This is a genomic window from Massilia sp. DJPM01 (assembly GCF_030348125.1).
In the GTDB taxonomy this organism is placed as follows: domain Bacteria; phylum Pseudomonadota; class Gammaproteobacteria; order Burkholderiales; family Burkholderiaceae_D; genus Telluria_A; species Telluria_A frigida.
This window is the reverse complement of sequence record NZ_JAQOZV010000009.1, coordinates 115343-160521: the sequence shown is the minus strand read 5'-3', so window position 1 is coordinate 160521 and position 45179 is coordinate 115343. Positions and strand designations below refer to the sequence as shown.

Here is a 45179-nt window from a genome sequence, read left to right as displayed (position 1 = left end):
TTACCCTTAGTGCGGGCGATATTGGTAGGTAATAATGTTATACCTTTGAATTCAAAAGACACCGAGAAAGCCGCGAAGCGAGTGATTGAAGTGATGGGGCAACATGGCCAGCCAGCTACCGATGTCTTCAATAAAGTGGTTGGGATCTGCAATGGGCTTGGCGAAGTCACCGCTGACCGGCTCAAACGCCAACTGATTTTCACAGAAATGTTAGCTGCGCTTTAAGTCGTATCTTATTGATTGAATGTACGGAATTTTGGTGGTGCAAGCCATCACACCTCGGCGGAAGCGGCCATCCCATTTTCCATCACACTTGCCGTGCCGGAAATTTGTCAAACAGCGTGAAACCCGCGTAGAATACGGCTGCACGCGGGTGTAGCTCAATGGTAGAGCAGAAGCTTCCCAAGCTTACGACGAGGGTTCGATTCCCTTCACCCGCTCCAATGACCCCCCGCGGCAACCCACAGCTCCGACTTGCTGCCGACACGCCCCCATTCCCAGCGCAACAAAGTAACGGCGGCTCGTATGGCGGTTTGCCGAACCGTTTGCAAGCCCACGGATCCGGTAGCGGAAATTCGAGCGTTATCTCAAGTACGTAGTTAAGCCACACAAAATTGAGGCCGGTTTACGATTATCCATCTCCGCATAGACTTTGCCACGTGTTGATGGATCGACGATCACCCTTGAAACGGGCGTGCGCCATGGCGGATCAGAAAGGGAGCGTCCCTGCATCCGCAGGCCCGGCATTGAAATCGACCTCGACAAAATTGACGTTTTCGAGCTGCACGAGGGCAAGCAGCTCGCTCGTCTGGAACGTGGCAAAGGCGCGAAAGCCGTTGTCCTCGATCGACACCAGCATGATCGGCAAGGCCGGAAAATAGGGCTGCAAGCGCACCAGCAGCGTCGGCCCGCGCTCGGGCAGCGTGTCGGCTGAATCGACCAGCACGATCGCCAGCAGGGAGCCGCCTACGGAAATGCAGGCCGACTTCATTGGATGCCCGGCCGGTCTGTGTCAGCGGCGGGGCGCCGTGATTCGCCTGGCATCTGCGGCAAGGTGCCATCAGGTGGATTTCCGTGACATAGTTTCAATCCGGGCCTCTTCACTCGCGCCACTCTTCCTGTGGGTTCGGCAACTTTGCCCAACCATTCTCTGGCGACATCAAGACGGCGAGCACTTCATCAGGTGCTGCTTCATCCACCGCTGCCCAGCCGGCGACACGGACAAGTTCCAGCTGCCACCTGCCATCGTGTTCACGTCGCCATCGTCCAAGGCCATGAACGCGCACCGGCATCGACCAATCAAGCAGCGCGATTGCCGCCTGCACGCCATCGCGTAACTGGCATCGCACCGGCTGGCCTTCCATATCCTCAAGTGTTGCCTCCGTCATGCCATCGCATGAAGTCATGCCGACGATGAATCCATCGACATGCGTCGCCGTGTCGATGATCACTGGCAGATTCATGTGTATCGCCTCGCGCCCAAGCCGGTTCGGCCCGTGCATCAGATCCGGTCACTCTCCTTGCGCACCACGCGCCCCACGATAATGCAGTCGCTGCCCCGGCACACCTTGCGGTGATACTTGCGCTTGTCGGAATTATCGGATTCCAGCCACCATTCCCCCGCATCGCGCGAGAGCCGCTTCACCACTGCCTCGCCCTCGTAATTGACGGCGAACACCACGCCATCGACCGGCCGGTTGTCGGCCGTGTTGATCACGATGATATCGCCCTCGTACAAGGTCGGCTCCATGCTCTGTCCTTTGACACGCGTGGCCACCAGGCGTTCCGCAATATAGTTGTTGCGCCCCACCCAGCCGGCGTCGAGCGGCAGGGTGGCACCGCTATCGTGCCCGGGATCGGACTGAAAACCGCTGATGCCGGCCGACAGGCGCAAGGTCACCATCTTGATCTGCACGAAGCGCGGATCGCCGGCTTCCGCCACGATGACCGGCTGCATTTCCCGGGGCAGGCCATCGGCCCCGGCGGCGCGGCGCGCCATCGGCCCCGTGCCTTCGTGCAGCCACTCGAACGCTACCTTGCAGGCCGCCGCCAGCGCCGCCAGGGTAGCCGCTTCCGGACCGCGCGTGCCGCTGCGGTTGAGGATGCGGTTAATGGTCGGCTGCGGCACGCCGGAGGCGCGCGACAAGGCGCTCTGCGACTGGAAACCGGCTTCTTCCATCGCTTGTGTCAGGCGGTCTGAAATAGTCATGAACCAATTATACATGGATGAATAGATTTTTTCAAAACTGTAGCGTGCTCTTGTTGAAAATCTATCCGAGCGCGTATAGACTGTGTACATGGAAAAAGACATCTCCACCCTGTTACGGGAAATCAAGGACGCAAGCGGGTGGACGGAGATGCGCATGGCGACGGCGCTGGGCACCACACAGCCGACCGTCAGCCGCATCCTGAATGGCCAGGCGGACTGCAAAATCGCCACCTTTCACGCCATCTGCGCCCTGCACGCGCTGAAATGCCCTCTCGCCCGCGCAAGCGGACCGTTGACCTGACCTGAGGCACCTATGAGCAAGACCACGATTGCCGGCGGCCTGTCCGCCGCACCGGGACAGTCACGTCCGCATCCTGTCCAGCGCGCCGCGCGCCGCCTGATTGACGTTTTTCTGGAACGCCGGAGCCCTGTTGGCGCTGACGCTCTCCGATGCCCACCAGCGCTTGAAGGAGGTACTATGCGCACCTTTCTGCACTTGAAACCCCGGCTTTGCTGGACCTGGCTGCTCGCCTCGTGGGATACCAGTGCGGCGGCCGCCGCCACCAGCTTCGCCAGCGACCTGTCGAGCATCCCGCTCGATGGCGTCGCCGTCGCCATCACGCTGTCCCTGGTCGGCGGCGCGGCCGGCACGCTGCAAAAGATTGCCAGTCCCGAGGTGGTGATCAAGTCGCTGCCGCTGGAAATCGCCAAGGATATCCTGATCTCCCTGGTGGCTGGCCTGGTAACGTACTCGCTGTGCGCGTGGCAGGAAATTCCGCTCCTGCTGCAGCCGGGCTGCATCACCATTGCGGCCTACGGCGGCTCGCGCGTGCTGGAGCGCTACCTGTCGGCCGGCATCTCGCGCATGGAACGCCTCGATGGCAAACGGGACTAGCCGCTCCGGCGCCTCCTGTTTCCCCCGTGCCGGCGCCTGCCGCCGGTAAGGGGGAGCAGGTACGATATAATGCCGTCCCGGCTTTTTTTCCTCATCCATCCCCATGTCCGCAGATACCCCGAACCGCCCGATGTTGTACGACCCGACCGAACACCGGATTCGCAGTTTTGTCACGCGCGCCGGCCGCCTGTCGATCGCGCAGGCGCGCGCGCTGGAAGAGCTGGGACCGAAGTTCCTGGTTGAATACGCCAAGGCGCCGCTCGACTTTGAACAAGCCTTCGGCCGCCGCGCCCCGGTGATCCTCGAAATCGGCTTCGGCATGGGCGACACCACCTCGCACATCGCCAAGGGCATGCCGGAGAAGGACTTCATCGGCGTCGAAGTGCACACGCCCGGCGTGGGCAGCCTGCTCAAGCAGATCGGCGAGCAGGGCCTGACCAACCTGCGCCTGATCCAGCACGATGCCGTCGAAGTGCTCAACCAGATGATCCCGGCCGGATCGCTGGCCGGCGTGCACGTGTTCTTTCCGGACCCGTGGCACAAGGCGCGCCACAACAAGCGCCGCCTGCTGCAGCCGCCGTTTGTCAAGCTGCTGGCCGAGCGCCTTGCGCCTGGCGGCTATCTGCACTGCGCCACCGACTGGGAAGACTACGCGGTCCAGATGCTCGACGTGCTGGGCGCCGAGCCGCTGCTGCAAAACACGGCCGAAGGCTACGCGCCGCAGCCGGCCTACCGTCCCCTGACCAAGTTTGAAAACCGCGGCATCAAGCTCGGTCACGGTGTCTGGGACCTGGTGTTCACCAAAAAATAAGCTGACAGTGGGCTTACCTCGGGCGATGCGGCCATGCAGGCTGCATCGGCGCGTATTTTTTCCAAAGTGGTAGCGTTCCCAACTAGAATACGATTTTCTGGTACGCTTCTTCACGAGGAGTCAATGCGATGGGATCAACGGCACAGCGCCTGGACGTGATCGACGCATTGCGCGGCTTTGCCATCGTCTCGATCATGCTGCTCCATAACATCGAGCACTTCGACCTGTACTACGTCGTACCCGATTCGCCGGCCTGGCTGGCCGTCCTCGACAAGCTTGTCTGGGAGTGCGCCTTCTTCCTCTTCGGCGGCAAATCGTACGCCATCTTCGCGCTGCTGTTCGGCCTGAACTTCCACCTGCAGTCGCAGGCGCGCAAGGAACGCGGCGAGGATTTCGGCGCGCGCTACGGCTGGCGCCTGCTGATCCTGTTCGGCTTCGGCATGCTCAATTCGATGTTCTTCCACGGCGATATCCTCACCATCTACGCGGTGCTCGGCCTGTGCCTGCTGCCGGTGGCGCGCCTGGGCGATGGCGCGGTGCTGGCGCTGGCCGCCATCCTGCTGCTGCAGCCCTACGAGTCGCTGGTGCTGGCCGACGCCCTGCGCCATCCGGATGTGAACATCGGCGACCCGGCCTCGTGGCGGTATTTTGGACGGATCAACGAGTACCTGATGGGCGACTCGGTCCTGCGCGCCTGGGCCGGCAACCTGACCAACGGCAAGCTGGCGGTGCTTCACTGGAGCTGGGAAAACGGCCGCGTGTTCCAGATCCTGTCGCTGTTCATGCTCGGCATGCTGGCCGGGCGGCGCGGCTTGTTCGTGGCAGGCCCGGACAGCTTGCGCTTCTGGCGCCGCACGCTGGCCACCGCCACGCTGCTGTTCCTGCCGCTGTACACCATCCGCACGCTGCTGCCCGACTGGGTGGCCAGCATTGCGCTGCGCCGGCCCCTGGCCACCATCGTCGCCTCATGGTCGAACTTTGCGTTCATGCTGGTGCTGGTGGCGTGCTTCGTGCTGCTGTACCAGGGCGGTGCGGCGACGCGCGCGCTGCGCGTGCTGGCGCCACTGGGCAGAATGAGCCTGACCAGCTACTTCACGCAATCGGTGATCGGCTCGTTTATCTACTATGGCTTCGGGCTGGGGCTATACAAGGTCACCGGCGCCACCCTGTGCCTCTTGATCGGCACCTTGCTGGCGGCGCTGCAGTGCGCGTTCTGCGCGTGGTGGCTCAGGCGCCACGCCCAGGGGCCGCTCGAACACTTGTGGCACCGGGCGACCTGGATAAGCGCGCGCCAGCCGGCATGAACGCCAGCAGGTTCCCGCCCAGGACCAGCAGCAGGCCACATACAGCGAGGGCGCTCCACTGGTAACCCTCAAGGACCGTGGACACGCTCAGCGCCACCACCGGGAACAGCACCGTCGAATAGGCCGCGCGGTCAGGGCCGATGCGTCCCACCAGCAGCAGGTAGGCGGTAAACCCGACCACCGAGCCGGGAATGGCCAGGTACAACAACGAAGTGGCGTAGCGCATGCTCGGTTCGAGCGCGAAGGGCATCTTCAGCAGCCACGCGCCGCCACCGAGGATGGTGGCGCCGATCAGCATGGCCCAGGTATTGGTCAGCCAGGGCGTCAGGCCAAGCGCCTGCATGCGCGAGGACAGCAGGTTCCCGGTCGAGAAACACACGGTGCCCAGCAGCGCCAGGGCCAGGCCAAACAGCATGCCGCTGTCGTTCCAGTGTCCACGCATCTGCGGCAGGAACAGCAGGGCGATGCCGGCGAGGCCGAGCAGCGCGCCGCCCACCACCTGGCGCCGGATCGGGCGCCCCATGAAGACGCGGCCATTGATCGCATTCCAGATCGGCGCGGTCGAAAACACCACCGCCACCAAACCGCTCGGCACCCACTGGCTGGCGTAATAAAAGCACAGGAAATTACAGCAGAACAGGGCCAGGCCCTGGGCCAGCAGATAGCGCCAGGCGCTGCGTGGCGGCCAGATGGGTTTGCGGGTGGCGATCAAGAACAGCATCAGTACCGCGCTGGCGATCCAGAAGCGGTAGGCGATCGATACCGGCGCCGGCACCACGCCAAGTTGAAAGGTAATGGCGATCCAGGTGGTACCCCAGATCGCGACGGTGAGAAAGTAGAGGAAGATATTCATGGCCCCATCTTGAACCGGCATGCATGATGCGACTTGTCTGATCTTGCGCACTTTGGGCCGGCCGCCGGCAGCGGCGGGCATGCCATGCTAGACTTTTCAGCATGCATTCACGCCCACTGCCTATTTCGCACGCCGTCTTCAACACCATGAGCGGCACCAATGCCACGCTGGAACGCTTCGCGTGGCTGGGCGACGGCATGGCGGCGGCGATCTGGAAACGCGAAACCGTGGAGGAACTCACCAGTTATGTGCAGCCGGGCCACCACACCCTGTCGTGCTACCTGGGCGGCGGCTACCGTACCGAGCGCGCCGGCGTGCCGGGGCGCTACGGGGCGCCGCAGCAACTCTGCTCCATGCCCGACTGGCACGAGTCGCAATGGGTGGTGCGCGACCACCTGCGCCTGCTGCATGTCTACTTCATGCCCGAGCATTTCACGCGGCGCGCCGTGGTGGAACTGGACCGCGAACCGCGCGAGCTGACCCTGGCCGACCGCACTTACTTTGAAAACCCCCGCATCGTGCAGCTGTGCGAGGCGCTGGTGGGGCAGTCCTGGGAAGATCCCGGTGAGCTCCTGCGCGCCAACGAGATCACGCACGAAGCGCTGAGCGAACTGCTTCGTTCGCAGGCCATCGTGCGGCGCGACCTGCGCCTGCGCGGCGGCCTGGCGCCGCTGGTCAGGCGCCGCCTGGCCGACTATATCGAGCAGCACCTGGCGCAGCCGATCACCCTGGGCGAACTGGCGCAACTGGCGTGCATGTCGGAGTTTCACCTGGCGCGCATGTTCCGTGTCTCGTTCGGGATGCCGCCCTCAGGCTGGGTGGCGCAGCGCCGCATCGAACGCGCGCGCGCCATGCTCAAGGCCGGCAAGCTGCCCTTGCAGCAGATTGCCGCCGCCTGCGGCTACGCGGACCTGAGCCACTTCAGCCATCGTTTCAGCAAGGCGGTGGGCGCCCCGCCGGGACGCTACCGCCAGGCCGTGGCCTAGCTCATTTCCATGATGATGGCGACGATCTCGTCGCCGTACGAAACCAGCTTCTTCTCGCCCACGCCGGTCACGCCGCGCAGTTCCTGCAGCGAGGTCGGCTTGGCCTTGGCGATTTCGCGCAGGGTGGCATCGACAAAGATCACGTAGGCTGGCACGTTGTGGGCGCGCGCGGTTTCGACCCGCCACCAGCGCAGCTTCTCGAAAATCGCCTGTTCGGATTTGGACAGGTCCATCTCCACATGCCCCTTGGACGAGGCGGACGGCGCACGCTTCTGCTTGACCGGCTTCTGGTACTGGCGCAGCTGCACCTTCTGGCCGCCCTTGAGCACCGGGCGCGCGGCGTCGGTCAGCTTGAGCGAACTGTAAACTTCATGGTCGACCGTGATCAGGCCGAGCGCGATGGCCTGGCGCAAAATGGCGCGCCACTCCGCTTCGGTGCGTTCGTCGCCGATGCCGTACACCGATAGCGAATCGTGGTGCCACTGCTTGATGCGGTCCGTCTCGACCCCGCGCAGCACGTCGATCACGTGGCCGGCCGCAAAGCGCTGGTCGACCCGGTAAATCGCCGACAGCAGCTTTTGCACCGGCACCGTGCCGTCGAAAGACACCGGCGGAATCAGGCAGGTATCGCAATTGCCGCACGGGGTGGATTGCTCGCCGAAGTATTCGAGCAGGCGCACGCGCCGGCAGCTGAGCGTCTCGCACAGGCCCAGCATGGCGTCGAGTTTCATCGACAGCACGCGCTTGAAGGTTTCGTCGGCTTCCGATTCGTCGATCATGCGCCGCTGCAGCACCACGTCCTGCAAGCCATACGCCATCCAGGCGCTGGCCGGCATGCCGTCGCGGCCCGCGCGTCCGGTCTCCTGGTAGTAGCCCTCGATGCTTTTCGGCAGATCCAGGTGGCACACGAAGCGCACGTCCGGCTTGTCGATGCCCATGCCGAAGGCGATGGTCGCCACCATCACGATGCTTTCTTCGCGCAGGAAGCGGGACTGGTTGGCGCTGCGCTTGGGGTAGTCCATGCCGGCGTGGTAGGGCAGGGCGCGGATGCCGTTTTCGTTCAGGAAGTCGGCGGTTTCCTCGACCTTCTTGCGCGACAGGCAGTACACGATGCCGGCATCGCTGCCATGCTCGGTGGTGATGAAGTCGAGCAGTTGCTTGCGCCCATTGGCCTTTTCGACGATCTGGTAACGGATGTTGGGGCGGTCGAACGAGGACACGAACTGGCGCGCATCGCCCAGTTGCAGGCGCAGCGCGATTTCGGCGCGGGTCTGCTGGTCGGCGGTGGCGGTCAGCGCAATGCGCGGCACGTCCGGAAATTGCTCGTGCAGGATCGACAGCTTGATGTACTCGGGGCGGAAGTCATGCCCCCACTGCGACACGCAGTGCGCCTCGTCGATGGCGAACAGCGCGATTTTGGAGGCCTGGAACAGGTCCAGGCAGCGCTGCGTCATCAGGCGTTCGGGCGCCACGTACACCAGGTCGATTTCGCCGGTGCGCACCAGCCGTTCGATGCGCATCGATTCTTCGTAGGTCTGGGTCGAATTGAGGAACGCGGCGCGCACGCCGACTTCGGCCAGCGCGTCGACCTGGTCCTGCATCAGCGCGATCAGGGGCGATACCACCACGCCGACGCCGTCGCGCAGCAGCGCCGGAATCTGGTAGCACAGCGACTTGCCGCCGCCGGTCGGCATGAGCACCAGCGCATCGCCGCCGCTGGCGACGTGTTCGACGATTTCCTTCTGCTGCCCGCGAAAAGCCGGATAGCCGAAGACCGTTTGCAGCTGGTCGAGCGCGCGTGCTGAGAGACCGGGGTCCATACTGGGGTCCATACTGGGGTCCATTATTCCGCCCAAACGACCCATCCGTAGTGCGAGCTTGCCAGCACCACGATGCCGAACACGATGCGGTACCAGGCGAACACGGTGAAGTCATGGCTGCTGATATAGCGCAGCAGCCAGCGCACGCACAGGAAGGCCGAGATGAACGCTGCGATCGAGCCGATGCCGAACAGCGGCAGGTCGCTTGACGACAGCAGCGCGCGTTCCTTGACCAGCGAATAGGCGGTGGCCAGCAGCAGGGTCGGGATCGCGAGGAAGAACGAGAATTCGGTGGCGGCCTTGCGCGGCAGGCCGAACATCATCGCGCCGATGATGGTTGCACCCGAGCGGCTGGTGCCGGGAATGAGCGCCATGGCCTGGGCGCAGCCGACCTTGAAGGCGTCGAGCACGGTCATGTCGTCCACCGTCTCGACCCGCACCACGGGAGGATTGAGCTTGTTGCGGCGCTCCACCCACAAGATGATGATGCCGCCAATGATGAAGGCCAGCGCCACCGGCACGGGCTTGAACAGGGCCGATTTGATCATCTTGCCCAGCGCGAGGCCGAGCAGCGCCAGCGGCAGGAAGGCGACGACCAGGTTGAGCATGAACTTTTGCGCCTTCGGGTCGGATGTCAGCCCGCTCATCACCGATGCGATGCGCGCGCGGTATTCCCAGCACACCGCCATGATGGCGCCGGCCTGGATGACGATCTCGAACACTTTCGCTTTCTCGTCGGTGAAGTCGAGCAGGCTGCCCGCGAGGATCAGGTGGCCGGTCGAGGAAATGGGAAGGAATTCGGTGAAGCCTTCCACCAGACCCATGATGATGGCTTTAAGCGCAAGAGCGAAAGTTATGTCCATGAAGCAGTTTGTATTGTTATCGGGGAAGTCGGACCGGATGACGGCACGGTGCGGGGTCGAAGCTTACCACGAGCACGCCCCCGGCTTCTGATCAGCCGCACATGCGGGGCTGTTTTTCGTGGCGGAGATGGACTACTGTTTTTTTGTTGCAATATTTTTAACGTCGTCCAGCAGCGGCAGCATGGCCAGGGTCATCAGTGCCAGCGCCAGCGGCACCGTGGCCACGTAGCCCAAGTGGCTGAAACCGAAGGCGCCGGCCACGCCGCCGAAAAAAAAGCAGGCGGCCAGCATGGACAGCACCTTCAGGCGTTTGCGGTCGCCCGCCACCGGCGCCAGTCCGGCCTGGCTGGGCGCCGGGCGGTTCAGGTACATCATCTTGCCCAGTTCAATGCCGATGTCGGTGACGATGCCGGTGATGTGCGTGGTACGGATTTCGGCGCGCGACAGTTTGGTGATGAGGGCATTTTGCAGTCCCATGATAAAACTGAGCAGCAGTACCGTCACCGATGCGAACAGGCCGTCGCTATCGGCCAGGCGCATGCCGAGCAGGCCAAAGCAAAGCAGCAGGACCGCTTCGAGCATCAGGGGCAGCGCATATTCGCCGTGGAGCGCGCGGCGCCGGCCGTAATTGACCATGATGGCGGTGCAGGCCGCGCCGGCCATGAACGAGAGCAGCGCTCCCAGTCCGCCCAGGACCAGCGCGTGCGCGCCCAGCACCAGGTCGTCGGCCATGGCCGAGACCACGCCGGTCATGTGCGATGTGTAGCGGTGCACCGCCAGGAAGCCGCCGGCATTGATGGAGCCGGCCACGAACGCCAGCATGTAGCCCAGGTGCGCATTGGCGTCGCTGGAGCGGCTTGGCGCGGTGAGCCTCTTGGCGTAGTTGACGGGCATGGGCGGTGCTTTCTCGGGAACCGGTCATGCATTGTAACGCGGCCGGCGGTGGCGCTCATTAACGCTGCAACAAACCTTCGACCGTTTGCAGTGCTGGCGGCGCCGCGCCCGCCGACAGGCAGGCTGCCGCGCCGGCGGCCACCGCGAAATGCAGGTGATCGAGCGGCGCGCGCTGCGGTTCGTGCATGAAGCTCCAGGCCAGCGCCGCAATGCTGGCGTCGCCCGCGCCGACGCTGTCGACGACGGTAATACGCGGCGGGGCAGCATCCCATGCTGCGTCGCCGATGTGCAGCGAAGCGCCTTGCGCGCCGCGCGTGTACAGGTAAGTGGCGCCTGGATTCCAGCCGCGCAGGGTGGCAAACGCATTCTCAAGGTCGGTGCTGCGAAACAGCCCGGCCAGGTCTTCATCGGACACCTTGATCACATCGGCCAGCGCCGTCATGCGCTGCAAGGTGGCGTCGTAGCGCTGGTCCATCAGCGCGCGGAAGTTAGGGTCGTAGCTGATCTTGACGCCATCGGCCTTGAGGGACGCTGCCAGCGCCACCAGCTTGCCGGCGAGCGGCTCGCGCGCCAGGCTGATGCCGCCGAAGTGCGCCCACTTGCAGTGCGCGCGCCAGCCGTCCGGCAGGCGCGCCGCGTCGAAGTGCAGGTCGGCGCTGTCGTCGCCCACGAAAAAATAGCTGGGCGGGTCGGCTTGGCATACGATCGCCAGCAGCGGCGAGCGCGCCTCGCGCTGCACGAAGCGCACATCCAGCCCGGCCGCCACGCTGGCGTCCCACAACTGGTCGCCGAACACGTCGCAGCTGACAGCGCCGGCGAAGGCGCTCGGCACGCCCAGGCGCGCCATGGCACGCGCCACGTTCCAGGTCGAGCCGCCCACCTGGCTGCTCCAGCGCTGCTGGCCGGGGTCGGCGATCATGTCGGTCAGCGCTTCGCCGGCGGCCACGAACTCGGGAAAGATCGGTGCGTTCATGTCAGTCCTTCAGTACATTGAGCACTTCGTAGCAGGCGCCCATGGTGTGATAGTCGACCTTGCCGGCCGGGCTTTTCTGGTCGGTCAGCTTGGCGTTGGCCGGGCTGAGAATGCGGTACCAGGCGCCATGCTGGTGATCGACGAAGTGCGTCCAGCTGTATTCCCAGATGCGCTGGTACCAGTCCCAGTACACCGCGTCGCCCGTGCGCGCGCCCAGCAGCGCGGCCGCGGCCAGGCTTTCGGCCTGCACCCAGAAGTATTTGTGGCCGTCGCAAATGCTGCCGTCCGGCGCGAAGCCGTAGAAGATGCCGCCGTGCTGCGCATCCCAGGCCTTGTCCATCGCCTGCAGGAACAGGGCGGAGGCGCGCGGCAGCAGCCAGTGGGCTCCGTCCAGCAGGTGGGCCTTGTGGCGCTCCAGGATCAGCAGCAGCTTGCTCCACTCGGTCAGGTGGCCGGGCTGGAAGCCCCAGGGGCGGAAGATATTGGTGCTGTCGTGACGGTTGTAGTCATGGTCGACCGACCAGTCGACGTGATAGTGCTCCCACACGGTGTTGTCGCACAACGCGGCCTGGCGCATGGTGACGTTGTAGGCCAGCGTTTCGGCGCGGCGCAGGTAGGCGTTCTCGCCGGTCGCTTCAAAAGCGCTGAGCAAGGCTTCGCAGGCGTGCATATTGGCGTTCTGGCCGCGGTAGGCCGACAGTTGCGACCAGTCGGCGCTCGCTTCGTCGGCGTACAGGCCGTGCTGCGGCTCCCAGAAGCGGCGCTCCATCAGGGCGAAGGTTTCTTCGATATGCAGGCGCGCCTCGTCCACGCCGGCCATCAGCGCGTGCGAATATGCCAGCAGCACGAAGGCCAGGCCGTAGCAGTGGTTGGTGGCGTCCATCACCTCGGCCTTGCCATCGGCCCAGTGCAGCTGCCAGCAATAGCCGCCGGTGAGCGGATTGCGGTGCGCGGCGCGCAGGAAGTCCAGCCCGTGCAAAAGACGCATCTCGTCGGCCGGGTCGCCGAACTCGCGGTACGCCATCGCATGATTGAAGATGAAGCGCGTGCTGCTCACCAGGTGGCGCGTGTGCGCGTCGTAGACGGTGCCGTCATCCTTGTAGAAGTGATAGAAGCCGCCGCTCGGATCGACGCAGCGCGGATCGTAAAAGCGTTTGGTGTGGCGTATGTGGTCAAGCAGGGTGTCGCGCGAATGAAAATCGGGGGCCATCGTCAAGTCTCGTTGTCAAAAAAGGGTGTTGATAGCGTACGGACGCGGGCCGGGAGGCCACGCGTGCACACAGCTTGGTCAGTCGGTGAAGGAGGTTCGCTCTATTTGTGCGGTCCGAAGTCGTCGCACACGGTGCTGGCGCGCACGACCAGTTCCACCGGCGCGACCTGTTCGACAGGTTCGTCCTGCTGGTCGCGCAGCAGCAGCCCGACGCCCATTGCGCCGAGCTCTTTTTTATCGATGCGCAGGGTGGTCAGGGGCCGGTGCCCGAGCACCGCGCTGGAGATGTCGTCAAAGCCCACGATCGATACGTCGTGCGGCACCGTCAGGCCGGCCGCCAGGCAGCAGCGCATCGCCACCAGGGCGGCGCTGTCGTTGTAGCAGAACACCGCGTCCGGCGGATTGGGCAGGGCCAGTAGCGACTGCATCGCTTCGCAGGCCCCGGTTTCAAGGTCGACGCCCTCCGGCAGGCTCGCTTCCAGGCGCGGGTCGGCCAGCATGCCCGACTCGAACAGGGCCTGGCGGTAGCCCTTGTTCCGTTCGCGCACGCTGTAGTGGCCGAGGGAACCCGAGATCATGCCGATGCGCGTGCGCCCAAGGTCGATCAGGTGTTTGGTGGCCAGGTAGCCGCCCATGAAATTGTCCGGGTTGACCGAGCTGTAACCGCGCAGCTTCATGTCGATCAGGACCAGCGGTTTGCCGCTCGCGCGCAGGGCGCCCAGCAGCTCGGGTTCAAAAAAGCCGGCGCACACGATCGCGTCCGGCGCATGCATGCGCAGCTGCTCGGTCACGCCATCGGCCGGACCGACCGCCATGAACGAGAGCACGATGCCCTGCTTGCGGCAGGCTTCCTCGGCCCCGTGCAGCACCGGCGAATAAAACGGGCTGCTGGCGGCGGTGTTGTGCTGGCGGTGCAGCAAAAAGGTCAGGCGCCGCATGCGCTTGCGCCGCAGCTTGGCAAAATCGTAGCCCAGTTCATGGGCGGCCGACAGCACCATCTGGCGCGTGGTTTCGGTCAGGCCCGGCTCATTCTTGAGCGCGCGCGAAATCGTCCCCGCCGAGACGCCGGCAAACTTGGCGATGTCGCGGATGGTGACGTTCGATGGGCTGGCGGCGCTCATCGGAGCCGGACCTGCGGGGGGCGCGCGGTGCTCGGATAGGGGGTCGGACGGATCACAAGCTTCTCCAGTGGCAGATGCCTTTTCATGCTGAGAGTCTTGCATATCGATGAGCCCATGGTCAAACGATTGGTCCGGTTTGCAAACAGTTTAGCCGGGTTTTACTAAACAGGGCAGCGCAGGCTGTTGCGCAGCCGCTCAAGCGCGCCGCTCCGGGCTTAGCGCCCTGCCAGCGGCCGCCCGCGTGTTTAGTGATCATGGCTAAACATGGTCGAAAGCGCCACCTTCTGTTTGACCGGCCGACCGTCCGCATGCACACTCACCTCATCCATATAAACCGGCCGGCGACCTTTCCAGGCGCCGAGCGGGTAAATACAAAGAGGAGACAGGCACGATGACCATCCGCACGACCACCCTGATCAAACACGCCCTTGCCGTCGCCATCGCGGCCGCCCTGCCGCTCATTGCCGGCGCGGCCGAGGCGCCCATGCCCTGGATGAACCGCGCCCTCTCCGCCGACCAGCGCGCCACGCTGGTGCTCAAGGAGATGACGCAGGAAGAAAAGCTGCAATGGGTGTACGGCTACTTCGGTTCGGATTTCGCACCCAAGAAAACCATCAAGATCGCGGCCGCCCTGCCGTCGTCGGCCGGCTATATTCCCGGCGTGGCGCGCCTTGGCCTGCCGGAGCTGTTCGAGACCGACGCCGGCCTTGGCGTGGCCTCCCAGGCCAGCGCCAACCCGCGCGAGCGCACCTCGCTGCCATCTGGCCTTGCCACGGCGGCCACCTGGAACCCCAGGCTGGCCTACCAGGGCGGCGCGATGATCGGCGCCGAGGCGCGCGCCTCGGGCTTTAACGTGATGCTGGCCGGCGGCGTGAACCTGATGCGCGATCCGCGCAACGGCCGCAATTTCGAGTATGCCGGCGAAGACCCGCTGCTGTCCGGGATCATGGTGGGGCAGGCGGTCAAGGGCATCCAGTCCAACCACCTGATCTCGACCGTCAAGCACTATGCGCTGAACAGCCAGGAGACCGGCCGCAACGAACTCGATGCGCGCATCGGCGATGTGGCGGCGCGCACCAGCGACCTGCTGGCCATGCAGCTGGTGATCGAACAGGGCGACCCCGGTTCGGTGATGTGCGCCTACAACCGCGTCAATGGTCCGTACGCATGCGAGAACGCGTGGCTGCTCAACGAAGTGCTCAAGCAGGACTGGGGCTTCAAGGGCTATGTGATGTCCGACTGGGGCGCGGTGCACAGCACCGTGGCATCGGCCAACAATGGCCTGGACCAGCAGTCCGGCTCCGAATTCGACAAGTCGCCCTACTTTGCGGGTGCGCTGGAAGAAGCGGTCAAGACCGGATCCGTGGCGCAGTCGCGCTTCGACAATATGGTCTACCGCATCCTGTACGCGATGTTCGACAAGGGCGTGGTGGACCATCCGGTCAAGCCGGACGGCGCCATCGACTTTGCCGCCCATGGCCTGATCAGCCGGACGGACGCCGAAGAGAGCATGGTCCTGCTCAAGAACGACGGCCAGGTGCTCCCTTTGCGCAAGGACGTGAAAACGATTGCAGTCATCGGCGGCTATGCCGACCAGGGGGTGCTGTCCGGCGGCGGTTCGTCGCAGGTGTATCCGATCGGTGGCAGCGCGGTCAAGGGCTTGCTGCCGGCCAGTTGGCCCGGTCCGGTGGTGTACCACCCCTCCGCACCGGTGAAGGAAATCGCCGCGCTGGCGCCCGGCGCCAAGGTCGTTTTCGACAGTGGCGCCGATCCTGCCAGGGCGGCGCAGCTGGCCGCCACCGCCGACGCGGTGATCGTGTTCGGCACCCATTGGATCGGCGAAGCCAACGACGCGCTCGACCTGTCGCTGCCCGACAAGCAGGATGAGCTGATTGCGGCCGTCGCCGCCGCCAATCCGCGCACCGTGGTCGTGTTGGAGACCAGCGGTCCGGTGCTGATGCCGTGGCTGGGCAAGACGGCGGCTGTGCTGCAAGCGTGGTACCCGGGCACGCGCGGTGGCGAAGCGATCGCGCGCGTGCTGTTCGGCGAGGTCAATCCATCCGGGCACTTGCCGGCCACTTTCCCGGCGTCGCTCAGCCAGTTGCCGCGCCCCGTGCTCGATGGCGATCCGGCCAAGCCGCAGATGCAGTTCAAGGTCGACTATCACGAAGGCGCGGCGGTGGGCTACAAATGGTTCGACCTCAAAAAACACAAGCCGCTGTTCCCGTTCGGGCATGGCTTGTCGTACACCCGGTTTGCCTATTCAGCCCTGGCGGGCGGGTACAAGGACGGGCAGCTGCAGGTGCGCTTCAAGGTAAGCAATACGGGCAAGGTGGCCGGCAAGGATGTGGCGCAGCTGTATGTGTCCCCGCTTGGCACGCGCTGGGAAGCGCCCAAGCGCCTGGCCGGCTGGGACAAGGTCGACCTGCAGCCAGGAGAGACGCGTGAAGTGACGCTCACGGTGGAGCCGCGCATGCTGGCCGTCCTCCATGGTCCGTCCAAGACCTGGCGCATCGCCAAAGGGAAGTACACATTGTTGCTGGCGCAGGATGCCGGCGGCACTGGCGAAAGCAGCATCACGGTCGACCTCCCGGCGCGCAAGCTGGACCTGCATGGCAAGGCCGTCTCTTCAACCGGGAAAAGGTAAAACGCGATGATCAAGATGAACCAGTTGGGTGCGGCATTGGCAATGGCGGGTCTGGTGAGCGGCGCGGCGTCGGCGGCGGCACCGGTGAGCGCGGCGGGCAAGAGCGAATTCGTGACGGTGAAAAATACGCATTTCGCGCGCAAGGGCAAATCGTATTACATCGCCGGCGCCAATTTCTGGTACGGCGGCTATCTGGGCTCGCCGTCGGGCGTGGGCGAGCGTGCGCGCCTGCTCAAGGAACTCGATACCATGAAGGCACTCGGGATCAATAACGTGCGGGTGCTGGCCGTGTCCGAAAAAACCGCGATGACCAGCGCCGTGCGGCCCGCCACCACCAACGGTCCGGGCAAGTACGACGAGGACCTGCTGGCGGGCCTCGACTTCCTGGTCGATGAACTGGGCAAGCGCGACATGACGGTCGTGCTTTACCTGAATAACTTCTGGCAGTGGTCGGGCGGGATGACGCAGTACCTGAACTGGTTTGAAGGTACTCCGGCGATCGACCCGAACGTGACCAAGGACTACGACGCCTACATGGCCAAGACGGCGCGCTTCTACGCCAACACGGACGCGCAGAAGGAGTATCGCGGCACCATCAGGAAGATCGTCGGGCGGGTCAACAGCATCAACGGCAAGGCGTACCGCGACGATCCGGCGATCATGTCGTGGCAACTGGCGAACGAACCACGCCCGGGCAACGGCAAGGCAAGCGACAAGGAAAAAGCGATCTACACCAGATGGATCGCCGAGACCGCGCAGCACATCCATGAACTGGACAGGAACCACCTGGTGAGCAGTGGCAGCGAAGGCCTGGCCGGGTCGGCGCAGGATGCCAAATTGTTCATGGCCTCGCATTCGTCGAAACACATCGATTACCTTACTTATCACCTGTGGCCGAAAAACTGGGGCTGGTTCGACTCCAAAAAGCCAGCCGAGAGCTGGGATGGGGCAATCGCCAAGAGCCGCGATTACCTGAATACGCACATCGACATGGCCAAAACGATCGGCAAGCCAATCGTGCTGGAAGAGTTTGGGCTGGACCGTGACGGCGCCTCGTTCGACATCAAGGCCGGCACCAAAATCCGCGACCGCTTCTATGGCGAGATTTTCAGCCTGATCCAGCGCCGCGCCGCCAGCGGCGACCCGATCGCGGGCTGGAACTTCTGGGCCTGGGGCGGCGCCGGGCGTGCCGCCAACGCCGACTACTGGTGGAAGCAGGGCAATGACTTCATGGGCGATCCGCCGCAGGAAGAGCAGGGCCTGTACTCGGTGTTCGACTCCGATGCCAGTTCGCTGGCGCTGATCAAGGACCATGCGGGAAAACTGCGCTCGCTCCAGAGGTGAACTCTTCGACAGGAAGATCCATGAAAATCGTGACCACGCTGCTGATCCCGGCGGCCCTGCTGCTGGGCGCGAATGCCTCCGCGCAGAAGTTCGAGAACCTCGCGGCCACGCCGCAAATGGGCTGGAACAGCTGGAACAAATTCGCCTGCAATATCGATGAAAAGCTGATCCGCGAAACGGCCGACGCCATGGTCAGGACGCCGGCGCCACCACCTGCGGCGGGCGCCCGGGCAGCCGCGGTCACGAATACCAGGATGCGATCACCTACGCCGCCTGGGGCATCGATTACGTCAAGTACGACTGGTGCGATACCAAGGGCCTGAACGCGGCCGCCGCCTACACCACCATGCGCGACGCGATCCGCAGCGCCGGCCGGCCCATGTTGCTCAGCATGTGCGAGTGGGGCGACAACAAGCCGTGGGAGTGGGGCGCCGACATCGGCCATTCGTGGCGCACCACCGGCGACATTTATCCGTGCTGGGATTGCGAGATCAATCACGGCTCGTGGTCCGCCTTCGGCGTGCTGCGCATCCTCGACAAGCAGGCCGGCCTGCGCAAGCACGCCGGTCCCGGGCACTGGAACGACATGGACATGATGGAAGTCGGCATGGGCATGAGCGAGGACGAAGACCGCGCCCACTTCTCGATCTGGGCCATGATGGCGTCGCCCCTCATCTCGGGCAACGACCTGCGTTCGATGCCGGAATCGACGCGCAAGATCCTCACCAACAAGGATGTCATTGCGATCAACCAGGACAAGCTGGGCGTGCAGGCGTGGAAGTTCATGTCCGAAGGGACGCTGGAGCTGTGGGCCAAGCCGCTGGCCGATAACGGCTGGGCACTGATGATCCTCAATCGCGGCGCCGGCGCCGTCAACTACAAGTTGGACTGGAAAAAGCACACGATCGGCGATGACCTGAGCAAGCGCGAACTCGATACCGGCAAGACGGCCTACCGCTGGACCGATGCCTGGAGCGGCAAGACGGGCGACACCGCCAAGTCCCTCGACCTTAACATCGCGTCGCACAGCGTGGCGATGCTGCACCTGAAAGCAAAGTGACCGAACATGAACCTGCGTATTCTTCCCATCCTGCTGGCCGGTGCGCTGGCTGCCCACGTCGCGCATGCCGAGCCACTCGATATGGCGGCTGGCGTGCAAACCTGCGCCCTCAATATCAAGCCGCGTACCCAGCAATACCCGTGGAGGTCGATCGGGCGCTGGCAGCGCATGCATGAAGACCAGCTGGCCCTGGCCGACAAAGGCGATGTGGACCTGATGTTCATCGGCGATTCGATTACCGAAGGCTGGCCGCGCGCGATCTGGGAAGCGAATTTCGGCGGCTACAAGGCGGGCAATTTCGGCATCGGCGGCGACAATACCGGCAACGTGTTGTGGCGCTTGCAGGACAAGCGCATGGCCAAACTCAGGCCCAAGGCGATCGTGCTGCTCATTGGTGTGAACAACCTGGGTCTGTGCGGCGAGAAGCCGGAGCAGATTTTTTCCGGCATCCAGGCGGTGGTCGCGGCCTTGCGCAAGCAGTACCCGGACGCGCGCATCCTGCTCAATGCCGTGCTGCCGACCGGCGAACTGGCGGCGAGCGAGCGGCGCCAGAATGTCGTCACGCTCAACAAGATGGTCGCGACCTTGGGCGATGGCCGCCACGTGGTTTTCCGTGATTATGGGGCGTCGTTCGTGCGCCCTGACGCCAGCATTGGCACCGACATCATGGGCGATCATCTTCACCTCACGCAAAAGGGCTACGTCATCTGGGCCGACGTCATGCTGCCCGACGTGCAAACATTGATGAAGTAGGGCGCCATGAATCGCACCGCACTGGCGCTGGCGCTGGCGCTGCTGCTGGCCCATGCTGGCGTCCGGGCCGAACCAGTGGTGCGCGCGGACGACCCGCGCATCGCGCGCATGGGCAGGACCGTTGCCCTGGCCGATGGCAGCCTGCGCTTCTCCTATCCCGGCGTGCAGCTGTCGCTGTCGTTCGAGGGCAAAGCCTTGGCGGTCGATGCCTTGGCCAGTGGTGAGCGCAGCATTCTCGAAGTCATCGTCGACGGTGGCGCGCCACGCATCATCAAGTTGTCGGCGACGGCGCGAACCATCAAGCTGGTGGACGAGCGCCAGGCGGGCCTGCACCGCGTCGACATCATGCACCGTACCGAAAGCTGGCACGGCGTCGTCACGCTGGCCCGGTTCGTGGCCGACGGCACGCTGCGCACCGCACCGGTGCTCCCGCAGCGCAAAATGCTCGTTCTCGGCGACTCGGTCACCTGCGGCGAAGCCATCGACCGGGTTGCCGGCGAGGTGAAGAAGCCGTCGTGGTGGAACCCGCGCGCGTCGTACGGCATGCTGGCCGCGCAGGCGCTCGGTGCGCAGGTTCAGCTGGTCTGCCATGGCGGGCGCGGGTTGCTGCGCAGCTGGAACGGCCGCACCGATGAGGACAATCTTCCCGATTTCTACGAGCTGGCCATCGCCAACGAAGAGCACCGGGTGCGCTGGAACCATGCCGCTTACTGGCCCGACTTGATTGTCGTCGCGATCGGCACCAACGATTTCAGCACCGGCATTCCCGAGCGCGATGCCTATGTCAATGCCTACGTTGGCTTGCTGCGCACGCTGCTGCGTAATCATCCGCATGCGCTGGTGGTGCTGACCGAAGGTGCGATTCTCAATGGCGAGCGCAAGGCCGCCCTGGCCAGCTATATCGCCGACACCATCCGGCGCGTCGGCAGCGCACGCGTGCACGCCGTGGCATCCGCCCACTATCCGGGCGACGCGACCGATGCCCATCCTACCAAAGCGCAGCACGCCGCGATGGCGCGCGAACTGCTTCCCCAGCTACGTGACTTGACCGGCTGGTAATCGCGCGTGGTCCGCCAGCCACCGGCGACGAAAAAAGAGCCGGTACGCCGCAGGATTGTCCACGGTACACCGGCCCAAGCCACCCAGGTAAAACGGATCAGTAATTCACGCCCACGCGCACGCCGAACATGCGCGGCTCGACGAAGTTGGCCTGCATGAAGCCACCCATCACCGAGTCGCCGCTGGTCTTGGCGTGGCTGTCGGCGATGTTGCGCACGAACGCTTCGGCGTGCCACTTGTCGCTCGGCGTATCGAGCCGCACCGACGCGTCGCCCATCGCATACGCCTTCTGATAGCGGCCGATATGCGCGAACTCCGAGTTGCGCAGGTCGCACCCGTGGAAACCGTAGATGATGCCCGGGCGCCCGTACATCAATCAGGGTGCAGGTTTGGAAGTGATGACTTTATCGTATGGTTTTGCGACGGCGAGTTTGCCGTCAGCAGTACGGACGAATATGCCGGCCCCAACCAGGGTTGCTTGACGCAAACTGGCATCGCTCATGATCCGTTCATGATGAGCCCGCAAAATATCCATTTCCTGCTGATGTTTGGTTAGTTTGACGGGTGAGTTCAGAGACTGCTGACGATTTTTTGACATGATCGAATGCTCTCTCAGTTACCAAAACAGGGAGGACAACAATGTGCAAGTATTGCCAGCGCAAGATGCACCGGAGTCCGATAACTTTAGCACACTAGGCTGCATTTGCCCGGGTCAAGCAAGCGAATGTTGACCTGATGGGAGCAGGACTCGTTGCCCTGCATTGTCCCGCGCCGGTGCTGTCGCGCGCTCCAACGCGTCGAGCCACTGCATCGCATGTTCGCGGCTGCTCCCGCACATCTCGAACGATGGCTGCAAGCCGCCGCAAAACGCCGGCCGTTCCGGCTGGCCGAAAATGCGGCACAGATTGTCGTCGCCCAGTTGCACACACCTTACCCCCGCGGGTTTCCCGTCCGGCATGCCGGGGATCGGGCTGGTGATCGAAGGGGCGGTGCAGCAGGCGCCGCAATTGTCACGGCAATTCATGCCATCTCATTTCTGTGGGTAAGTCATATGTCACCTAAGTATACACCCCGTCAAATCATAAGATGTCGTACAACTAATCGGGTTGTATAATATATCCATGACATCGACCTTTTCTGCCCAAGCGCTCCCACCACCCCGCAAGAAACACCGCACCCTCGCCCAGGGCGTGGTCGAGCACATCACGGGCAGCATCCAGCAGGGCGTGCTCAAGCCCGGCGACAAGCTGCCGACCGAATCGGCCATCATGGAACAGCACGGCGTGAGCCGCACCGTGGTGCGCGAAGCCATTTCACACTTGCAGGCGGCTGGCTGGGCGCAGACCCGGCACGGCATCGGCACCTTCGTCATCGAGCGCAGCAACGCGGGCCTGGCGATCAATGCCGAGAGCATCGTCACGGTCCTGGATGTACTGGCGATGCTGGAGCTGCGCATCAGCATGGAGGCCGAAGCGGCCTGGCTGGCAGCGGCGCGCCGCAGCGAAGCGCAGGTGGCCGAACTGGCCAAGGTGCTCGGTGCCATGCAGCGCAGCGTGGCGCGCGGCAGCCCCGCCGTTGACGCCGATGTGCAATTCCACCTGCTGATCGCGCAAGCCACCGGCAACCGCTATTTCGTCGACATTCTCAGCCAGCTGGGCACCACCATCATCCCGCGCGCGCGCGTCAACACGCCGCAACTGGGGCATGACGATCCAGCCGTCTACCTGGAACGGGTCAACCGCGAGCACGAAGATATCTTCAACGCGATCCTGCGCAAGGACCCGGAAGCGGCGCGCGCCGCCATGCGTACCCACCTGAGCAACAGCCGCGAACGCCTGCGCCAGGCGCAGCAGCAACTGGAGACGAACGGCGCCTGACGGTCCGCCCCATCGACCCGCCACGCATACCCGAGCGCCGCGCTTCCCGGCGCTCGCGCTGTTCTCGTTTCCCTCCCGTTTCGCCTTCCCTGTTTCGCACCTTCCCGAACTCCACCCACAGCGCCGTGACCCGCGCGTAAACCGCCTGAACGTTGTGCTTGCTTATGTCAAAGACTAGTTGTACGATGACGTATCACTAGCGCCAAACAACCCGCCTATCCCTGGAGCCCTCATGAATCCGCAAGAACTCAAACACATCCTCTCGTCCGGCCTGCTGTCGTTTCCACTGACCGACTTCGACGACCAGGGCAATTTCAACGCACGCACCTACACCGAGCGCCTCGAATGGCTCGCTCCGTACGGCGCCAGCGCCCTGTTCGCGGCCGGCGGCACCGGTGAGTTCTTTTCCCTGACCCCAAGCGAATACTCGGACGTGATCCGCACTGCGGTCGATACCTGCCGTGGCAAAGTGCCGATCCTGGCCGGCGCCGGCGGCCCGACCCGTACCGCGATTGCCCTGGCCCAGGAAGCCGAGCGCCTCGGCGCCCACGGCATCCTGCTGCTGCCGCACTACCTGACCGAAGCGAGCCAGGATGGCCTGATCGCCCACGTTGAAGCAGTCTGCGCCTCGGTCAAATTCGGCGTCGTCGTCTACAACCGCGGCCAGTGCCGCCTGACTGCCGACTCGCTCGAAAAGCTGGCCGCACGCTGCCCTAACCTGATCGGCTTCAAGGACGGCATCGGCGACATCGAACTGATGGTGCAAATCTGGCGCCGCATGGGCGACCGCTTCAGCTACCTGGGCGGCCTGCCGACTGCGGAAGTTTACGCCGCCGCCTACAAGGCACTGGGTACCCCGGTGTACTCGTCGGCGGTATTTAACTTCATGCCGAAAATGGCGATGGACTTCTACCACGCGATTGCCGCCGACGACCACGCGACCACCAACCGCCTGCTGGACCAGTTCTTCCTGCCTTACCTCGACATCCGCAACCGCAAGGCCGGCTACGCAGTGAGCATCGTCAAGGCCGGCGCGCGCCTGGTCGGCCATTCGGCTGGTCCCGTACGCGCTCCGCTGACCGACATGACGGCTGAAGAAGACGCGATGCTGGAGAAGCTGATCACCGCCCAGGGCGCCCAATAATCCCGAATCAGGAACAGCAAATGCAAATCAATGGAGAAATGGTCATCGGCCAACGCACCGTGCGCGGCACGGCCGGCGTGGTGCGCGCGATCGATCCGTCCCGCAACGACTCGATGGGGCCGGACTTCGGCCTGGCCACCGACGCCGACGTCGACGCCGCCTGCGCCCTGGCGCAAAGCGCCTTCGACGCCTACCGCAACACCACCCCGGAACAGCGCGCGGTCTTCCTGGAGACCATCGCCGAAGGCATCCTCAAACTCGGCGCCACGCTGATCGAACGCGCCGCGCTCGAAACCGGCCTGCCGGCAGCGCGCCTGGAAGGGGAACGTGGCCGCACGGTCAATCAACTGCGCCTGTTCGCCAAGGTCGCGCGCGACGGTTACTTCATCGACGCCACCATCGATTCGGCCCTGCCGCAGCGCGTGCCGCCACGTCCCGATCTGCGCCTGCGCAAGATCCCTTTGGGACCGGTCGCCGTGTTCGGCGCCAGTAACTTCCCGCTGGCGTTCTCGGTCGGCGGCGGCGACACCGCGTCGGCGCTGGCCGCCGGCTGCCCGGTCGTGGTCAAGGCGCACGGCGCCCACCCCGGCACCTCGGAACTGGTCGGCAAGGTCATTCAACAGGCGGTGGCCGGCTGCCAGCTTCCCGAAGGCGTGTTCTCGATGCTGTTCGGCGAAGGCCGCCAGATCGGCCAGCGCCTGGTGGACCATCCGGCCATCAAGGCGGTTGGCTTCACCGGCTCGCGCCAGGGCGGCCTGGCGCTGATGCGCACCGCCGCCCTGCGTGCCGAACCGATTCCCGTGTACGCCGAAATGAGCAGCATCAATCCGGTGTTCCTGCTGCCGGCCGCCTTATCAAACGAGCGCGCCGCCGTGGCGCAAGGCTTGGTCGATTCGCTGACCCTGGGCGTGGGCCAGTTCTGCACCAACCCGGGCCTGGTCATGGGCCTGCAGGGCGAGCATTTCGACCAGTTCGTCGAAGCGGCTGCAAGCGCGCTGCAAGCCAAGGGCACCGGCACCATGCTCACCCCGGGCATCCACCAGGCTTACCTGGGCGGCGTGGAACAGCTCTCCGGCATCGGCGGCGTGACCCTGGTCGCCAAGGGCAAGCCGGACGGCGCCGGCTGCGCGGCGCAAGCCTCGCTGTACGTGTGCGACGCGGCCACCTATCTGTCCACGCCTGCGCTGGAATCCGAGATCTTCGGACCGTGCGCCTTGCTGGTACGCTGCCGCGATGCGCAGCAGATGCAGCAGGTCGCCGAACACCTCGAAGGCCAGTTGACCGCCACCGTGCACGCCCTGGCAGCCGACCGCGCGCACGCCGCCGCGCTGCTGCCGGTGCTGGAACGCAAAGCGGGCCGCATCCTGTTCAACGGCTACCCGACCGGCGTCGAAGTGGCGCATGCGATGGTCCACGGCGGCCCGTTCCCGGCCACCTCCGACAGCCGCAGCACCTCGGTTGGCGCGTCCGCCATCGACCGCTTCCTGCGTCCGGTGTGCTACCAGAATGTGCCGGCGGACTTGCTTCCGGACGCACTCGCCGACCATAATCCCCTGGGCCTGGCCCGCCTTGTCGACGCAGGCATGCAGCTCCCGCAGTAACAGCTGGTTGCGCCGCCGGGGAAACGGGTGTGGAGACACCTTCCGGCGGCGCTGTTTCTAAAAACAACCATAAAGAAGCGACCGATGAACCAGCAAGTCATAGGCAAGTACCGGTGGACGATTTGCGCCCTCCTGTTTTTCGCCACCACCATCAATTATCTGGACCGCCAGGTCCTCAGCCTGCTCGCCACCGACCTGTCGAAGCAATTCGGCTGGTCCAATACCGATTACGCCAACATCACGGCGGCCTTCCAGTTTGTGTACGCGTTCTCGATGCTGTTCGCCGGCCGCGTGATCGACAAGCTCGGGACCAAGCGCGCCTTTGTGCTGGCCATTACCATCTGGTCGCTCGGCGCGATCATGCACGCGTTTGCGATTGGCGTGGGCGAAGGCCTCAACGGCATCCTGGCCAGCCTTGGCATGACGGTGGTGCCGGTGTCGATCGCCGGCTTCATGATGTCGCGCGCGGTGCTGGCGCTGGGCGAAGCGGGCAACTTCCCCGCTGCCATCAAGGCGACCGCCGAATACTTCCCCAAGAAGGAGCGGTCTTTCGCCACCGGCATCTTCAACTCCGGCGCCAACGTCGGCGCCATCCTGGCGCCCATCACCGTGCCGCTGATCGCCGCCGCGTGGGGCTGGCAGATGGCGTTCATCATCATCGGCGCCATTGGTTTTTTCTGGATGGCCTTGTGGATGGTGTTCTACGATACCCCGGCCAAGCAGGCGCGCATGGGCAAGGCGGAACTGGACTACATCAACAGCGATTGCGCGGTAGTGCCCGAGCCGGCGGCCGGCGCCGCCCGGCCGAAGACATCCTGGTTCAAGCTGCTCGGCTACCGCCAGACCTGGGCCTTCGCGCTCGGTAAATTCATGACCGACGGCGTGTGGTGGTTCTTCCTTTTCTGGCTGCCGAAATACCTGTCCGCGACCTATGGCTTGAAAGGTACCGGCATCATCGTGCCGCTGGCGGTCCTGTACAGCATGACCATGGTCGGCAGTATCGGCGGCGGCTGGTTCCCCACCTGGTTCATCAACCGCGGCGACAATCCCTACGACGGGCGCATGAAAGCCATGCTGTGCATCGCCTTCATTCCGCTGGTGGTGCTGCTGGCGCAACCGTTCGGCTACATCAGCTTCTGGGTACCGGTGGTCCTGATCGGCATCGGCGCGTCGGCCCACCAGGCCTGGTCGGCGAACATCTTCACCACCGTCTCCGACATGTTCCCGAAACATAGCGTCGGCTCGGTGGTGGGCATCGGCGGCATGGCCGGCGGCATGGGCGGCGTGCTGCTCACCAAGCTCGGTGGCTGGCTGTTCGACTATTATGGCGGCGTGGGCCAGATCAGCACCGGCTACATGATCATGTTCTCGATCTGCGCACTGGCCTACCTGGCCGCATGGACCATGATGAAAACCCTGGTGCCGCGCTACCGCGAAATCACCGATCTGTAAGGGCATGATGAGCAAGCAAGCCAAGGTTGAACGAGTCACGGAGGTCATCTGCGCGGTGGGCGAAAGCCCGCTGTGGAACGCGCGCGAGGGCGCCTGGTACTGGGTCGACATTCCCGCCCGGCGCATCTGGCGTCTCGATCCGGCGTCGGGCGCGCTGCGCAGCTGGGAGTGCCCCGAAATGGTGGCTTGCATCGCCCTGACCGACAGCGGCGTTCTCATCGCCGGCATGGAAACCGGCGTGTTCACGGTCGCGCTGGGCGAGGGCTACCTGGCCAAGGCCACCTTCCTGGCCGCGCCGCCTGAGCTGGCGCCGGGCATGCGCTTCAACGACGGCCGCTGCGACCGCCAGGGGCGCTTCTGGAGCGGCATCATGTGCCTCGACATGGCCGAAGCGCGCTCCGATGGCCATCTGTACCGCTACACCCGCGAAGAGGGCATCTCGGCGCCGGTGGTATCGAACCTGATCGTGCAGAACGGCCTCGGTTTTTCGCCGGACGGGCGCACCATGTACCTGTCCGACTCGCACGGCTCGCGCCAGCAAATCTGGGCCTTCGACTACGACACCGACAGCGGCACCCCGCACAAGCAGCGCGTGTTGGTCGACATGCATGCCCATCGCGGGCGTCCGGACGGCGCGGCGGTCGATGTCGACGGCTGCTACTGGACCTGCGGGAACGATGGCGGCTGCCTGCTGCGCTTCACGCCAGAGGGCACCTTGGATCGCACCATCGAGCTGCCGATGCTCAAGCCGTCGATGTGCGCTTTTGGGGGCGCCGATATGGATACCTTGCTGGTCACCTCGATCGCGGCAGGCAAGGTGCCCGGCGACACGACGGCCGGCACGCTGGTGCTGGTGCGTCCGGGTGTGCAGGGCATGCCAGAAACGCCTTTTCGCGACTGAGGGCGCACAGGGGTCAGCGTGCAAGCACCAGGGCTTTCGCGCGCGGCCGGTGCGCCGCTGCGGCCGGATCGACGACGAAAAACTCGACCACTTGCGCCAGCCGCAACGCCTCGCCCTTCATCGTTTGCGCGGCGGTGGCGGCTTCCTCGACCAGGGTGGCGTTCTGCTGGGTTACCTGGTCGAGCTGGGCGACGGCGCGGTTGATCTGGTCGATGCCGATCGCCTGCTCCTGGGTGGCCGCCGAGATTTCATCGATGACCTTGTTTGCCTTGACAATCGCGCCGACCACCGCATGCATGGTGTCGCCGGCGTTGCGTGCCAGTTGCGTGCCGGAGGAAACCTGTTCCAGCGATTCGTTGATCAGTTGCTTGATCTCTTTCGCCGCCGCGCCGGAGCGCTGCGCCAGGGTGCGCACTTCGCTGGCGACCACCGCAAAGCCGCGTCCATGTTCGCCGGCACGGGCGGCTTCGACCGCCGCATTCAATGCCAGGATATTGGTCTGGAAAGCGATGCCGTCGACGACGCTGGTGATATCGGCGATGCGCCTGGCCGACGCCGAAATGGCGTCCATCTTGGCCACCACTTGCTCGACGGCGCTGCCACCGAGCCTGGCGGTGTCCGAGGCATCCCGCGAGAGAGCCTGTGCGTTCAAGGCATTTTCCGCGTTATGGCGCACGCTGGCATTCATCTGCTCCATCGACGACGCAGTCTCTTCCAGCGCGGCAGCCTGCTGCTCCGTACGGCCCGACAATTCCATGTTGCCGTCGGCGACGTCGGTCGAGATTGCGCTGATGGCGTCCGTGCCCGAGCGCACTTCGGTCACTACCGATGCCAGGCGCTCCGTCATGCTCTGCAAGGACGCCAGCAAGCGCCCGCTTTCGTCGCGCGAGGTGACTTCCACCCTGCCGGTCAGGTCGCCCGATCCCACCGTTTCGACGGCCCGCAATGCATTCCCGAAGGGCAGCACGACCAGCCTTTTGACGATCAAGTACAGCATCGCTGTCACAATCAGGACCATCAACAAGCCCATCCCGGCAGCCTGGTTGCGCTGGCGCGTGGCAGCGGCGGTGACGTCATCGAGATAGGCGTCGCCGACGATCAGCATCTGCCAGTCCTTGACGGTGCTGAACGCGGCGATGTGCACGCGCGCGTCCGCGCCCGCCGTCCCCGGCTCGGTGTAGCGCAGCACGCCGTTGGCCTGGGCCAGCATGGTCTGCACGTAGGCCTGGCCCGCATCATCGCGCGCCGCGAGCAGGTTTTCGCCTTCGTGCTGACGGTGCGCCAGCGCCGTGCCGAGGTCTTTCCCGGGCCGCGCGCTGAGCACATAAAACCCGCCGTCGTTGCCCAGTTTGATCGACTTGATGCCTTCGCCGATCAGGCGCATGGAATCGGTGAAATTGATGCCCACGTACAGTACCCCGATCACTTTCTTGGCTGCGTCGACGATCGGCGTGTAGCGCGTCATGTACTGGCCGCCGAACAGGCTGGCCGAGCCGGCGTAGCTTTGCCCGTCCAGCAGCAGCTGGTAGGCTGGGTGAGCGTGATCCAGCGCGGTGCCGATGGCACGCTTGCCATCTTCCTTTTCATGCGACGTCGTCACGCGGATAAAGTCGTCGCCCTGCCTGACGAAAATCGTCGCGTAGGCGCCGGTTTGCGCCGTGAACGCATCCGGGATCGCGAAGTCAAGGTTGACGGCCTTGCCGGCCAGTGTCAACACCGGCACCTGTTTGCCGGCCACCTCCACCATGGCGGCAGGATCGACGGCGAATTGACCACGCAGGGAGTCCGCGAATACTTTGGTGTAAGCGGCGACCTGGGTGCGCAGGCTTTGATCGAGCACTTCCACGGTGGTTCTGAAAAGACGGCTTTTTTCAGTCACATGCAGCACCGCTTCCTCTTCCGCGTGCAGTTGACTGGCCGCGTTGGTGAGCGCGACAAAAATGCTGAAGAGCCCGCCGACGGCGACAAACATGGCGGCAGCGACCTTGGTGCCGATTCTGGCGTTTGAGAATGCGAAAGTTTTCATGAGTGCCTTGTGGGTTTGAGCATTCATATTGCTTCAAAGAATTATTCAGGTCAATCGAATTCGTCATGTTTGTGCGATTTCAGCATTTTCGTCGGATTCATCAATTTTTACCACAATAATTTTTCTTGGGATATAATTGCTGATATGAAACCATCGCACCAGCCACTTGCCGCTCCCATGGACCCGATCCTGACCACGCGCCAGGCCGCCCATGAACTTGGCGTGAGCATCAGTACCGCCCAGTTATGGATGGAGAGCGGGGCGCTCGCCTCATGGAAAACGCCCGGCGGACACCGGCGCTGCCGCTTCAGCGAGGTGGCGCGCCTGCAGAGCAGCGGGCGGGGTGGGGCCACGGCGCCGCAGGCGCAAACCCTGGCGCAGGAATTCATCAAGCCGCTGACGGCGACCTACCCGATGCTCGAAGCGGAACAGCGCCGGCTCAAAGCCCTGGCGGCCAGTGGCTTGATCGACAGTCCGCCCGACCCCTTGTTCGACCGGCTGACCTGGCTGGCTTCGCACATGACAGGATGCCCGATGGCGCTCGTGTCCTTGCTGACCTCCGAGCGGCAGTGGTTCAAATCGCGTGTGGGGCTGGAAGCGGCGCAAACGCCGCGAGACGCTGCCTTCTGCAGCCATGCGATCCTGTCGCCCGAGGGCATGGTGATCGAGGACGCATGGGCCGACGAGCGTTTTGCCCGCAACCCTCTGGTGTTGAGCGAACCTTACATCAGGTTTTATGCCGGCATACCTGTCACCGACAGGGAATCGAACCGGCTTGGCACGCTGTGCGTGCTCGATGCCGTACCGCGCCAACTCAGCGACGGCCAGCACCGCGCCCTGAAGGAATTGGCGGCGCTCGTCAGCGACGAGATCTCTCGCGCAAAGTAGACCGATCGGGATGGACGGCCCGGCCGGCTACTTCGCCTTGCGCGACGACCAGTGAAAATGCAGCACCACCCAGCCGTCGCCCTTTTTCTCCAGCAGCGCCGTCTCGGTTCCCGCCGCATTGATCTTCTTGCCCCTGAACGTGCCGCGGCTTTCGGTTTCGTCCAGCACCATGGCGATGCCGCCCTCGATCGACTCCTTGTGGCGCAGCACCCGGCGCGTGGTGGCCCTGGCGAACGCAATGTCGTCCGCCAGGTGATGGTCCGCATATTCGCTGCGCGAGCGCTCCACATGGCCGGCTTCGTAAATCACCGCGTCGGGGCTCAGGAGCGCCATCGCGCGCGCCTGGTCGCCCGCGTGCAGGGCGGCGTGGAAGGCCGCCAGCGTCTCGCTGGGCGTCGCCGCCCGGGCATGCAGCGATGCCAGTCCGAGGATGGCAAGCAGAACGAATTGGCGCATCGGCTTCTCTCAGTCGTTGAAAAAAGCGTCAGTGTGCATGATTTTTGCCCGGTTTGGTCACTTGCAGCACCTTCTCGCCCGGTTTTGCCGCCATCCTGTCGGCGTCCGGCGCGCGCACCGGCTCCGGCCTGGCAAGGCCGCCTTCCTTCCATTCATACGCCAGCGTGCCGGGCGGATGCCGGTACCAGCCCGGGTCCTTGTAGTCGCCCCGCGCCAAGCCTTTGCGCACCTTCATCGTGGTGAACATGCCGCCCATGCCGATGCCGCCGAACGGGCCGCTCCCGGTCATCATCGGCAGCGTGTTGTCCGGCAGCGGCATTTCCATTTCTCCCATGTCGGCCATGCCCTTGTCGCCCATGACCATGTAGCCCGGTACCAGCTTGTTGATCTTGCCGAGCACTTCGCGCTGGTCGACCCCGATCAGGGTCGGCACGTCGTGGCCCATGGCGTTCATGGTGTGGTGCGATTTGTGGCAGTGGAAGGCCCAGTCGCCCGGTTCGGTCGCGACGAATTCGATCGCGCGCATCTGGCCGACCGCGATATCGGTGGTCACTTCCGGCCAGCGCGCCGCCGGCGGGGTCCAGCCGCCATCGGTGCCGGTGACCACGAATTCGTGGCCGTGCATGTGGATCGGGTGGTTGGTCATGGTCAGGTTGCCGACCCGGATGCGCACCTTGTCGTTGTGCGCGACCACCATCGGGTCGATGCCGGGAAAGGCGCGGCTGTTGAAGGTCCACAGGTTAAAGTCGAGCATCGTATTGACCTTGGGCGTGTAGCTGCCCGGGTCGATGTCGTAGGCATTGAGCAGGAAACAGAAGTCGCGCTCGACCCGCATGACGTTGTGGTCCTTGGGGTGGGTGATCCAGAAACCCATCATCCCCATCGCCATCTGCGTCATTTCGTCGGCGTGCGGGTGGTACATGAAGGTGCCCGGCCGCCTGGCGACGAATTCGTAGACGAAGGTCTTGCCCGGGTTGATGCCGGGCTGGGTCAGGCCGGTCACGCCATCCATGCCGTTGGGCAGGCGCTGGCCGTGCCAGTGCACGCTGGTGTGCTCGGGCAGTTTATTTGTGACGAAGATGCGGACCCGGTCGCCTTCCACCACTTCGATGGTCGGCCCGGGCGACTGGCCGTTGTAACCCCACAGGTTGGCTTTCATGCCAGGGGCGATTTCGCGCACCACCGGTTCGGCCACCAGGTGGAATTCCTTGACGCCGTCCTTCATCCGCCATGGCAAAGTCCAGCCGTTGAGGGTGACCACCGGGTTGTACGGGCGGCCGTTGGGTGGGTTCAGCGGCGGCTGGGTCGCGGCCTTGTCCATGATGACCGCTTCCGGCAGCGAAGCGGCGCCGGCGCGCGAGACCAGCGCCGTGCTGACGGCAAGCGCGCCCGCGCCAGTGAAGAAATTTCTACGTGAGACCATGTTGCGTGTCCTTTCAGTGTTGGGCGGGTTCGGCGCCGGCGGCGCGTGGCGCCGGGGTTGCGGTTGCGGCGCTGTCGCCGGCGCCGGTCAGCGCGGCTTGCAGGGCGGCGTCGGCGAGCCAGTAGTCGCGCTGCGCTTCGATGGCGGCGTTGACGCTGACAACCTGCTCGCGCGCGTCGGCCAGCAGTTCGAAGACGCTGATCAGCATGCCGTTGTAGCGCAGCAGCTGCTCGTCGGCGATGCGTTTTTTGAGCGGCACCACTTCGTCGCGGTAGTGGCGTGCCAAGTCATAGGCGGTGCGGTAGGCGCCATAGCTTTCGCGCACCTGCGAGCGGGCGTCGACAGCAAAGCCGGCGGCGCGGTGCACGGCCTGCATGTACATCGCTTCGGCCTTGGCCATTTTGGTGCCGCCCCAGTCGAACAGGGGAATCTGCAGTTCGATTTCGTAGCCGGTGGCGCGCTCGCCGGTCGCGCCGGTGTTGCGCAGGTAGCTCAGGTCGAGCAGGTTGACGAAGCGCGTGGCGCGCGTGAGGTGAAGCGACGAGGCCAGTCCGGCCAGTTCCTTTTGCGCCATCAGCAGGTCGAGCCGGTTGTTCATGGCCTGTGCTTCAGCATCGACCACCTCGCGCGGAGCCGCTGGCAGGTCGGGCAGGCGTTGGGGCAGGGTGAAGGCCGCTGCGCTTGAAAGGCCCATCAGGCGCGTGAGCGTTTCGCGTTCGAGCGTGCGCGTCTGGCGCGCGCGGGCCAGCTGGGCCACCGAATCGGCGTAGAACGCCTGTTCGCGCGCGTGCTGCAGTTTGCTCCAGTTGCCGGCCACCGCCATGCGGCGCGCCAGTTCGGCGCTCGCTTCGGCCGCGTTTTTCACCTGCTCCATGTACTCGGCGCTTTGCTGGGCCGCGACCGCGCCGTACCAGGCGCGCCGGGTGGCGTCGGCGGTGCGCAGCACGTCGCCGGCCGCGCGCAATTGCGCCTGTTCGTAGCGGCGCCGTTCCAGGCGCGTGGTGAGCGGCATGGTCAAGAGGCCGATCACGGGCAGCATCAGCTTGCGTTCGATCTCGACGCCGTCGTGGCTTGTCAAGCGGCCGAAGCTGAACACCGGGTTGGCGATGCGGCCGGCCTGCACCAGGTCCGCTTCGGCGATACCCAGTTCCGCGTAGCCGGCTTGCAGGCTGCGGTTATTGAGCAGGGCGACGGTCACAGCATCTTCGGCCGACAAAGGCTTGGCCAGCAGCGCGCCGACCTGGCGTTCGACGCTGGCGGCGCCCGGCGCGGTGGACGGAATCGTATCGCTGGTGCGCTGCTGCGCGAGCTGGCGCACCTCGGCGTAGCCGCCATCGGGCGAGAACGATGCGCAGCCGGTGGCGCAGGCGCAGATGGCCGCCAGCGCGATGCGGCGCAGCGGAGTCGATAGTCGTTGCATCGTCATTCCTTGTGGTGGTGGCCGTGGTGCGGTTCGGACTTGGCCTTGGCCGGCTCCGGGCTCTTTTTCATGCCGCTCATATCGTGGCCGGCATGGGGATCGTCAAGCTTTGGCGCGTCCGGTTTTTGGGTGGCGCTCATGTCGTGACCGGCGTGACCCATGTGGCCGGGCGCCTTGCGCAGCTGGTCGTTGGTCTCCTTCCAGGATGCCGGTTGCGGCTCCTGGTAGGTGCGGTACCCGGCAAAGGCCGAGTCGTAGGCAGGTGGCGCGGCGCTCGTTTGCGCCAGCGCCGGCGAGGCGGCGGCAAGCAGCAGCGGCCATATCGGGCGAAGGGAATTCATGACAACCTCAATCGTGTTGGTTAAAAGACGCTGGTCCGCGGACGGACCAAGGGCATTCAGGCGATCGGGGAATGAGGAGGACGCTCCAGGCCGCCCGGGATATGCTCCGTCACGTGCATGGCGGCGTAGGCAATCGCTTCGGATGCGGGCGCTCGCGCATCGGCCAGCGCGGCAAAGGCCGGGGCGATGGCCATGCCCACGCAGCAGAATGCACAGTTACTGCACTTGGCGGGGCTGTCCGGCTGGTGGCAATGGCCTTCGTCCATGCTGGCGGCGACCTGGCTGGCGACCGCTGTCCTGGCCGCCTCGCACAGCGCCGACGATGCCACAGCGAAGCCCTGCAAGGGTATCGCGAGCAGCAACAGCCAGACCAGCAATGTTCGGAAGGACGTCATGGGTAAAGTCTAGCACATGGAAAATCGGGGCCGCACCGGTGCTTAAGCTGCCACGGTCGCCGGGTAGCCGGCGTTGGCCAGGCTGGCGACGATGCGCTCCTGCGCCGCTGTCGTGTTCAGCAGGGCGGTGCGCGCCGGCATGTCGAACGCGATCACGGCATCCTGGTCGAGCTCCTTGACGGCCTTGGTAATGACGCCTGCGCAATGGCCGCAGCTCATGTCGGGGATACACAGCTTGATCATGGCGAAACTCCTGTTGGTGAATATGACAAATCCCATTGTCGACGTTCCCACGGTGGGAAGGTCAAGCGTTTTTTTCGCTTGACCTTACTATAATGGGAAGCCCGATCATGGTGGCATGCGTTTGTAAAGGAGCAAGAAATGACTACCACGACAATGCGGGGCCAGCAGGGCGCGTTTGAAACGTCGCTGGAAGTGGGCGGCATGACGTGCGCCTCGTGTGCCGGACGGGTCGAAAAAGCGCTGCGCGCGGTACCGGGCGTGCAGGGCGCCAGCGTCAACCTGGCCACCGAGAAAGTGCTGGTCACGGGGACTGCGCAGCCGCTCGATGCCGCCCAGCTGATTGCGGCGGTCGAGCGCGCCGGCTACACGGCCAGCTTGCCTGCCGTGGCGGCGCCAGCGCCGCCACGCGCCTTGTCCGAGCCGGTGGAAATCGCGATTGCCGCCGCCCTGACCATTCCCTTGCTCGCACCCATGCTGTTGGCGACGGCAGGCATCGACTGGATGCTGCCGGCCTGGGTGCAATGGCTGCTGGCCACCCCGGTGCAGTTCTGGATCGGCGCGCGCTTTTACCGTTCCGCCTGGAAAGCATTGCTGGCCAGAAGCGGGAACATGGATTTGCTGGTCGCGCTCGGCACCTCGGCCGCGTATGGCCTGAGCCTGTACCAGTGGCTGGGCCAGCCGCAGCATCATGGGGCGCACCTGTATTTCGAGGCGGCAGCGGTGGTGATCACTCTGGTGCGCCTCGGCAAGTGGCTGGAAACGCGGGCCAAGCGCCAGACCACCGAAGCGATCCGCGCCTTGCAATCCCTGCGCCCGGAAACGGCGCGCGTGCGCCGCAACGGCGTGGAGAGCGACATGCCGACCGCCCGGCTCAAGATTGGCGACGAGGTGGTGATCCGCCCCGGCGAGCGCATTCCGATGGATGGCGACGTCATCGAAGGCGCCAGCCATGCCGACGAATCGATGCTGACCGGCGAAAGCCTGCCCGTCAGCAAGGGCGTGGGGACGCGCATCATCGGCGGCGCGGTCAATGGCGAAGGCGTGCTGGTGGCCCGTGCCATTGCCATCGGCAGCGAAACCGTGCTGGCGCGCATCATCCGCGCGGTCGAGGACGCGCAGGCGGCCAAGGCGCCGATCCAGCGCCTGGTGGACAAGGTCAGCGCCGTGTTCGTGCCGGCCATCGTGCTCATCGCGCTGCTCACGTTTTTTGGCTGGTGGCTGGCCAACGGCGACTGGAGCGCGGCGCTGCTCAACGCGGTGGCGGTGCTGGTCATTGCCTGCCCCTGCGCGCTGGGCCTGGCCACGCCGACGGCGATCATGGCCGGGACCGGGGTTGCCGCCAAATACGGCATCCTGATCAAGGATGCCGAGGCGCTCGAACTCTTGCATGGCGTCACCGTGGTGGCCTTCGACAAGACCGGCACCCTGACCGCCGGCAAGCCGCGCCTGACCGCGACCGTGGCGGCGCAGGGCGATGAGCAAGCCTTGCTGGCGCTGGCGGCCGCCGTGCAGCGCGGCAGCGAGCATCCGCTGGCGCGCGCGGTCGGGGATGCGGCGCGGGCGGCGGGCATCACGCCGGCGCCGGCCACCGGTACGCGCGCCCTGGCCGGGCTGGGCGTGCGCGCCACGGTCGATGGCCGCGAGCTGTTGCTGGGCAATGCGGCATTGATGCGCCAGCACGGGATCGATATCGCCGCGCTGGCCGCGCAAGGGCAGGCGCGCGAAGATGCCGGCGACACCGTGTCGTGGCTGGCCGAAACCGGGACCAGCCCGCGCCTGCTCGGCATGTTCGCCTTTGGCGACGCGCTCAAGCCGGAAAGCCGGGAAGCGATCGATCGCCTGCACGCGGCCGGCATCCGCACGGTGATGCTCAGCGGCGACAACCCGGGCAGCGCGCACCACATCGCGGGCCAGCTCGGCATCGACGAGGTGCATGCGCAGGTGCTGCCCGAGGGCAAGGCAGCCATCATCGCGGCCCTGCGCGCCCAGGGCGAGCGGGTGGCGATGGTGGGCGACGGCATCAACGATGCGCCAGCCCTGGCGGCGGCCGATATCGGCGTGGCCATGGGCGGCGGGACCGACGTGGCGATGCACACGGCCGGCGTGACCCTGATGCGGGGCGACCCGCGCCTGCTGGTCGACGCCATCGATATTTCGCGCCGCACCTACGGCAAGATTCGCCAGAACCTGTTCTGGGCCTTTGTGTTCAATATGATCGGGGTGCCGCTGGCGGCCTTCGGCCTGCTCAATCCCATGATCGCGGGCGCGGCGATGGCGTTTTCCAGCGTCTCGGTGGTGAGCAATGCGCTGCTGCTCAAGCGCTGGGTGGCGGGAGGAACAGCATGACGATGATGAATATCGGCGAGACGTCCAAGGCGTCGGGGGTGTCGGCAAAAATGATCCGGCATTACGAATCGATCGGGCTCATCGGCGAGGCGCAGCGTACCGATGCCGGCTACCGGGTGTACGGGCCGCAGGATGTGCAGGTGCTGCAGTTCATCCACCGCAGCCGCGAGCTGGGCTTTTCGCTGGAGCAGATCAAGACCCTGCTGGCCTTGTGGCAAGACAAGCAGCGCGCCAGCAAGGACGTGCGCGCCATGGCCAGGCAGCATATCGCGCAGCTGGACCGCAAGATCGGCGACATGCAGGCCATGAAGCGGACCCTGGAAAAACTGGCCGGCGCCTGCCATGGGGATGAGCGGCCGGATTGCCCGATCCTCGATGATTTGTCGCTGGGCTGAACCTGCCTGTACCGCCGCCGCGCGGACCCAAGTGGAAAATAGTTCCGCGCCCGAGAACTATGGCGAATGACGGACATCTAAACGAATTGAGCTAACGTTCCCGCGCACCCGCGTGGCGCATCGTTTTCATTTCTACACCGTCATGAGGAGCTGCCCGTGAAAACAAGAACCCTTTCGCCAACTGGCATTGTGAGCGGCATGTTGATCATGTCCCTTGTCCTGTACCGGGAGCCCGCGGCTGCGGCGCCGGTGGCCTACCTGGCGGGCGACTCCACCGTCGCCAGCTACGGGACCGGAAATTATCCCCAGCAGGGCTGGGGCGGCAGGATCCGGGATTACCTCACTACCGGCATCACCGTCGACAACCGCGCGATCGGCGGCAGGAGCAGCAAGAGCTTTGTCGACGAAGGGCGACTCTCTTCCATCCTCAGCGTCATCAAGCCGGGCGACTATCTATTCGTTCAGTTCGGCCACAACGACGGCTATGGCGATCCCCGGCTGCATACGGACCCGTACACCAGCTTCAAAACCTACCTGGCAATGTACGTCGACCTGTCGCGCCAGTACGGCGCCATTCCGGTCCTGGTAACGCCGATGGGGCGGCGCCGCTACAACGACAGCGGCAGGTTCATTAACGACTTCGCCGACCGCGCCGCCGCAATGAAACAGCTGGCAAGCGAGAAAAATGTCCCGCTGATCGACCTCAATGCCAAGAGCATCGCTTTCTACGATGGGGTGGGGGTGGCGGCCACGGCCGACGTGTTTCTCTGGCTGGCAGCCAACGAGTATCCACGCTTTCCCAATGGGGTCTCCGACGACACGCATTTCCAGGAGTATGGCGCCGGCCAGCTGGCGCGCCTGGTCGTGCAGGGTATCGAAGAAAGCCGGCTGGCCATGCGCAGCTTCATTGGCGCCGTCGGCTATCCCGCCGAAGCGGCGGTGCTCACCGGCACAGGCACCGTGCGCGCACGCAACTATACGGGGTGGCAAGGGAAGGGCTATGTCGACTTCCCGCAGACGGGCGGTACGATGACACTTAACAATGTCATCGGCAAGGCGGGCGGCACGCATACCCTGCGCATCCGCTTCGCCAATGGCGCGGCAGCGCCGCGCACCGGCCAACTTGTGGTCAACGGGGTTGCCATTGCCATCAGTTTCAATGCTACAGGAAGCTGGAATACGTGGGCAAACAAAGAGATTGCCGTCACACTCAGGAGCGGCGCCGGGAACAAGATCAGCCTGCGTTCCATCGGGGGCGACATGGCCAATATTGACGGCATCACCGTGCTGTGATCGCTCCAGCGGAGATGCGTCACCCTGGCAGGAGGGGTAGCATCACGCCACGCTGTGCATCGCCGCCGATGGTTTGTTGAGCATGCGATTCCTCAAGCATCCATTCCAGGCGCTGCGGATCGGCGCCGTCGCATTGGTCCGCACGGTTTGCGGGATTGTTGGGAACATGGCCCGATGCGATTGCATCGCACCTGGTGCCGCGCCATGTGCGCGCGATGGCGAAGCGGCATATCGCGCAGCTGGACCGCAAGAGCGGGGCATGCATGCCATGCAGCGGACCCTGGAAAAACTGGCCGGCGCCTGCCACGGCGACGACCGTCCCGACTGCCCGATTCTCGACGATTTGTCGCTCGCTTAAGGCTGCGGCCGGCACGCCGCCGCTGTCCGCTAGTGATAAACCGGACGCAAGCCCTCGCTGTCTCTTGCCCAGTCGAACGTGGCCGGCACCCGGACCGGCGCGTCGACTACGACCTTGCTGCCTTCCAGGTGGAAGACGGCGTCCGGCGTCGCGGCCAGCGGCCCGTCGACGGCCTGCGCGCCCAGCACGAGCCCGCGCACCGTGCCGTCCGGGTGGCGCTGCAGCAGCAAGGTCCTGGCCCGCACAGACATTGTTCCCGACGTCAGGTCAGCCGCATCGAGCGAGCTCTGGAAGTGCAGCTTGACGCCGCCGGCGGCGGTGGCGGCGAAGGCGGCGATGCCGCCGCTGGACGTCTCGACCGGTGTGAGCGGCGCAGGCTTGCCGGTGTCGGCGGCGGCCAGCAAGGTCACCAGTTGCTGGCTGCCCGTGCCGCGCCACGCCACATCGACTTGCACCGCCGGCTGGTAGCGGGTGTCGGGCTTGGTCTGGGTGTCGAACCAGCCGCGGTTCGGCGCGGCCAGTTCGCCGAACTGCTTGTTGTAGGCGAAACTTGGATCGCCCTGTTTGCCGAAGTGGTACATGAACAGATTGGGGCCGTCGGCATCGCTGGTCGCCACCATGCGCTTGCCGGCATCGGCATTGACTTCGGTATTCTGGAAACCGGGAACATCGAACACCTTGGGCGGGTAGTGCCACAGCTGCGCATAGCTGAACGTCTTGGCCGCCGCTTCCGGCTTGACCAGCAGTTGGTCGAGCATGATCCACAGGTCCAGGTCGCGCAGGAAGATCACGGCGCGTTCGTGGGAGACGTCGGTCATCACGCCCTTGGTGCCGTGCGCCTCGCCGTAGCCATTGCGATGCAAGCCTTCGACGAAGTCGATGTGCGTCGTGAAGGCCGAACGCGCCTGTATCGGCGTGGGCGCGCTTGCCGTCCAGTGCTCGCTGCCGAAGCTTTGATCGAGGCCGTTGACCATGATCGTGTTGGTCTTCTGGGTGCGCCCGGCGCCGAAGAACGCTTCCTTGGTGCCGGGCGTGACCGCGCTGTAGCTGTCGCCGCCCGGGATGACGATCAGCGGCCGTCCGAAGGCATGGATCTGCACCGAATTACGGTTGCCCATCTGGTGCCCGACGGTCGGCCGGAATGCGCTCATGTACAGGTAAGGGGAGAAGGTGCTCCAGTCCTTGCGCAGCACCGCGTAGCCGCTGTAGGGGAAGCTGATCGAGGTGAAATCGAGTTTGCCGCCGGCGGCCACGCGCTCGATGTCGTCTCCCTTGAACGGATGGTTATATAGTTTTTCATTCAGGGTGTTGCGCTGTTGCTGAGCCCATTGCTCCCAGCCGGCGGCCGATTCCCACACCGGCTTGGCGATCCTCGGCACATATTCGCCTTCCATCGGCAGATACCCGGTGGGCAAGGTCACGCTGCGCATGAAGCGCTCGAAATCCTGCAAGTGCGCCGCCAGCGGCTTGGCCCAGGCGGGATTGCCGGCCTGGCCCAGTTCCAGCAGGACGGACTCGCCCTCGGCGGAGCTCAGATTGTAGTTGAACGACGGTTCCAGCATCGCGCCGTCCTGATGGAACGATTCATCGACGAATTTTTCGAAGGCCAGTTCCACCCGCGGTGCCATATCGCGCACGGCCTGAAATTCAGGAAACAGCTTGCTGATGAAGAGCAGTGCCGTAAAGCCAAAGCGGCGCTGGTCCGGCGCCCGGCCGGCGGCGGCCGTTTCGTAAGCCTGCAGCATCGCCGGCGGGTGATCCTTGACCAGCGAGCGCACGACCGCGTAAAAGTCGTCCAGGGGAATGGTATCGTAGGCCGCCTGCGCGATCGGGCCGTCGCGCTGCGTCAGCACCTCGCGCCACGCCACCGGGTGGCTCGCCGGCGACTGCGCGCTCTCGGCCTGCTGGTCGCCGAGGATCTTGGCAAAGGCGCCCATCGCCTGGATCATATTGCCCGTACGCATAGCCTGACCCAGGACCGAGCCGGCGTTGCCATCCCAGCGGCAAGGAAAGTCGACTTTCTGGGCCAGCAGCGGGGCGATATCGTTTGCCTGGTTGCGCGCGAAGTCGCCGGCAATCTGGAACCACTTGCTGATGAAGTCGGGGTTGTGGGGATGGGCATGATAGGCCGCCGGAAAGGACCCGAGGGCGTTGAAGTCGCAATAGCTGGTCAGATAGGATTTGCCCTCAGGCACGATCCAGTTGATCCGGTTAACCGCCAGCTTCGGGTCGCCGCGCATGCCGAACGGATCGCGCGGATCGGGCGCCGTGCCTGCCCGCGCACCGATCAGGTAGGCAGCCTCGGCGCGGATCACGCTGCTGGCCTTCCAGGAGTGTTGCTGGAACTGGCCCAGCGCCATGGTGCGCAAGCGCTCAAGCACGGTGTTGCGGTAGCTGGTCAGTGCCCCGCTTGCGTCGCCGTGCAAGAGCGCGGCATGGAAGGCATTGGCCAGCGGCGTGCCCGGCACCAGCATCGCGGCCACCTCCGTGGCCAACTGGGTACGCGGGTCACGCTGGGACCCCGCGTTACGCGAGCGGAGCTCCCAGCGCTGCTGGGCGCCGGCGCCGCACGCGGCCTGGACCAGCTGGACGCCGTTTGCCCTCGATGCGCCCGCCACTTCCGCGCATAGCGCGTTGTGCGCGGAGGCCAGGCGGTACTGGTTGCTGCCTTGCGCATTGACGCGCCACGACTGCGTCGGCTGGACCGGGTTGCAGCTGCGCTGCGCCAGCAGGAGCGGCGTGCCGGCGGCGCCAGGCTCGGCGTTCATGCATTTGCCGCTACCGCCGTTGATGACGCTGAACTGATCGCCGCCGCGCCGTTTGAGCGTCCACTCCTTGTTGCTCAGTGGGCCGCACGCGTATTGATTGACCTTGGCGCCATCCGCGCCGGAGCCGCCGCCAACTTCGAGACACAGGTCCGACGCCCGGTTTTTCACGGTAAAGGTTTGCTTGATCAATCCCCACGCCTGGTCGGCTCGGTTGGTGCAGCTGCGTTGCTCGAGCTGCCCGCCAGGCGCGGGCGCGCTCAGGCACAGGCCGCTGTGTCGGGAGACGATCTCGACCGAGCCAGCGGCGCCGGGGGCAAGGCGCCAGCGCTGGTTGTTCAGCGTCGGGTTGCACTGCCATTGATTGACGGTCGCGCCATCGATGCGCGAGCCGCCGCCAACGTCCAGGCATTTTCCGGTCAGCGGCGTGATGATCTGATACAGGTCTTCGCCCGCCGGCACCAGAAACCAGGCCTGCGACAGCTGGCCGCTGCACAAGGAGGTGACAGCGGCGGCGCCGTTGTCCAGGGACTCCTTCCACACATCCATGCACTGCCCGCTACCTTGGGACACCAGATTGTAGCCCTCGTCCGTGAGCGGGACGGCGGCGCGGGCCGACCCCAGGGGCAGCGCGAGCAATAGCGGCAGTATTGGTTTGAGCAAGATGGTCATCGGCGGTCCGGGAAATAGTGTGGGAAGAAGCTTGCCGGCCGGTGCGATGAGGCGCCATCGCACCGGCTGCGTCCAACTATAATCGTCGCACCGATCGCGGCAATCACTATGAGGATCGTTAGCCGCGCTGGCCGGCCCGCGCGGCGGCCGCGGCAGGCAGATGCCGGCGGATCAGCCGCCGGCTTTTTTGGCGCCGGGCTTGACGACCCTGGCCACTGCCTCGCTGAACTGGCCCGGCTCGCCCGAGGCGGCGCGCTTTTTCAGCGCCTCCGTGGTGCGCTTGCGGTCTTTGCTCAAGTGCAGCAGCATACGCAGGCTGGCGTCGGCCTCGGCACGCATCCCGCTCAGCGCGGCGGCTTCGGCCAGGTTTCTCCAGCCATCGGCATGCCTGGGCGCAGCGGCCACCAGTTCGCCCAGCACCCTGCGCGCACGCTCATGGTCGCCGGCGCCGATCAAGGCGGCGCCGAGCTTGCTGCGGGCATCCATGTTGGCGCTATTGGCCTCGAGCGCGGCCTCGAACGCCGTGATGGCGGCCGCATTGTCCTTGTTGAGCAAGGCTTTGGCGCCACGCGCAAAGGCTGCCGCCGATGCGGCCTTGTCGGCCTTCGAGACCGCTGCCGGCGATGCGGTTTTTGCCGTCAGGGTACGCACCGTCGCCCAGTCCTGGGCATTGGCCGCGACCATGATCGGGGACAGCAAGCGCACTGGCTTCACGGGCGCGCTGACAGGGGCGATCGCGGCTGCGGCCGGTGTTGTGCCAGCCGCGACCGCCGCCGGCGGCGCCGCGGGGTCCGTGACTAGCTTGTACAGCAACACGCAAACGATGACCGCCGACAGCAGGGACATCGCCAGTGATAGCAAGTCCGGGCCCTCACTTGGGGCAGGCGCGGCGGGCGTGGCCGCCGGCTGGGCATAGCGCTGCGCGCGCTTTGCCAATGCCGACTGGCGCACCTGCTGCGACCGCCTTGCGTAGCGCGCGTCGCGCCAGGCCGACAGAATCCATACGGCGCCGACCGCCGCCAGGCGCTCCAGCTTCATTTCATAAAAAAAGCTGGCCGATGCCAAGCCGGTGAACATCAGCGCCAGCAGTGCCACAATGGGCAGCAACATGCCGCGCGAGATGTACTTCCCTTTTGCCCGATTGGCTGGCAGCGCGTCGCTCACCAGATTGGCCGCGTTGGTGCCGTCGGCCCAGACATTGTATTGTTTGCCGCCGTAGGCGATCACGACATGGCCCATCGGCACATACATTGGCGATGCGTCCCAGCGGGTGCTGGCGTTCCAGTGCCAGTCGCGCTGCACATTGCCCTGCGCGTGGTGCTTGACGCTCGTCTCGACCAGCTTGCCGACCTGCGCCTCGGTGTGCAGCGCATATGCTTCTTTGGCGGCCAGCGTGTACGGATGGGTATCCACGCCGCTGATAAAGCCGACGTCGAAAGGCGTCGCCGTTTGCAGCTTGCGCAAGCGCTCAAGCAACAGCAAGGCGTTGGGCGCCACGCCGCTGCCGCCATAGCCGAGCAGGACGAAGTTGCCGGCGTCCTGGCCGCTGACCGGGCGCCAGTCGACCACGGCGCGTGTCCTGGTGACCGGCACCCGCTCCGATTTGCCATCCACGGTGCGCTTCACATGGTCGGTATAGGTATCGGTCCGGTTGTAGCCGAACGAGGCGGTCCACGTGGCATTGTACGAGCCATCGAAGGCAAAGCAGGGCAGGTAGAAGCGTTTTACGGATAGCTCGGCGCGCTCGACCATGTCGTCGGGTACCTCATCGTTCGCCGCCAGGTGATGCAGCACCGCGTAGGCGAGCGCGTTGTCTTCGACCGTCATCGGAATGAGCAGTTGCGCCGTTGTGGCGGCCACCGGCGCAACGCGCGCGATTTCCGTGACCGCGTCGCAGTACTCGCATTGCAAGGCTTGCAGCCCCGCCGCGTAAGTCAGGCTTGCGCCGCATCCCTTGCAGATCAATGTGTCCAACTGTGCCGCCATGACATCCTCAAAAAATGAACGGGTTCCCGTGCCGGCAGCATACTTGAGGATGTTGCTTTAGGATATGTTTTTAGCTGAGAAAGTCGCCAGGCGACGCTCCGGCGCCGGAGCGCTTCCCGTTAATATCTTCTCCAACCGCCACGCCGCCATCCCATCCTCGTAATACTCCTCGTATTGCCCGAACACCCGATATGCGCGCGTGGTAAACAGCCCGATCGACGCCACGTTATCCTTGCGCACCTCCAGATAGAGCGCCGTGCACCCGCGCCCCAGCGCCGCCTGTTCCGCTGCCCGCACCAGTGCCGCCGCCACGCCGCAACCCTTCCACGCCGCCGCCGTGGCAATCGTGTACACCCGCGCCCGCGCCGTATTCGCGCGAAACAGCAAGGTCAGGT

At 64.8% G+C, this 45179-nt stretch carries 43 protein-coding genes, 1 tRNA gene and 2 pseudogenes (1 of these 46 cut by a window edge); 23 read left to right on the top strand and 23 right to left on the bottom strand.

Going from position 1 to position 45179, the window contains the following annotated elements; all coding sequences use genetic code 11:
- Positions 1 to 225 (top strand): annotated as a pseudogene (locus tag PO883_RS09000) (AIPR family protein); the annotation flags it as partial.
- A gap of 144 nt (positions 226 to 369) precedes the next feature.
- Positions 370 to 443, top strand: a tRNA-Gly gene (locus tag PO883_RS08995).
- Between the two features lie 266 nt (positions 444 to 709).
- Here PO883_RS08995 and PO883_RS08990 read toward each other — a convergent pair.
- From PO883_RS08990 to PO883_RS08980, 3 genes are all read right to left on the bottom strand, one after another.
- The gene (locus PO883_RS08990) at positions 710 to 991 is read right to left on the bottom strand and encodes a hypothetical protein (RefSeq protein ID WP_289309451.1); all 282 of its coding nucleotides are present in this window, start codon (positions 989 to 991) and stop codon (positions 710 to 712) included.
- A 109-nt stretch (positions 992 to 1100) separates the two neighbouring features.
- The gene (locus tag PO883_RS08985) at positions 1101 to 1463 is read right to left on the bottom strand and encodes a hypothetical protein (RefSeq protein WP_289309450.1); all 363 of its coding nucleotides are present in this window, start codon (positions 1461 to 1463) and stop codon (positions 1101 to 1103) included.
- Between the two features lie 38 nt (positions 1464 to 1501).
- Positions 1502 to 2209: a LexA family transcriptional regulator gene (locus tag PO883_RS08980; RefSeq protein WP_289309449.1), complete on the bottom strand. Its 708-nt coding sequence runs from the start codon at positions 2207 to 2209 to the stop codon at positions 1502 to 1504.
- 88 nt (positions 2210 to 2297) lie between these two features.
- Here PO883_RS08980 and PO883_RS08975 point away from each other — a divergent pair, with 88 nt between their 5' ends.
- From PO883_RS08975 to PO883_RS08960, 4 genes are all read left to right on the top strand, one after another.
- Positions 2298 to 2510: a helix-turn-helix transcriptional regulator gene (locus PO883_RS08975; RefSeq protein WP_289309448.1), complete on the top strand. Its 213-nt coding sequence runs from the start codon at positions 2298 to 2300 to the stop codon at positions 2508 to 2510.
- A gap of 177 nt (positions 2511 to 2687) precedes the next feature.
- Positions 2688 to 3104: a phage holin family protein gene (locus tag PO883_RS08970; RefSeq protein WP_289309447.1), complete on the top strand. Its 417-nt coding sequence runs from the start codon at positions 2688 to 2690 to the stop codon at positions 3102 to 3104.
- Between the two features lie 130 nt (positions 3105 to 3234).
- Positions 3235 to 3915, top strand: coding sequence for a tRNA (guanosine(46)-N7)-methyltransferase TrmB (trmB, locus tag PO883_RS08965; protein ID WP_289309456.1), 681 nt, complete (start codon positions 3235 to 3237; stop codon positions 3913 to 3915).
- Positions 3916 to 4043: 128 nt separating this feature from the next.
- The gene (locus PO883_RS08960) at positions 4044 to 5219 is read left to right on the top strand and encodes a DUF418 domain-containing protein (protein ID WP_289309446.1); all 1176 of its coding nucleotides are present in this window, start codon (positions 4044 to 4046) and stop codon (positions 5217 to 5219) included.
- Here PO883_RS08960 and PO883_RS08955 read toward each other — a convergent pair.
- The gene (locus PO883_RS08955) at positions 5143 to 6072 is read right to left on the bottom strand and encodes a DMT family transporter (protein WP_289309445.1); all 930 of its coding nucleotides are present in this window, start codon (positions 6070 to 6072) and stop codon (positions 5143 to 5145) included. The genes PO883_RS08960 and PO883_RS08955 overlap by 77 nt on opposite strands.
- A 101-nt stretch (positions 6073 to 6173) precedes the next feature.
- On the opposite strand from PO883_RS08955, the gene PO883_RS08950 reads away from it, so the two are divergent.
- Positions 6174 to 7058, top strand: a complete 885-nt coding sequence (locus tag PO883_RS08950) for an AraC family transcriptional regulator (RefSeq protein ID WP_289309444.1) — start codon at positions 6174 to 6176, stop codon at positions 7056 to 7058.
- Here PO883_RS08950 and recQ read toward each other — a convergent pair.
- From recQ to PO883_RS08920, 6 genes are all read right to left on the bottom strand, one after another.
- Entirely contained in the window at positions 7055 to 8878 is a 1824-nt protein-coding gene (gene recQ, locus PO883_RS08945) for a DNA helicase RecQ (RefSeq protein ID WP_289309443.1), read from the bottom strand. The genes PO883_RS08950 and recQ overlap by 4 nt on opposite strands.
- Before the next feature lie 23 nt (positions 8879 to 8901).
- Positions 8902 to 9735, bottom strand: a complete 834-nt coding sequence (locus PO883_RS08940) for an undecaprenyl-diphosphate phosphatase (RefSeq protein WP_289309455.1) — start codon at positions 9733 to 9735, stop codon at positions 8902 to 8904.
- Positions 9736 to 9873: 138 nt separating this feature from the next.
- Positions 9874 to 10635, bottom strand: coding sequence for a YoaK family protein (locus PO883_RS08935; RefSeq protein WP_289309442.1), 762 nt, complete (start codon positions 10633 to 10635; stop codon positions 9874 to 9876).
- Between the two features lie 58 nt (positions 10636 to 10693).
- Complete coding sequence (locus PO883_RS08930; RefSeq protein WP_289309441.1) at positions 10694 to 11608, bottom strand: carbohydrate kinase; 915 nt, start codon at positions 11606 to 11608, stop codon at positions 10694 to 10696.
- Position 11609: 1 nt separating this feature from the next.
- Positions 11610 to 12818: an AGE family epimerase/isomerase gene (locus PO883_RS08925; protein ID WP_289309440.1), complete on the bottom strand. Its 1209-nt coding sequence runs from the start codon at positions 12816 to 12818 to the stop codon at positions 11610 to 11612.
- A gap of 101 nt (positions 12819 to 12919) precedes the next feature.
- Positions 12920 to 13939: a LacI family DNA-binding transcriptional regulator gene (locus tag PO883_RS08920; RefSeq protein WP_289309439.1), complete on the bottom strand. Its 1020-nt coding sequence runs from the start codon at positions 13937 to 13939 to the stop codon at positions 12920 to 12922.
- Between the two features lie 391 nt (positions 13940 to 14330).
- Here PO883_RS08920 and PO883_RS08915 point away from each other — a divergent pair, with 391 nt between their 5' ends.
- The 7 genes and pseudogenes from PO883_RS08915 (at position 14331) to axe2C (ending at position 20802) form a co-directional block, all read left to right on the top strand.
- Positions 14331 to 16586, top strand: coding sequence for a glycoside hydrolase family 3 C-terminal domain-containing protein (locus PO883_RS08915; protein ID WP_289309438.1), 2256 nt, complete (start codon positions 14331 to 14333; stop codon positions 16584 to 16586).
- A 6-nt stretch (positions 16587 to 16592) separates the two neighbouring features.
- The gene (locus PO883_RS08910; RefSeq protein WP_289309437.1) at positions 16593 to 17930 is read left to right on the top strand and encodes a cellulase family glycosylhydrolase; all 1338 of its coding nucleotides are present in this window, start codon (positions 16593 to 16595) and stop codon (positions 17928 to 17930) included.
- A 20-nt stretch (positions 17931 to 17950) separates the two neighbouring features.
- Entirely contained in the window at positions 17951 to 18253 is a 303-nt protein-coding gene (locus PO883_RS08905; RefSeq protein ID WP_289309436.1) for a hypothetical protein, read from the top strand.
- A pseudogene (aga27, locus tag PO883_RS08900) lies at positions 18184 to 18627 on the top strand (alpha-galactosidase Aga27); the annotation flags it as partial. The gene PO883_RS08905 and the pseudogene aga27, both read left to right, overlap by 70 nt.
- On the top strand, positions 18628 to 18990 hold the full coding sequence (locus PO883_RS34885; RefSeq protein ID WP_308605811.1) for a hypothetical protein: 363 nt from the start codon (positions 18628 to 18630) through the stop codon (positions 18988 to 18990).
- A 6-nt stretch (positions 18991 to 18996) separates the two neighbouring features.
- Positions 18997 to 19743: a GDSL-type esterase/lipase family protein gene (locus PO883_RS08890; RefSeq protein ID WP_289309435.1), complete on the top strand. Its 747-nt coding sequence runs from the start codon at positions 18997 to 18999 to the stop codon at positions 19741 to 19743.
- A gap of 6 nt (positions 19744 to 19749) precedes the next feature.
- Positions 19750 to 20802 (top strand): bifunctional acetylxylan esterase/glucomannan deacetylase AxeC2, encoded by a 1053-nt coding sequence (axe2C, locus tag PO883_RS08885; RefSeq protein ID WP_289309434.1) that lies wholly within the window; start codon positions 19750 to 19752, stop codon positions 20800 to 20802.
- A gap of 97 nt (positions 20803 to 20899) precedes the next feature.
- Here the strand turns inward: axe2C and PO883_RS08880 are convergent, their stop codons facing one another.
- The 3 genes from PO883_RS08880 to PO883_RS08870 all read right to left on the bottom strand — a co-directional run bounded on the left by PO883_RS08880 (position 20900) and on the right by PO883_RS08870 (position 21826).
- The gene (locus PO883_RS08880) at positions 20900 to 21178 is read right to left on the bottom strand and encodes a hypothetical protein (RefSeq protein WP_289309433.1); all 279 of its coding nucleotides are present in this window, start codon (positions 21176 to 21178) and stop codon (positions 20900 to 20902) included.
- Positions 21179 to 21400, bottom strand: a complete 222-nt coding sequence (locus tag PO883_RS08875; RefSeq protein ID WP_289309432.1) for a hypothetical protein — start codon at positions 21398 to 21400, stop codon at positions 21179 to 21181.
- 114 nt (positions 21401 to 21514) lie between these two features.
- The gene (locus tag PO883_RS08870) at positions 21515 to 21826 is read right to left on the bottom strand and encodes a YkgJ family cysteine cluster protein (protein ID WP_289309431.1); all 312 of its coding nucleotides are present in this window, start codon (positions 21824 to 21826) and stop codon (positions 21515 to 21517) included.
- Between the two features lie 97 nt (positions 21827 to 21923).
- Here PO883_RS08870 and PO883_RS08865 point away from each other — a divergent pair, with 97 nt between their 5' ends.
- From PO883_RS08865 to PO883_RS08845, 5 genes are all read left to right on the top strand, one after another.
- The gene (locus PO883_RS08865; RefSeq protein ID WP_289309430.1) at positions 21924 to 22679 is read left to right on the top strand and encodes a FadR/GntR family transcriptional regulator; all 756 of its coding nucleotides are present in this window, start codon (positions 21924 to 21926) and stop codon (positions 22677 to 22679) included.
- Between the two features lie 232 nt (positions 22680 to 22911).
- Positions 22912 to 23823 carry a 5-dehydro-4-deoxyglucarate dehydratase gene (gene kdgD / locus PO883_RS08860; protein ID WP_289309429.1) on the top strand — a complete coding sequence of 304 codons (912 nt, stop codon included), beginning with the start codon at positions 22912 to 22914 and terminating at the stop codon, positions 23821 to 23823.
- 20 nt (positions 23824 to 23843) lie between these two features.
- Positions 23844 to 25424: an aldehyde dehydrogenase (NADP(+)) gene (locus tag PO883_RS08855; protein ID WP_289309428.1), complete on the top strand. Its 1581-nt coding sequence runs from the start codon at positions 23844 to 23846 to the stop codon at positions 25422 to 25424.
- Positions 25425 to 25508: 84 nt separating this feature from the next.
- Positions 25509 to 26876 (top strand): MFS transporter, encoded by a 1368-nt coding sequence (locus tag PO883_RS08850; protein ID WP_289309427.1) that lies wholly within the window; start codon positions 25509 to 25511, stop codon positions 26874 to 26876.
- A gap of 7 nt (positions 26877 to 26883) precedes the next feature.
- Entirely contained in the window at positions 26884 to 27777 is an 894-nt protein-coding gene (locus PO883_RS08845) for an SMP-30/gluconolactonase/LRE family protein (RefSeq protein ID WP_289309453.1), read from the top strand.
- 13 nt (positions 27778 to 27790) lie between these two features.
- On the opposite strand, the gene PO883_RS08840 is transcribed toward PO883_RS08845, so the two are convergent.
- Entirely contained in the window at positions 27791 to 29803 is a 2013-nt protein-coding gene (locus PO883_RS08840; protein ID WP_289309426.1) for a methyl-accepting chemotaxis protein, read from the bottom strand.
- A gap of 9 nt (positions 29804 to 29812) precedes the next feature.
- Between PO883_RS08840 and PO883_RS08835 the strand changes: the two genes are divergently transcribed.
- Positions 29813 to 30691 carry a GAF domain-containing protein gene (locus tag PO883_RS08835; RefSeq protein ID WP_289309425.1) on the top strand — a complete coding sequence of 293 codons (879 nt, stop codon included), beginning with the start codon at positions 29813 to 29815 and terminating at the stop codon, positions 30689 to 30691.
- 27 nt (positions 30692 to 30718) lie between these two features.
- Here PO883_RS08835 and PO883_RS08830 read toward each other — a convergent pair whose 3' ends face one another.
- From PO883_RS08830 to PO883_RS08805, 6 genes are read right to left on the bottom strand one after another with little or no spacing between them, the layout of a single operon-like run.
- Positions 30719 to 31147: a nuclear transport factor 2 family protein gene (locus tag PO883_RS08830; RefSeq protein WP_289309424.1), complete on the bottom strand. Its 429-nt coding sequence runs from the start codon at positions 31145 to 31147 to the stop codon at positions 30719 to 30721.
- A gap of 28 nt (positions 31148 to 31175) precedes the next feature.
- A complete protein-coding gene (locus tag PO883_RS08825) occupies positions 31176 to 32570 on the bottom strand; it encodes a multicopper oxidase family protein (protein WP_289309423.1) in 1395 nt (464 codons plus the stop codon).
- 13 nt (positions 32571 to 32583) lie between these two features.
- Positions 32584 to 33990, bottom strand: coding sequence for a TolC family protein (locus PO883_RS08820; RefSeq protein WP_289309422.1), 1407 nt, complete (start codon positions 33988 to 33990; stop codon positions 32584 to 32586).
- A gap of 2 nt (positions 33991 to 33992) precedes the next feature.
- Positions 33993 to 34331 carry a hypothetical protein gene (locus PO883_RS08815; RefSeq protein ID WP_289309421.1) on the bottom strand — a complete coding sequence of 113 codons (339 nt, stop codon included), beginning with the start codon at positions 34329 to 34331 and terminating at the stop codon, positions 33993 to 33995.
- Positions 34332 to 34387: 56 nt separating this feature from the next.
- Complete coding sequence (locus tag PO883_RS08810) at positions 34388 to 34726, bottom strand: hypothetical protein (RefSeq protein WP_289309420.1); 339 nt, start codon at positions 34724 to 34726, stop codon at positions 34388 to 34390.
- Positions 34727 to 34768: 42 nt separating this feature from the next.
- Positions 34769 to 34969, bottom strand: coding sequence for a heavy-metal-associated domain-containing protein (locus PO883_RS08805; protein WP_289309419.1), 201 nt, complete (start codon positions 34967 to 34969; stop codon positions 34769 to 34771).
- A 138-nt stretch (positions 34970 to 35107) separates the two neighbouring features.
- On the opposite strand from PO883_RS08805, the gene PO883_RS08800 reads away from it, so the two are divergent.
- From PO883_RS08800 to PO883_RS08790, 3 genes are all read left to right on the top strand, one after another.
- A complete protein-coding gene (locus PO883_RS08800; RefSeq protein WP_289309418.1) occupies positions 35108 to 37315 on the top strand; it encodes a cation-translocating P-type ATPase in 2208 nt (735 codons plus the stop codon).
- A 5-nt stretch (positions 37316 to 37320) separates the two neighbouring features.
- Positions 37321 to 37710, top strand: coding sequence for a Cu(I)-responsive transcriptional regulator (gene cueR / locus PO883_RS08795; protein ID WP_289309452.1), 390 nt, complete (start codon positions 37321 to 37323; stop codon positions 37708 to 37710).
- A gap of 207 nt (positions 37711 to 37917) precedes the next feature.
- Entirely contained in the window at positions 37918 to 39003 is a 1086-nt protein-coding gene (locus PO883_RS08790; protein WP_289309417.1) for a GDSL-type esterase/lipase family protein, read from the top strand.
- A 387-nt stretch (positions 39004 to 39390) separates the two neighbouring features.
- On the opposite strand, the gene PO883_RS08780 is transcribed toward PO883_RS08790, so the two are convergent.
- The 3 genes from PO883_RS08780 to PO883_RS08770 all read right to left on the bottom strand — a co-directional run.
- Entirely contained in the window at positions 39391 to 42798 is a 3408-nt protein-coding gene (locus tag PO883_RS08780) for an RICIN domain-containing protein (RefSeq protein ID WP_289309416.1), read from the bottom strand.
- Between the two features lie 171 nt (positions 42799 to 42969).
- Positions 42970 to 44772 (bottom strand): bacterial transcriptional activator domain-containing protein, encoded by a 1803-nt coding sequence (locus tag PO883_RS08775; RefSeq protein ID WP_289309415.1) that lies wholly within the window; start codon positions 44770 to 44772, stop codon positions 42970 to 42972.
- A 69-nt stretch (positions 44773 to 44841) separates the two neighbouring features.
- Positions 44842 to 45179: the 3' portion of an N-acetyltransferase gene (locus tag PO883_RS08770; protein WP_289309414.1), read on the bottom strand. The gene runs 127 nt beyond the window's last position; only the last 338 of its 465 coding nucleotides appear in the window; the start codon falls outside the window, past its right edge — the gene reads right to left on this strand; its stop codon occupies positions 44842 to 44844.

Excerpts from the sequence above, each read along its gene's own strand:
- PO883_RS08990 (WP_289309451.1), bottom strand. The coding sequence starts at position 991 with ATGAAGTCGGCCTGCATTTCCGTAGGCGGCTCCCTGCTGGCGATCGTG.
- PO883_RS08985 (WP_289309450.1), bottom strand. The coding sequence starts at position 1,463 with ATGAATCTGCCAGTGATCATCGACACGGCGACGCATGTCGATGGATTC.
- PO883_RS08980 (WP_289309449.1), bottom strand. The coding sequence starts at position 2,209 with ATGACTATTTCAGACCGCCTGACACAAGCGATGGAAGAAGCCGGTTTC.
- PO883_RS08975 (WP_289309448.1), top strand. The coding sequence starts at position 2,298 with ATGGAAAAAGACATCTCCACCCTGTTACGGGAAATCAAGGACGCAAGC.
- PO883_RS08970 (WP_289309447.1), top strand. The coding sequence starts at position 2,688 with ATGCGCACCTTTCTGCACTTGAAACCCCGGCTTTGCTGGACCTGGCTG.
- trmB (WP_289309456.1), top strand. The coding sequence starts at position 3,235 with ATGTTGTACGACCCGACCGAACACCGGATTCGCAGTTTTGTCACGCGC.
- PO883_RS08960 (WP_289309446.1), top strand. The coding sequence starts at position 4,044 with ATGGGATCAACGGCACAGCGCCTGGACGTGATCGACGCATTGCGCGGC.
- PO883_RS08955 (WP_289309445.1), bottom strand. The coding sequence starts at position 6,072 with ATGAATATCTTCCTCTACTTTCTCACCGTCGCGATCTGGGGTACCACC.
- PO883_RS08950 (WP_289309444.1), top strand. The coding sequence starts at position 6,174 with ATGCATTCACGCCCACTGCCTATTTCGCACGCCGTCTTCAACACCATG.
- recQ (WP_289309443.1), bottom strand. The coding sequence starts at position 8,878 with ATGGACCCCGGTCTCTCAGCACGCGCGCTCGACCAGCTGCAAACGGTC.
- PO883_RS08935 (WP_289309442.1), bottom strand. The coding sequence starts at position 10,635 with ATGCCCGTCAACTACGCCAAGAGGCTCACCGCGCCAAGCCGCTCCAGC.
- PO883_RS08930 (WP_289309441.1), bottom strand. The coding sequence starts at position 11,608 with ATGAACGCACCGATCTTTCCCGAGTTCGTGGCCGCCGGCGAAGCGCTG.
- PO883_RS08925 (WP_289309440.1), bottom strand. The coding sequence starts at position 12,818 with ATGGCCCCCGATTTTCATTCGCGCGACACCCTGCTTGACCACATACGC.
- PO883_RS08920 (WP_289309439.1), bottom strand. The coding sequence starts at position 13,939 with ATGAGCGCCGCCAGCCCATCGAACGTCACCATCCGCGACATCGCCAAG.
- PO883_RS08915 (WP_289309438.1), top strand. The coding sequence starts at position 14,331 with ATGACCATCCGCACGACCACCCTGATCAAACACGCCCTTGCCGTCGCC.
- PO883_RS08910 (WP_289309437.1), top strand. The coding sequence starts at position 16,593 with ATGATCAAGATGAACCAGTTGGGTGCGGCATTGGCAATGGCGGGTCTG.
- PO883_RS08905 (WP_289309436.1), top strand. The coding sequence starts at position 17,951 with ATGAAAATCGTGACCACGCTGCTGATCCCGGCGGCCCTGCTGCTGGGC.
- PO883_RS34885 (WP_308605811.1), top strand. The coding sequence starts at position 18,628 with ATGCCGGAATCGACGCGCAAGATCCTCACCAACAAGGATGTCATTGCG.
- PO883_RS08890 (WP_289309435.1), top strand. The coding sequence starts at position 18,997 with ATGAACCTGCGTATTCTTCCCATCCTGCTGGCCGGTGCGCTGGCTGCC.
- axe2C (WP_289309434.1), top strand. The coding sequence starts at position 19,750 with ATGAATCGCACCGCACTGGCGCTGGCGCTGGCGCTGCTGCTGGCCCAT.
- PO883_RS08875 (WP_289309432.1), bottom strand. The coding sequence starts at position 21,400 with ATGTCAAAAAATCGTCAGCAGTCTCTGAACTCACCCGTCAAACTAACC.
- PO883_RS08870 (WP_289309431.1), bottom strand. The coding sequence starts at position 21,826 with ATGAATTGCCGTGACAATTGCGGCGCCTGCTGCACCGCCCCTTCGATC.
- PO883_RS08865 (WP_289309430.1), top strand. The coding sequence starts at position 21,924 with ATGACATCGACCTTTTCTGCCCAAGCGCTCCCACCACCCCGCAAGAAA.
- kdgD (WP_289309429.1), top strand. The coding sequence starts at position 22,912 with ATGAATCCGCAAGAACTCAAACACATCCTCTCGTCCGGCCTGCTGTCG.
- PO883_RS08855 (WP_289309428.1), top strand. The coding sequence starts at position 23,844 with ATGCAAATCAATGGAGAAATGGTCATCGGCCAACGCACCGTGCGCGGC.
- PO883_RS08850 (WP_289309427.1), top strand. The coding sequence starts at position 25,509 with ATGAACCAGCAAGTCATAGGCAAGTACCGGTGGACGATTTGCGCCCTC.
- PO883_RS08845 (WP_289309453.1), top strand. The coding sequence starts at position 26,884 with ATGAGCAAGCAAGCCAAGGTTGAACGAGTCACGGAGGTCATCTGCGCG.
- PO883_RS08840 (WP_289309426.1), bottom strand. The coding sequence starts at position 29,803 with ATGAAAACTTTCGCATTCTCAAACGCCAGAATCGGCACCAAGGTCGCT.
- PO883_RS08830 (WP_289309424.1), bottom strand. The coding sequence starts at position 31,147 with ATGCGCCAATTCGTTCTGCTTGCCATCCTCGGACTGGCATCGCTGCAT.
- PO883_RS08825 (WP_289309423.1), bottom strand. The coding sequence starts at position 32,570 with ATGGTCTCACGTAGAAATTTCTTCACTGGCGCGGGCGCGCTTGCCGTC.
- PO883_RS08820 (WP_289309422.1), bottom strand. The coding sequence starts at position 33,990 with ATGCAACGACTATCGACTCCGCTGCGCCGCATCGCGCTGGCGGCCATC.
- PO883_RS08815 (WP_289309421.1), bottom strand. The coding sequence starts at position 34,331 with ATGAATTCCCTTCGCCCGATATGGCCGCTGCTGCTTGCCGCCGCCTCG.
- PO883_RS08810 (WP_289309420.1), bottom strand. The coding sequence starts at position 34,726 with ATGACGTCCTTCCGAACATTGCTGGTCTGGCTGTTGCTGCTCGCGATA.
- PO883_RS08805 (WP_289309419.1), bottom strand. The coding sequence starts at position 34,969 with ATGATCAAGCTGTGTATCCCCGACATGAGCTGCGGCCATTGCGCAGGC.
- PO883_RS08800 (WP_289309418.1), top strand. The coding sequence starts at position 35,108 with ATGACTACCACGACAATGCGGGGCCAGCAGGGCGCGTTTGAAACGTCG.
- cueR (WP_289309452.1), top strand. The coding sequence starts at position 37,321 with ATGAATATCGGCGAGACGTCCAAGGCGTCGGGGGTGTCGGCAAAAATG.
- PO883_RS08790 (WP_289309417.1), top strand. The coding sequence starts at position 37,918 with ATGTCCCTTGTCCTGTACCGGGAGCCCGCGGCTGCGGCGCCGGTGGCC.
- PO883_RS08780 (WP_289309416.1), bottom strand. The coding sequence starts at position 42,798 with ATGACCATCTTGCTCAAACCAATACTGCCGCTATTGCTCGCGCTGCCC.